The 55223-nt window shown below is 64.7% G+C and carries 64 protein-coding genes and 4 pseudogenes (1 of these 68 running past the window's edge); 43 read left to right on the top strand and 25 right to left on the bottom strand.

What is annotated here, in order from left to right; all coding sequences use genetic code 11:
• Both QNA09_RS27750 and QNA09_RS27745 read left to right on the top strand, forming a co-directional pair.
• Nucleotides 1-512: the 3' portion of a hypothetical protein gene (locus QNA09_RS27750; RefSeq protein ID WP_064257179.1), read on the top strand. Its footprint begins 316 nt before the window's first position; 512 of the gene's 828 nt are visible here — the last part of the coding sequence; the start codon falls outside the window, past its left edge; its stop codon occupies nt 510-512.
• Nucleotides 513-1262: 750 nt separating this feature from the next.
• Nucleotides 1263-1505: a hypothetical protein gene (locus QNA09_RS27745; protein WP_064257834.1), complete on the top strand. Its 243-nt coding sequence runs from the start codon at nt 1263-1265 to the stop codon at nt 1503-1505.
• Nucleotides 1506-1943: 438 nt separating this feature from the next.
• On the opposite strand, the gene QNA09_RS27740 is transcribed toward QNA09_RS27745, so the two are convergent.
• Nucleotides 1944-2747 carry an IS5 family transposase gene (locus QNA09_RS27740; RefSeq protein ID WP_219130572.1) on the bottom strand — a complete coding sequence of 268 codons (804 nt, stop codon included), beginning with the start codon at nt 2745-2747 and terminating at the stop codon, nt 1944-1946.
• Between the two features lie 127 nt (nt 2748-2874).
• A complete protein-coding gene (locus QNA09_RS27735; RefSeq protein ID WP_308072631.1) occupies nt 2875-3348 on the bottom strand; it encodes an alpha/beta hydrolase in 474 nt (157 codons plus the stop codon).
• A 231-nt stretch (nt 3349-3579) separates the two neighbouring features.
• Between QNA09_RS27735 and QNA09_RS27730 the strand changes: the two genes are divergently transcribed.
• The 7 genes and pseudogenes from QNA09_RS27730 to QNA09_RS27700 all read left to right on the top strand — a co-directional run bounded on the left by QNA09_RS27730 (nt 3580) and on the right by QNA09_RS27700 (nt 10268).
• Nucleotides 3580-4833, top strand: a complete 1254-nt coding sequence (locus tag QNA09_RS27730) for an IS256 family transposase (protein WP_012477009.1) — start codon at nt 3580-3582, stop codon at nt 4831-4833.
• Between the two features lie 218 nt (nt 4834-5051).
• A pseudogene (locus tag QNA09_RS27725) lies at nt 5052-5372 on the top strand (IS21 family transposase); the annotation flags it as partial.
• Between the two features lie 173 nt (nt 5373-5545).
• Nucleotides 5546-7107, top strand: a pseudogene (gene istA, locus QNA09_RS27720) (IS21 family transposase).
• Nucleotides 7104-7856: an ATP-binding protein gene (locus QNA09_RS27715; protein ID WP_064257509.1), complete on the top strand. Its 753-nt coding sequence runs from the start codon at nt 7104-7106 to the stop codon at nt 7854-7856. Before istA ends, QNA09_RS27715 begins: the two are co-directional and overlap by 4 nt.
• A 283-nt stretch (nt 7857-8139) precedes the next feature.
• Nucleotides 8140-8889, top strand: coding sequence for a hypothetical protein (locus QNA09_RS27710; protein ID WP_248957591.1), 750 nt, complete (start codon nt 8140-8142; stop codon nt 8887-8889).
• Nucleotides 8886-9680 (top strand): IS21-like element helper ATPase IstB, encoded by a 795-nt coding sequence (gene istB, locus QNA09_RS27705; RefSeq protein WP_064257511.1) that lies wholly within the window; start codon nt 8886-8888, stop codon nt 9678-9680. Before QNA09_RS27710 ends, istB begins: the two co-directional genes overlap by 4 nt.
• A 207-nt stretch (nt 9681-9887) precedes the next feature.
• Nucleotides 9888-10268, top strand: coding sequence for a hypothetical protein (locus tag QNA09_RS27700; RefSeq protein ID WP_156665538.1), 381 nt, complete (start codon nt 9888-9890; stop codon nt 10266-10268).
• Nucleotides 10269-10312: 44 nt separating this feature from the next.
• Here the strand turns inward: QNA09_RS27700 and QNA09_RS27695 are convergent, their stop codons facing one another.
• From QNA09_RS27695 to QNA09_RS27650, 10 genes are all read right to left on the bottom strand, one after another.
• Nucleotides 10313-11113 carry an IclR family transcriptional regulator gene (locus QNA09_RS27695; RefSeq protein ID WP_064257513.1) on the bottom strand — a complete coding sequence of 267 codons (801 nt, stop codon included), beginning with the start codon at nt 11111-11113 and terminating at the stop codon, nt 10313-10315.
• 46 nt (nt 11114-11159) lie between these two features.
• Nucleotides 11160-11909, bottom strand: a complete 750-nt coding sequence (locus tag QNA09_RS27690) for a class II aldolase/adducin family protein (protein WP_064257514.1) — start codon at nt 11907-11909, stop codon at nt 11160-11162.
• The gene (locus QNA09_RS27685; RefSeq protein WP_064257515.1) at nt 11906-13141 is read right to left on the bottom strand and encodes an NAD(P)/FAD-dependent oxidoreductase; all 1236 of its coding nucleotides are present in this window, start codon (nt 13139-13141) and stop codon (nt 11906-11908) included. The genes QNA09_RS27690 and QNA09_RS27685 overlap by 4 nt, the downstream gene beginning before the upstream one ends.
• A complete protein-coding gene (locus QNA09_RS27680) occupies nt 13138-13335 on the bottom strand; it encodes a ferredoxin (protein WP_006897055.1) in 198 nt (65 codons plus the stop codon). The genes QNA09_RS27685 and QNA09_RS27680 overlap by 4 nt, the downstream gene beginning before the upstream one ends.
• Nucleotides 13336-13383: 48 nt before the next feature.
• Complete coding sequence (locus QNA09_RS27675; protein WP_006897056.1) at nt 13384-13689, bottom strand: hypothetical protein; 306 nt, start codon at nt 13687-13689, stop codon at nt 13384-13386.
• The gene (locus QNA09_RS27670; RefSeq protein ID WP_006897057.1) at nt 13686-14297 is read right to left on the bottom strand and encodes a 3-phenylpropionate/cinnamic acid dioxygenase subunit beta; all 612 of its coding nucleotides are present in this window, start codon (nt 14295-14297) and stop codon (nt 13686-13688) included. The genes QNA09_RS27675 and QNA09_RS27670 overlap by 4 nt, the downstream gene beginning before the upstream one ends.
• 2 nt (nt 14298-14299) lie before the next feature.
• Nucleotides 14300-15763: an aromatic-ring-hydroxylating dioxygenase subunit alpha gene (locus tag QNA09_RS27665; RefSeq protein ID WP_006897058.1), complete on the bottom strand. Its 1464-nt coding sequence runs from the start codon at nt 15761-15763 to the stop codon at nt 14300-14302.
• A gap of 138 nt (nt 15764-15901) precedes the next feature.
• Nucleotides 15902-16768 (bottom strand): aldo/keto reductase, encoded by an 867-nt coding sequence (locus QNA09_RS27660; protein WP_006897059.1) that lies wholly within the window; start codon nt 16766-16768, stop codon nt 15902-15904.
• Nucleotides 16769-16843: 75 nt separating this feature from the next.
• Nucleotides 16844-17986, bottom strand: coding sequence for an MFS transporter (locus QNA09_RS27655; protein ID WP_020171244.1), 1143 nt, complete (start codon nt 17984-17986; stop codon nt 16844-16846).
• A gap of 101 nt (nt 17987-18087) precedes the next feature.
• Nucleotides 18088-18744, bottom strand: coding sequence for an N-carbamoylsarcosine amidohydrolase (locus QNA09_RS27650; RefSeq protein WP_055476446.1), 657 nt, complete (start codon nt 18742-18744; stop codon nt 18088-18090).
• Between the two features lie 28 nt (nt 18745-18772).
• On the opposite strand from QNA09_RS27650, the pseudogene QNA09_RS27645 reads away from it, so the two are divergent.
• Nucleotides 18773-19546: pseudogene (locus tag QNA09_RS27645) on the top strand (IS630 family transposase); the annotation flags it as partial.
• On the opposite strand, the pseudogene QNA09_RS27640 reads toward QNA09_RS27645, so the two are convergent.
• Nucleotides 19543-20422 (bottom strand): annotated as a pseudogene (locus QNA09_RS27640) (polysaccharide deacetylase family protein). The pseudogenes QNA09_RS27645 and QNA09_RS27640 overlap by 4 nt on opposite strands.
• A 79-nt stretch (nt 20423-20501) precedes the next feature.
• Complete coding sequence (locus tag QNA09_RS27635; RefSeq protein ID WP_308072627.1) at nt 20502-21416, bottom strand: alpha/beta hydrolase; 915 nt, start codon at nt 21414-21416, stop codon at nt 20502-20504.
• Between the two features lie 244 nt (nt 21417-21660).
• Between QNA09_RS27635 and QNA09_RS27630 the strand changes: the two genes are divergently transcribed.
• A complete protein-coding gene (locus QNA09_RS27630) occupies nt 21661-22464 on the top strand; it encodes an IS5 family transposase (protein WP_219130572.1) in 804 nt (267 codons plus the stop codon).
• Between the two features lie 293 nt (nt 22465-22757).
• Here the strand turns inward: QNA09_RS27630 and QNA09_RS27625 are convergent, their stop codons facing one another.
• Nucleotides 22758-22922, bottom strand: coding sequence for a hypothetical protein (locus tag QNA09_RS27625; protein WP_156665543.1), 165 nt, complete (start codon nt 22920-22922; stop codon nt 22758-22760).
• A 211-nt stretch (nt 22923-23133) separates the two neighbouring features.
• On the opposite strand from QNA09_RS27625, the gene QNA09_RS27620 reads away from it, so the two are divergent.
• A complete protein-coding gene (locus QNA09_RS27620) occupies nt 23134-23418 on the top strand; it encodes a hypothetical protein (RefSeq protein WP_064257824.1) in 285 nt (94 codons plus the stop codon).
• Between the two features lie 508 nt (nt 23419-23926).
• Here QNA09_RS27620 and QNA09_RS27615 read toward each other — a convergent pair.
• The 6 genes from QNA09_RS27615 to QNA09_RS27595 all read right to left on the bottom strand — a co-directional run bounded on the left by QNA09_RS27615 (nt 23927) and on the right by QNA09_RS27595 (nt 26864).
• Nucleotides 23927-24502 carry an IS630 family transposase gene (locus QNA09_RS27615; RefSeq protein ID WP_197481974.1) on the bottom strand — a complete coding sequence of 192 codons (576 nt, stop codon included), beginning with the start codon at nt 24500-24502 and terminating at the stop codon, nt 23927-23929.
• Nucleotides 24481-25008 carry a winged helix-turn-helix domain-containing protein gene (locus QNA09_RS27610; protein WP_064257835.1) on the bottom strand — a complete coding sequence of 176 codons (528 nt, stop codon included), beginning with the start codon at nt 25006-25008 and terminating at the stop codon, nt 24481-24483. The genes QNA09_RS27615 and QNA09_RS27610 overlap by 22 nt, the downstream gene beginning before the upstream one ends.
• Nucleotides 25009-25073: 65 nt before the next feature.
• The gene (locus QNA09_RS29240) at nt 25074-25289 is read right to left on the bottom strand and encodes a DUF732 domain-containing protein (protein ID WP_064257816.1); all 216 of its coding nucleotides are present in this window, start codon (nt 25287-25289) and stop codon (nt 25074-25076) included.
• A 166-nt stretch (nt 25290-25455) separates the two neighbouring features.
• Nucleotides 25456-26163, bottom strand: coding sequence for an IS6 family transposase (locus QNA09_RS27605; protein ID WP_064257844.1), 708 nt, complete (start codon nt 26161-26163; stop codon nt 25456-25458).
• The gene (locus QNA09_RS27600; RefSeq protein WP_308072626.1) at nt 26063-26512 is read right to left on the bottom strand and encodes a hypothetical protein; all 450 of its coding nucleotides are present in this window, start codon (nt 26510-26512) and stop codon (nt 26063-26065) included. The genes QNA09_RS27605 and QNA09_RS27600 overlap by 101 nt, the downstream gene beginning before the upstream one ends.
• A 43-nt stretch (nt 26513-26555) precedes the next feature.
• Nucleotides 26556-26864 carry a hypothetical protein gene (locus QNA09_RS27595; protein WP_308072624.1) on the bottom strand — a complete coding sequence of 103 codons (309 nt, stop codon included), beginning with the start codon at nt 26862-26864 and terminating at the stop codon, nt 26556-26558.
• Nucleotides 26865-27975: 1111 nt separating this feature from the next.
• Between QNA09_RS27595 and QNA09_RS27590 the strand changes: the two genes are divergently transcribed.
• The 8 genes from QNA09_RS27590 to QNA09_RS27555 all read left to right on the top strand — a co-directional run bounded on the left by QNA09_RS27590 (nt 27976) and on the right by QNA09_RS27555 (nt 36259).
• On the top strand, nt 27976-30132 hold the full coding sequence (locus QNA09_RS27590; RefSeq protein WP_308072623.1) for an FtsK/SpoIIIE domain-containing protein: 2157 nt from the start codon (nt 27976-27978) through the stop codon (nt 30130-30132).
• A gap of 110 nt (nt 30133-30242) precedes the next feature.
• On the top strand, nt 30243-30590 hold the full coding sequence (locus QNA09_RS27585; protein WP_064257753.1) for a hypothetical protein: 348 nt from the start codon (nt 30243-30245) through the stop codon (nt 30588-30590).
• Nucleotides 30591-30592: 2 nt separating this feature from the next.
• Nucleotides 30593-31981, top strand: coding sequence for a ParA family protein (locus QNA09_RS27580; protein WP_308072621.1), 1389 nt, complete (start codon nt 30593-30595; stop codon nt 31979-31981).
• Between the two features lie 62 nt (nt 31982-32043).
• Entirely contained in the window at nt 32044-33345 is a 1302-nt protein-coding gene (locus tag QNA09_RS27575) for an insoluble domain protein (RefSeq protein WP_308072618.1), read from the top strand.
• 225 nt (nt 33346-33570) lie between these two features.
• Nucleotides 33571-34080: a hypothetical protein gene (locus QNA09_RS27570; RefSeq protein WP_308072615.1), complete on the top strand. Its 510-nt coding sequence runs from the start codon at nt 33571-33573 to the stop codon at nt 34078-34080.
• Between the two features lie 48 nt (nt 34081-34128).
• Nucleotides 34129-34650: a hypothetical protein gene (locus tag QNA09_RS27565; protein ID WP_231912158.1), complete on the top strand. Its 522-nt coding sequence runs from the start codon at nt 34129-34131 to the stop codon at nt 34648-34650.
• A gap of 151 nt (nt 34651-34801) precedes the next feature.
• Nucleotides 34802-35275, top strand: a complete 474-nt coding sequence (locus tag QNA09_RS27560) for a hypothetical protein (RefSeq protein WP_068156919.1) — start codon at nt 34802-34804, stop codon at nt 35273-35275.
• 141 nt (nt 35276-35416) lie between these two features.
• Complete coding sequence (locus tag QNA09_RS27555; protein ID WP_308072613.1) at nt 35417-36259, top strand: zeta toxin family protein; 843 nt, start codon at nt 35417-35419, stop codon at nt 36257-36259.
• Between the two features lie 139 nt (nt 36260-36398).
• Here QNA09_RS27555 and QNA09_RS27550 read toward each other — a convergent pair whose 3' ends face one another.
• Nucleotides 36399-36608 (bottom strand): abortive infection family protein, encoded by a 210-nt coding sequence (locus QNA09_RS27550; protein ID WP_082921222.1) that lies wholly within the window; start codon nt 36606-36608, stop codon nt 36399-36401.
• Nucleotides 36609-36658: 50 nt separating this feature from the next.
• Here QNA09_RS27550 and QNA09_RS27545 point away from each other — a divergent pair, with 50 nt between their 5' ends.
• Together QNA09_RS27545 and QNA09_RS27540 are read left to right on the top strand one after the other, a co-directional pair.
• Nucleotides 36659-37186: a winged helix-turn-helix domain-containing protein gene (locus tag QNA09_RS27545; protein WP_064257835.1), complete on the top strand. Its 528-nt coding sequence runs from the start codon at nt 36659-36661 to the stop codon at nt 37184-37186.
• On the top strand, nt 37165-37740 hold the full coding sequence (locus QNA09_RS27540) for an IS630 family transposase (RefSeq protein WP_197481974.1): 576 nt from the start codon (nt 37165-37167) through the stop codon (nt 37738-37740). Before QNA09_RS27545 ends, QNA09_RS27540 begins: the two co-directional genes overlap by 22 nt.
• 15 nt (nt 37741-37755) lie before the next feature.
• Here QNA09_RS27540 and QNA09_RS27535 read toward each other — a convergent pair whose 3' ends face one another.
• On the bottom strand, nt 37756-38400 hold the full coding sequence (locus QNA09_RS27535) for a hypothetical protein (protein ID WP_156665279.1): 645 nt from the start codon (nt 38398-38400) through the stop codon (nt 37756-37758).
• A complete protein-coding gene (locus QNA09_RS27530; RefSeq protein ID WP_064257778.1) occupies nt 38397-38657 on the bottom strand; it encodes an AlpA family transcriptional regulator in 261 nt (86 codons plus the stop codon). The genes QNA09_RS27535 and QNA09_RS27530 overlap by 4 nt, the downstream gene beginning before the upstream one ends.
• A gap of 208 nt (nt 38658-38865) precedes the next feature.
• On the opposite strand from QNA09_RS27530, the gene QNA09_RS27525 reads away from it, so the two are divergent.
• The 4 genes from QNA09_RS27525 (at nt 38866) to QNA09_RS27510 (ending at nt 41709) form a co-directional block, all read left to right on the top strand.
• On the top strand, nt 38866-39435 hold the full coding sequence (locus QNA09_RS27525; RefSeq protein WP_231912163.1) for a hypothetical protein: 570 nt from the start codon (nt 38866-38868) through the stop codon (nt 39433-39435).
• 57 nt (nt 39436-39492) lie between these two features.
• Entirely contained in the window at nt 39493-40530 is a 1038-nt protein-coding gene (locus QNA09_RS27520) for a DUF3560 domain-containing protein (RefSeq protein ID WP_308072611.1), read from the top strand.
• Nucleotides 40531-40602: 72 nt separating this feature from the next.
• Nucleotides 40603-40893 carry a hypothetical protein gene (locus QNA09_RS27515; protein WP_064257781.1) on the top strand — a complete coding sequence of 97 codons (291 nt, stop codon included), beginning with the start codon at nt 40603-40605 and terminating at the stop codon, nt 40891-40893.
• A gap of 213 nt (nt 40894-41106) precedes the next feature.
• On the top strand, nt 41107-41709 hold the full coding sequence (locus QNA09_RS27510) for a 3'-5' exonuclease (protein ID WP_308072609.1): 603 nt from the start codon (nt 41107-41109) through the stop codon (nt 41707-41709).
• A gap of 87 nt (nt 41710-41796) precedes the next feature.
• Here the strand turns inward: QNA09_RS27510 and QNA09_RS27505 are convergent, their stop codons facing one another.
• Entirely contained in the window at nt 41797-43050 is a 1254-nt protein-coding gene (locus QNA09_RS27505; protein WP_012477009.1) for an IS256 family transposase, read from the bottom strand.
• A 178-nt stretch (nt 43051-43228) separates the two neighbouring features.
• Here QNA09_RS27505 and QNA09_RS27500 point away from each other — a divergent pair, with 178 nt between their 5' ends.
• The 17 genes from QNA09_RS27500 (at nt 43229) to QNA09_RS27420 (ending at nt 54628) form a co-directional block, all read left to right on the top strand.
• On the top strand, nt 43229-44641 hold the full coding sequence (locus QNA09_RS27500) for a HEPN domain-containing protein (protein ID WP_068156935.1): 1413 nt from the start codon (nt 43229-43231) through the stop codon (nt 44639-44641).
• Nucleotides 44642-44955: 314 nt separating this feature from the next.
• The gene (locus QNA09_RS27495; protein ID WP_308072608.1) at nt 44956-46524 is read left to right on the top strand and encodes an IS1634 family transposase; all 1569 of its coding nucleotides are present in this window, start codon (nt 44956-44958) and stop codon (nt 46522-46524) included.
• Between the two features lie 217 nt (nt 46525-46741).
• Nucleotides 46742-46954 carry a hypothetical protein gene (locus tag QNA09_RS27490; RefSeq protein WP_308072607.1) on the top strand — a complete coding sequence of 71 codons (213 nt, stop codon included), beginning with the start codon at nt 46742-46744 and terminating at the stop codon, nt 46952-46954.
• Between the two features lie 46 nt (nt 46955-47000).
• Nucleotides 47001-47471: a hypothetical protein gene (locus tag QNA09_RS27485; protein ID WP_064257718.1), complete on the top strand. Its 471-nt coding sequence runs from the start codon at nt 47001-47003 to the stop codon at nt 47469-47471.
• A gap of 99 nt (nt 47472-47570) precedes the next feature.
• The gene (locus QNA09_RS27480) at nt 47571-47789 is read left to right on the top strand and encodes a hypothetical protein (RefSeq protein ID WP_024100336.1); all 219 of its coding nucleotides are present in this window, start codon (nt 47571-47573) and stop codon (nt 47787-47789) included.
• 100 nt (nt 47790-47889) lie between these two features.
• Nucleotides 47890-48327 (top strand): helix-turn-helix domain-containing protein, encoded by a 438-nt coding sequence (locus QNA09_RS27475; RefSeq protein WP_064257716.1) that lies wholly within the window; start codon nt 47890-47892, stop codon nt 48325-48327.
• A 112-nt stretch (nt 48328-48439) separates the two neighbouring features.
• Nucleotides 48440-49255, top strand: coding sequence for an N-formylglutamate amidohydrolase (locus QNA09_RS27470; protein ID WP_308072606.1), 816 nt, complete (start codon nt 48440-48442; stop codon nt 49253-49255).
• Nucleotides 49248-50615, top strand: coding sequence for a hypothetical protein (locus tag QNA09_RS27465; RefSeq protein ID WP_308072604.1), 1368 nt, complete (start codon nt 49248-49250; stop codon nt 50613-50615). Before QNA09_RS27470 ends, QNA09_RS27465 begins: the two co-directional genes overlap by 8 nt.
• Before the next feature lie 112 nt (nt 50616-50727).
• The gene (locus tag QNA09_RS27460; protein ID WP_012476936.1) at nt 50728-51168 is read left to right on the top strand and encodes a hypothetical protein; all 441 of its coding nucleotides are present in this window, start codon (nt 50728-50730) and stop codon (nt 51166-51168) included.
• Nucleotides 51165-51425 carry a hypothetical protein gene (locus QNA09_RS27455; protein ID WP_121209305.1) on the top strand — a complete coding sequence of 87 codons (261 nt, stop codon included), beginning with the start codon at nt 51165-51167 and terminating at the stop codon, nt 51423-51425. The genes QNA09_RS27460 and QNA09_RS27455 overlap by 4 nt, the downstream gene beginning before the upstream one ends.
• A 63-nt stretch (nt 51426-51488) precedes the next feature.
• Nucleotides 51489-51824, top strand: coding sequence for a hypothetical protein (locus QNA09_RS27450; RefSeq protein WP_217580537.1), 336 nt, complete (start codon nt 51489-51491; stop codon nt 51822-51824).
• 77 nt (nt 51825-51901) lie between these two features.
• Entirely contained in the window at nt 51902-52555 is a 654-nt protein-coding gene (locus QNA09_RS27445) for a hypothetical protein (RefSeq protein WP_308072603.1), read from the top strand.
• On the top strand, nt 52552-53022 hold the full coding sequence (locus QNA09_RS27440) for a hypothetical protein (RefSeq protein ID WP_308072601.1): 471 nt from the start codon (nt 52552-52554) through the stop codon (nt 53020-53022). The genes QNA09_RS27445 and QNA09_RS27440 overlap by 4 nt, the downstream gene beginning before the upstream one ends.
• A 136-nt stretch (nt 53023-53158) precedes the next feature.
• Nucleotides 53159-53305 (top strand): hypothetical protein, encoded by a 147-nt coding sequence (locus tag QNA09_RS27435; protein ID WP_156665280.1) that lies wholly within the window; start codon nt 53159-53161, stop codon nt 53303-53305.
• 78 nt (nt 53306-53383) lie between these two features.
• Nucleotides 53384-53722: a hypothetical protein gene (locus tag QNA09_RS27430; RefSeq protein WP_308072600.1), complete on the top strand. Its 339-nt coding sequence runs from the start codon at nt 53384-53386 to the stop codon at nt 53720-53722.
• Nucleotides 53723-53952: 230 nt separating this feature from the next.
• On the top strand, nt 53953-54420 hold the full coding sequence (locus QNA09_RS27425; RefSeq protein WP_308072599.1) for a DUF3846 domain-containing protein: 468 nt from the start codon (nt 53953-53955) through the stop codon (nt 54418-54420).
• 19 nt (nt 54421-54439) lie between these two features.
• Nucleotides 54440-54628, top strand: a complete 189-nt coding sequence (locus tag QNA09_RS27420) for a hypothetical protein (protein WP_156666288.1) — start codon at nt 54440-54442, stop codon at nt 54626-54628.
• Nucleotides 54629-55223: the final 595 nt, after the last annotated feature.

Here is a 55223-nt window from a genome sequence, read left to right as displayed (position 1 = left end):
TCAGTGTTTGCGTACCAACCCCGGAATACGTTCTCGCACTGAAAAACCATGCCTCACGGGTCGACCACAACGCGGACGACATCAAGTTCCTCGAAGACTTCCTCGTACCTCGGGCCAAGAACAATATCGACGTCGCGATACGCGGCTACCCACGTACGGCGACTTCCCCGAAAGCTCCGGCGGCGCTGGCCAATGCCCTCCGGTCAGTCGAAGAGAACGAGTACGTGCGCTTCACCGCTCATTGGATTTCCGAGGCAGGCAACGTGGATGACGAACCGGACCTGACCGGAAACGACGTCGTCGATGCTGTGGTGTCCGCGGCTTCCGCGCTTGTGGGGATGCGCCGCAACGGAAACGAGCCCGAATGGACTACGCGACCAGGTCGGGGACTCCGGTCGAGGCTCTGGCACCCGGGGAACCCCCGAATGTTCGCGTACTCGCTCGTTCACGCCCCCGCCTCCTTCGCTATCCGAGGTGTAGTAATCGAAAAGGATTCGTTGGCGAGCGTGTGACGGCCGATCAACGACGACAATCGAATCCGCATGAACAGCAGGGTTACATCACATCGCCCCATCCTGGCCCGCATGCCACGTCTCGGTAGATCAGAATGAGGGGTGACATCCGGTGGAATTTCTGAGAGGGCCTGCCATTCACCCGGGCACTGGACATCAATGAAAAGTGTTGAGACCTAGTAGGCTTCGAACCGCTTAGTAGACAAGCTCCGCGTCGGCGAACTCGTTCGCAAACGGATCGAGCGGCGAGCCGAAATTCAAGATCGTAGACAGTTCAGGAATAGGAGAGAAATCATGGGGACGTGCCGATGGTTTGCGATGTGCACGAACGAAGCAACAACCACGTTGAAGCATCCAGTTCTGGGGGAAGTGCCAACCTGCAAGCGCTGCAAGGACAAGGACGCGAGACTCAACGCTTCCTGAGGTCGGACAAGCTGGCGTCGGACAAGCTGGCAAAGCCTCACCAACCTCCCGCGGGTGAGGCTTTGCCATGATCAGAGAAGCGCCGCCACTGATCGCCGCCGCTGATGTCGGTTCGCGAACCCCAGATCCCGCAGATCAACGCTCACCGCCAGCAGTCGCACAGCGGCACCTACACGGACCACCGGCCTCATCGCCCAAGCAGAACGCCCGCACCGGCCCTCGCTGCCACCCTTTGAAAGGGCCAGCGCCGGACAAACAATTGCCTCCGCTTTGGCTACCCACCCGGGCCTGCGCCGCAGGTCGATAAGACGACAGGAGACCGAAACGATGGTCGAGCAAACCTCATCCAGCCCCGAGAGGGTGACCTACCGCGCTGAGAACCGCAAATTTGAGAGTGTTCCACTCGCGGAAGGGATGTGGGCACTGTGGGAGGAAGTTGAAGGCAACTGGTTCACCCGTGCAGACGGCTGGATCGCGCCCCTCGACCAGATCCCCGCCCTAATCGAACAGGAACTGGTTGAAACCGCAGCACAGGCCGAAAGCACGAAACTGGAGCGGTTCGGCCGATAGTCGGCGTCGGTCATCCCGGACGACGAACTAACCCGACGACACCCGCGCGGTGACGCCGAGTCGGCCACGCGAGCCTTTGGCAAGGATGGTGAGTGAGCTTCGGCTACCGATCGCTCTTCGGATCCGGTCGGCCAGTTGTCGAGTTCGGGCGTGGCAGGAGCGCGGGCGTTTGGACGCTACACGCACGACAGACGTAGTGACAGCGAACTCGACCTACCCATGGCCTAGGCAGAGATCATTCCAGTGTCGCCTTCACGATGTGCCTTCTCGCGTTCTGTCCTACGGTCACGTCCCTGAGCTCGAAACTGTAAAGTCCGCCGATGATCAGACTGTCGGCAAGATCTTCATCACCTGTGTTCAGGATTCCGCATGACGTGACGACCGAGACAGGTTCTTTGTTTTCGTACCACTCCGGGTGGACGACATAACGAGGTTTTCTCACCAGGCCGGTGCTTGCAGGTGAAGAAGAACGAGAGCCGCAGCAGCGATCGAGCCGATCCTCCACGGACACAGACTGATTCGCTGCAGCGCCTTCCACCGGGTCTTCAGCAGCGCGTTCGCGCGTTCGGCCGGAGCACGCATCGCAGACAACACCGTGTTGCGGCAACGGGCGCCGGCATCGAGACCATGGCCTTTCGTCGGGACGTGGACACCGATCCCGGCACCGGTGTACCCCTTGTCGGCGAGGGTGGGCATCCCGCCGGCGGCAGCGTGGTAGAGGGCGCCGAGGATCCCGCCCCGACGAGCAGCGGTGAGGTCGTGCACCGAACCGGGGGCAACCTCGGACACCCAGATCGGGTAGCCGGTCGGATCGGTCAGGACCTGGACGTTGCCGCCATGGCGGCGATGTTTACCCGAGTACCACACGTCGTGCCCGGACTCGGAACGCTCCCGGCAGCGAGTCGAGGCGATGAGGGTGCCGTCGAGACAGACATGCTCCCAGCCGGACTCGATCCCACGTTCGAGCACGTCGTGCAGGTCCGGGGCGTGCGCAGCGATCACGTCGATACCTTCATGGAGATACCGGTAGGCGGTGGCCTGCGAGATGCGGGCATCGCGCGCCAGGGTGGCGACAGCGGTGCCGTCGCGAAACCACCGCAGCACCATCAGAGCCTGGACGTAGACGGTCGCGGCCCGCTGCCACGGCCGGCGATCGGTCCTGCGGCGGTGGGCAGCGAGGATACGGGCGACGAAGGTCAGGGTGTGCTCGGGCACGTCGAGCGTGGCACGATAGGTAATCACGTGGGGTCCTGCTCCGGGTTGCTTCTTGCTCGAAACAATCCCTACCAGGCAGGACCCCACGTCCTCTTTTCACGCCACACCGTTCGGATGTCTTTGCTGTCGTCGGTGACTCTCTGGTGAGAAAACCTCAGTCCATGTCGGTTCCGACGGGCGGCGCCGGTGCCGCAGTCGCACTGCTGATGATGACCAGCTTCTTTACCATCTCAGGGTACTTCAACGCGAGAAGGACCGCCGTCATGCCGCCGCGCGAGTGACCCACCAGGGTCAGGTTCTTGAGCCCCAACTGAGTTGCAAAGTTCGCAACGTGTTCGGCGACCGCGTCGACAGTCCAGTCTTCGTCATTCAGCGGGAGACCAGTCTCGCCCTGACCGAGTTTGTCGACCGCGAGGACACGGCCGTACTCGCCGAAATCCTCTAGAACGTTGCCCCAGGATTCGATTCCGACCGGTATGAAGAACCCGAAATGCCCCCCATGGATGAGGAGGATCGGATCCTTGTCCTGACCGTCGTCGAAATAACGCGTCTGAACCCCTCTCACATCGACGGTATGGAGCTTCTGGGTGATTGAAGAGCTTGGCAAGGGTAACGCCTTTCTGTGCACGATAACGATTGAACAATTCATCGCAGTTCGACCCCTACCGACGTGGTAGTTCTGGCCAGTAGAAACCTCTTCTGCGAGTGCCTGAAAGCTACGCGCCAGTAGTGCCCCATAGAGTGGTGTAACCCGGTGACCAGCACCACAACCGACAGCGTGTCGCTGCTGGACGTGAAACGGTCACCGCGTGATCCTTCGAGTCAACCTTCCACAGAATCCTCGAACGGAGTCATCACGATGACCGCACCCCACATTGTCGACCCTGCGGGTGTATTGCACCAAGCCCTGACCGACGCGTCTCCCGACCTGATGCGCGAACTGCTACAAACCATGATCAACGCCCTGCTGTCCGCCGAAGCCGACGCGGTCTGCGGCGCCGAATGGGGCCGACAGTCCACCGAACGAGTCAACCAGCGCAACGGATACCGACGCCGCCCGCTCGACACCCGCGTCGGCACCATCGACGTCGCCGTCCCCAAACTCCGGTCCGGGACGTATTTTCCCGAATGGCTCCTCGAACGCCGTAAACGCGCCGAAGCGGCATTGATCACCGTGGTCGCCGACTGCTACCTGGCCGGGGTCTCCACCCGCCGGATGGACAAGCTGGTCAAAACCCTCGGCATCAACGCACTGTCGAAGTCCCAGGTCTCACGCATGGCCGAAGACCTCGACGAACAGGTCGCCGCGTTCCGGCAACGCCGACTCGATCACGCGGGCCCGTTCACGTTCGTCGCCGCCGACGCATTGACGATGAAAGTCCGCGAGAACAAGCAGGTCGTGAACGCAGTCGCGATGGTCGCCACCGGAGTCAACGCCGACGGGCACCGCGAAGTGCTGGGCCTGCACGTGGCCACCAGCGAGACCGGGCCGGCATGGAACACCTTCTTCGCCGACCTGGTCGCCCGCGGTCTGAGCGGGGTCCGGTTGGTCACCTCCGATGCACACCGTGGTCTGGTCGATGCGATCGCGGCGAACCTGCCCGGTGCTGCGTGGCAGCGATGCCGGACCCATTACGCGGCGAACCTGATGGGTGTGTGTCCGAAGAGCATGTGGCCGGCGGTCAAGGCGATGTTGCATTCGGTCTACGACCAGCCGACCGCCGATGCGGTCGATGCCCAGTTCGATCGTCTTGTCGAGTACACCGAGGACCGGCTCCCGGCGGTCGCCGAGCACCTGGGCAATGCCCGCCAGGATCTGTTGTCGTTCAGCGCATTTCCGAAGGATGTGTGGACTCAGGTGTGGTCGAATAATCCGGCCGAGCGTCTCAATCGAGAGATCCGACGTCGGACCGATGCGGTGGGGATCTTCCCCAACCGTGACGCGGTCGTCAGGTTGGTCGGTGCTGTTCTGGCCGAGCAGACCGATGAATGGACGGAGGGCCGGCGGTATCTCGGGCTCGAGGTGCTGGCTCGTTGTCGTGCTGTGGGCACCGCGCCGGAGAGTGTCGGGGAGGTGGTTACGGAACCTGCTGCCGCGATTCCTGCTGCATAGTCAGGACAGGAGAAGGGATCACCGTCCTACACCACCTTCTGGGGCTTGACCTACGCGCCTCCGCATCGACTGTCAATAGAAAGCGCTGTGGAAGCCGCGAAAGGACTGGACTTCCTTGCACCAACGGGCGTGCCCTCTACGTTTGTCGACGGCGGGTGAATACTGACCCCCGGGTGACGGGTGAATCTTGACCCCTCCCGACCCTGGGAGGGTGATTGGTGGAGCAGTGGGCCGAGATACGCCGGTTGCATAACAGCGAGGGTGTGCCGATCAAGGAGATCTCCAGGAGGCTGGGGATAGCGAGGAATACGGTGCGATCAGCGTTGGCCTCATCCGAGCCGCCGAAGTACAAGCGAGCCCCGAAGGGATCGCTGGCCGATGCGTTCGAACCGGAGATCCGCAAGCTTCTGGCGGAGTATCCGACGATGCCGGCCACGGTGATCGCCGAGCGGATCGCCTGGCCGCACTCGATGACCGTGCTTAAGGACCGCGTGCGAGCGATCCGCCCCGAGTACCGCGGGGTTGACCCGGCGGACCGTATCGAGCACAAGTGAATATTCGTCTCACTGGGGTCCACCGGTATTGCCTCCGGGGGCCAGTGGCCGGGATCGCGAATATTGCGCTTGGGGGCCAGCAGTAGCGCCCGTGGGGGCCACCCGCTTCTAGGCTCCTTCCGCCGCGTGTATAGGGCACGCGGCGGAAGGAGCAATCCGTGACTGTACGGAAGATCAGGGCGAAGCTCGTGTTGCAGCTTCGCGCCGAAGGCCTGTCCGGGGGGCAATTGCCGCCTCGCAGGGCATGTCCCGCAAGAGCATCACCGCGGTGCTGGAGGCCGCCGATGCGACCGAGACGAGCTGGGACGACGTCGCCGAGCTGACCGATGAGCGGGTGTACGCCCGCCTGTTCCCGGGGCGCGGTGAGCACGAGAGCGTGTTCGCCCAGCCGGACTGGGAGCAGGTCCACCGCGAGATGGCCCGGGTCGGGGTCACGCTCAAGCTGCTGCACGGCGAGTACACCGACCGCTGCGCCCACGCGAAAGCGCCGGCGATGGGATATGACCGGTGGTGCAAGACCTACCAGCGACACGTGATGGTGACCGGCGCCGCCTCCCGCGTGGGGCACAAGGCCGGCCAGACGGTCGAGGTCGACTGGTCCGGCCCCACGATGGAGGTGACTGACCCGGTCACCGGGGCGACGCGGAAGGTGTATCTGTTCGTGGCGTGCCTGCCGTTCAGCCGGTACGCGTTCGTCTGGCCCAGCACCGACATGCAGCAGGACGCGTGGCTTCGGGCTCACGTGGCGATGTTCGACGCCATCGGCGGGTCGGTACCGCGGATCGTGTGCGACAACCTCAAGACCGGCGTGGTCAAGCACCCCCGCGACGGCGAGATCGTCCTCAACGACGCCTACCGGGAGATGGCCGCCCACTACTCCGCAGCCGTTCTGCCAGGCCGGATACGGCGCCCGAAGGACAAGGCGAGCACCGAGAACACCGTGGCGCACGTGGCGACCTGGGTGATCGCCGGCCTGCGGGACCGGACGTTTCACACGGTGCCCGAACTGGCCGAGGCGATCGGTGAGCGGATGGACGCCTAAAACCGCGAACCATTCCAGAAACGCCCCGGCTCGAGACTGAGCGTGTTCACCGCCGAGGAGCGGCCGCTACTCACGCCGCTGCCCGCGGTGGCGTTCGAGATCAGCCGGTGGCTCTACGGCCGCCGGGTCGGCCGCAACGGGCACGTGGTGTTCGAGCGCAACTTCTACTCCGCCCCGCTGGCCCACATCGGTACCAAGGTCGATGTGCGGATCACCGCCCGCACGCTGGAGATCTACCGCGGCACCGAGCGGATCTCCAGCCACCTGCTGCTCCCAGCTGGAGCCGCCGGGCAGTACCGCACCAACGACGCCGACCTGCCGGCCGGCCGCCAGTACCAACAGTGGGATGCACCCCGGGTACGGGAGTGGGCCGAGCGGGTGGGGCCAGCGGCGGTCATCGTGATCAACCGGATCTTCGAATCCGTACCCGTCGACGAACAGGGCCTCGACGCCGCCCTGGCGGTGCTGCGCCTTTCGCGGCGGTTCTCAGCCGAGCGCGTCGAAGCCGCCTGCGCCCTGGCGCTGACCGGGCCCGTGCGCTCGCCCCGCTACGCGCATATCCACCCGATCCTGGCCACCGGCCAAGACAAGACCGCCGCCCTACAGCCACGCACGAAGCCCGAACAGGCCGGCGGGTACGTCCGCGGCGCCGACTACTACGCCAGGAGCACCCGATGAGCAGCATCGATAGCGAGACCAAGCGCAAGCTCCGCGAGATGGGCGCCCAGCCACTGCTCGAGGCGATCGAAGCGCAACACGACGACCACGTGGTCGGCATGAACTTCGGCGAGCGCCTGCAGCTGGTCGTCGACCACGCCCACGAGAGCTTCAACCACTCCAAGATCGACGGACTCATCCGCCGGGCCAACCTGCGCTACCCAGCAGCCGATCTGCGGCGCGTGGACCTGGTCGAGGAACGCGGCCTGGACCGCGCCGTCCTCGCGCAGCTGGCCACCTGCTCGTTCATCCAGCGCCAACAGAACGTCGTCTTCCAGGGCTTCACCGGCTCGGGCAAGTCCTACCTCGGCTGTGCCCTGGCCAAGCAGGCATGCCAGCACCGCTTCCGGGCGCACTACATCCGAATGCCCGACCTCGAAGAAGCCTGGGCCCTGGCCAAAGGCCGACCCCAAGGCCAGAACAAATTCCTCAAAAAGTACGCCGCGTTCTCCCTGCTGGTGATCGACGAATGGCTCCTAGACCACCCCGACGAGACGATCAGCAGAATGCTCCTCGAGCTCCTTGAACGACGCTACGACACCGGGTCGACCGTGTTCTGCACCCAGTATTCCAAGAAGGACTGGCACCAGCGCCTGGGCTCCGGAGTACACGCCGACGCCGTCATGGACCGCATCGTGCACAACACCATCTGGATCGACACCGGCACCCACAACATGCGCGAGCATGCGGCCGCTGCCGGGAGTCAGTAAATAATCCCCGAGACGGGGCCGGTGGTCCCCACAGACGCGATCACCGGCCCCCAACGGCAATACTGCTGGCCCCCAAACGCAATATCCGATGGCCCCCAAGCCTCCAAATACTCACAAGCCCGGCGATACGACGCAGTGCGATCTGTGGTTCCCGAAGACGCTGATTCCGCTGGGCGCAGGTCAGAGTGCTCAGATGCCGGTGTTGGTGATGACGCTGGCGTTCTCGAGGTACATCTCGGCGACGATGATCCCCTCCCGGATGGCCGGGGACATCCTGGCCGGCATGTGGCTGCTGCTGGGCCAGCTCGGGGCTGTATCCCATCGCCTGTGGTGGGACCGGGAATCGGCGATCGCGACCTCGGCGGGCAAGCCGACGGTCGATGCCGCGGCGTTCGCCGGGACATTGTCGTCGAAGCTGGTCATTGCCCCGCCGCGGGACCCAGAGTTCAAGGGGATGGTCGAACGACACAACGGCTACCTCGGCCAGTCGTTCATGGCGGGCCGGACCTTCACCGGCCCCGAGGACTTCAATGGCCAGCTCACCGAGTGGCTGGAAACAGCCAACTCGCGCACCGTGCGAGTGTTGGGAGCTCGACCCGTCGACGCACTAGTCGAGGACCGGGCCCGGATGCTCGCCCTTCCGCCGGTCGCACCGACCACGGGCCTGCGCACGACGGTGAGACTGGCGCGGGACTACTACGTCCGTATCGACTCGGTGGACTACTCAGTCGACCCCCGCGTGATCGGTCGCCTGGTCGAGGTAGTCGCCAGCCTGCATACGGTGACGGTGAACTGCGCGGGCGCCCTGGTGGCTGAGCACCGCCGCAGCTGGTCCCGCCGCGGGACGGTCACCAACCCCGAGCATGTGGAGCTGGCAAAGCAACTGCGCGTGGACTACTGGCAGCGGACCCGCGAGCAACCACCGATGAGTTCGTTCACTGATCCGGTGGTGCGCCCGCTGCGCGACTACGACGACCTCTACGACGTCGACTTCGCCGGGAACGCAGCATTGGATTCGGAGGTGTCGGCATGAGCGAAGACGCCTCGTCCCAGGTCGCCTACGCAGCCCGGGTGCTCAAGACCCCGACCATCTCGGGCGTGTTCGCCGACCTCGCCGATACCGCCCGTAGGCAGGGCTGGACCTACGAGGAGTACCTGGCCGCAGTCTTGGGCCGCCAGGTCGCCGACCGAGAGGCCTCCGGCATCCAGGTCCGCACGCGAGCGGCACACTTCCCGCAGGTCAAGACGCTCGAGGACTTCAATGTCGACCATCAGCCCACCTTGCGCAAAGACGTGCTCGCGCACTTAGCGACGAGCACTTACATCGGCAAGGCCGACAACGTAGTCCTGCTCGGGCCGCCCGGAGTGGGCAAGACCCACCTGGCGATCGCCCTCGGATACAAGGCGATCGCCGCCGGCTACGCCGTGCAGTTCGACACCGCCGTCGGCTGGCTCGCCAGGCTTCAGGCCGCGCACGCCGAGAACCGCCTAGAGGCCGAGCTGCGCAAGTTGCGCCGCTACAAGCTGCTCATCATCGACGAGGTCGGCTACATCCCGTTCGACTCCGACGCCGCCAACCTGTTCTTCCAGCTCGTGGCTCACCGCTACGAGCAGGGCTCGATCCTGGTGACCTCGAACATGCCATTCGGCCGCTGGGGCGAGATCTTCGCCGACGACATCGTCGCCGCCGCGATGATCGACCGTCTCGTCCACCACGCCGAGGTCCTCACCCTCGGCGGCCAGTCCTACCGGACCAAAGCACGACGAGACCTCATGACCGCACAGACCAACAACCAGAGGGGTCAGAATTCGCCCGTCACATAGGGGTCAATTTTCACCCGCCGTTGACAACGTTCAACACATTGCACGGGCCATACGTGCCCGTTCGCCGCCGCTATGATCGGCGACCGCAACGGGGAGTTCAACGCACACAAGGGGACCCGCTCCCGTGCGGCCCCTCAGCGGGGGCACGTTCGATTTCCGAAGCGGGGCGTGCGTCCCCGCGCCTCACCGCTACAGCAAACCTCCGGCGTGTCAGCACTTTCTCTGATCCAGACAGCACTCATCGTCTGCGCCGTCGGGCTTTCACTCATGGCGATCCCCACCACCTGGAGCTACGTGGTAGGTGTCCTGCTAGCGGTGGGCCTGGGGTGGGGGTGGCCAGGTCTGGTGCACTTCCTCATCTCGCACATGGCGCCTGGGGCCACCGCAGCGGCCACCGACATTGTCCAGACCGGCACGTACATCGGCAATACCATCGGCCCCATGCTCACCGGGGTGGCCCTTAGCCTCGGTAACTCGACACTGACCTGGGCGATGCTCGTCACTATGGCAACCGTCGCCGTGGTCATTTCCTTCTTCTTCGGGCTCCGACTGCGGAGAATCGACTCTCTAGAATCGCCGCTGAGCTGAGGTGGTCCTGTCCACAGCACCACCGTCACTGGCCGTCGAGATCCTTAAACGAGCAAGTTCTGGATTTCTTTGGCGGCTGTCTGGAGCATAGCTCCGAGTTCTGTGCGGAGTTGTTCAGTCATGCGGTGAGCGGGCACGGATACATTGATCCCGTAGTATCCTCCGCTCGGGCTGGTGATGGGAACAGCGACTGACATGACGCCGTCTTCGCTTTCTTCCTGGCTCGTTGAGTATTCGGTTTGCCGAATCGTTTCGAGGGCACGCTCCAGATCGGAACGGGAAATGATAGATCCCTTGGTGAGACCCGGGAGCTCCTCATACGGGTACAGGGCATGCAGTTGTTCCGTGGTGAGTAGGCTCAGCATTGCTTTGCCCGTTGCAGTGCAGTTGGCAGGAAGCATCGCACCTTGACGTGAGGCAACGCGGACGGCACGTTGGCTTTCGATGGCCTCCAGAAAGTGTGCGTTCGAGCCTTTGAGCTCGGCAAAGTGCACCGTCTCTCCGGTTGCCTCGAATACCCTTTCCATTGCTGGACGAATTAGCGTTCCGATGTCGACGTGGCGCCGTATGGCGAAGGCGATGGAGCTGAGTGCTTGTCCGGGTTCGTACGCTTTGGTCTGAGGGTTCTGCCGTACGAAACCTCGGTAGAGGAGCATCCCCATGAGGCGATGGGCCGTAGATGACGCCACTCCGAGGTACTTGCTGGCATCGGTGAGCCGGATGCTCGGCCGAGTCTCGAAGAGCAGCAACAATCGGAGTGCGTTGTCGACGGATTCGATGGGGTACTGCGGAGGAGGGCCGTATCTGGAGTCGTCCTCCGCCCGTGATGCGGACATGAGCTTCATGTTACTGACCGGGGGTTCAGTCTCTGTCCGGCTAGGGCGCAGGCCGTCAACGAGGCTCACCAAGTCGTGCGAGTTCATGTCTCCAAGCAGTCTCTGTGTTGAATGCTCCTCCGAGGTCGGGCAGTTCGGCCATATCGGCGTCGGGCAGGTCGACGAGGTGCCCACCAGCCGAAGTCACTTGCAGTGCCAACCCGGACAGGCCGTCCACGCTGATGGCCTGGAGAACTGCTTGCTCGACGGTTTCGGCCGCGCTGGTGAGGCCGTGGCCCCGCAGCACAACAACGGGCCTTGTTCCCATGGCATCGGCCATTTCGGTGGCGAGCCGACGGTCGCGGATGAGTACTCCGCGGGGATAGACGGGCACCCCGTTGGCGGCGAGGCGGGCTCCGGGAATGTCGTACGCCCCTACGATGGGGCGTACTGCAAGCCCTGCCAGGTCGGCGGCAACCACTCGCGGGGGATGGGCGTGAACGACAGCCCGGATGTCTGGGCGGCGCCGGAAGAGCTCGGTGTGCAGCGGCAGTTCGTTGGGGACCGTGTATCCGCCCGCGAGCTCGCCGTCGGCGGCGGGATTGCCGTCGAGGTCCACCATGCGGATGTCTTCGGCTTGCGTATACGCCAGTCCGCGTTCGTACGGGCCGCGACAGCGCACCAGCAATGTGCTGTCGGTAATTTTCAGGCTGATGTGACCCAAGATTCCATCTGCAAGGCCCCGATGGGCCAAGACCCGGCAGGCGAGGGCGATATGTTCCCGGCTGACGCTCTCGGTCTGGGGCAGCAAGTTTCCGGGTGTCATGACGCCCTCCTCGGCGGTGGCTCCAACTGGGGTTCGAGCTTGGCGCGCAGATCCTGCACCGTGATGCCCCTGGCCATGCCCAGACGGCAGGCAATGAGGGCTTTGGGCCAGTTCACGATGGCTGCGCCCCGGACGGTGGTGCCGTCGGTGGTGTAGAGGGCGGCGAACTTGCCGTGGACCTGCGGGTGTCCGATGAGGACGTGGTCGACATTGCCTCCGACGCGTCCCACGACCTGAATTTTCCAGTCGTGCTGGTCGCTCCACACGTATTCAATGGGCGTGTAGGCGCGCGGCTGTTCCGGATGGATGATGTTGTAGGCCACGCAGGCGGCCTGTTCCACCGCGTTAGTCCAGTGCTCGGTCCTGACGTCCTCGCCGTGCTTCTGGTGGCGCCAGCGGGCTACGTCGCCGACGGCGTACACGTTCGCAGCGTCGAGGGCTTGACAGTACTCGTTGAGCACGACCCCGTTGTCCACCAGCAGGCCGGATGCGCTAAGCCAGGAGTCATTGGGGATGACGCCAATACCGATCAGCACGGTGGCCGCCTGAACGCTCTCACCGTTGGTCAGGTGGAGGGAGAAGTTGCCCTCCTCGCCTTCGATAGCTTCCACTCCGGTGCCGAACATGGTGTCGACCCCGTTGTCCTGGTGAAGGTCTGCGAACCACTGGCCGATCTCAGGGTTAAAGAGGCGGCTCATGGGCACGGGCACCGGGTCGATGACGGTGACCTCCAATCCCAGGCCGCGGGCGGTGGCTGCCGCTTCGGCGCCGATGAACCCTGCCCCGATAACGGCCAGCGCCCCACCCCGGAGAAGGTCCCCACGTAGTTCGCGGGCGTCCTCAAGGGTGCGCAGCACGTGAATCCCTGGAGACTGGCCCCAGGGAGAGGGCCGGGGTGATGCTCCGGTGGCAATGACGAGGTTGTCGTAGCGAAGGGGGTCATGCCCTTCAAGCTTCAGCAGGTTCTCGGCGACGTCCAGATCGACAGCGCGGTGCCCCAGCAAGAGTTGGATGTCCTCGGCATCGGCCTGCTCCTGTGTCAGCAGCCGGATAGAGTCCTCGTCGGCGGATCCCGCAAGAACGGATTTCGACAATGGCGGCTTATCGTAGGGAAGTTCGGTCTCTTCTCCCACGAGGATGATCTCCCCCTTATAGCCTTCCAGCCGGAGGGACTGCGCGGTGCGCACCCCGGCAATGGAGGACCCGACGACGACGACGGTGCCCGGGCTCATGCGTCCTCTACCACCAGTGCGGAGACCGGGCAGCTGCGCGCGGCTTCGGTGACGCGGGCGCGGTCGGCTTCGGGGACTTCGGTCTGGAGCAGCACGACGATCCCGTCGTCGTCCAGGTCGAAGTAGTCAGAGGCTCCGACGACGCAGTTCGCGTATCCCTGACAGGCCTGCAGATCGGCTTTTACAACGGGCATGGTCGAACTCCTTAGCTTGAGACGGTGGTGCTCTGGCGGTTGGGGTGTTTATTCGTCTTCGGCCACGAGCGGCCCGAAAGGGTGTCCGATCATGGCCGAGAACGTGGCCGGGGCCTGCCAGGTCAGGGACTCCAGTTCCAGCGGACAGAGCGTTACCCACTGGCCCGAACGAGGAGATTGAATCATCAGCCGCGAACCGTTGCGGGTCTCGATGCGGGTGACCTGGACCTCCGAGAACTCGTTAGCGATCACGATCGGCTTGCCGGTGACGTGCTCTTCGAGCCGGCGGCGTTCCTCGGTGGCCTGGATCGCCGCGAGGCGGTCTTCCTCCTCGCCTTCCCATTCCAGTTTCACAGGAAGATCGCCAGGTTCTGCATGCGGATGACCGACTCGTCGACCATGATGGTGCGACGGGCCAGCTCCCACCCGGACCCGGATGAGGTACGGCGGAGGAGATCCTCGCGTCCTGCCGAGACAGTGGAGGACTCCCCGACGTCACCACGGCTGCGGAAGAGAAGAACCGCCGAGTCCACGATGATCTCTTGCGGGTCGGGGGTGCGGAAGGTGCGCACGTTGGTGATGTAGTGGCGCAGCCGTGATGGGGGGTCTTCGGTCCACGCGTGCTCGGTGGCGAAGCGTGCCACGCGGCGACTGAGCGAGTACTTGTTCTCGTCCCAGTGCGCCATCCCCGGTGAGGTGGAGTATCCGGCGCCCAGGGCAGTGGTGACGCGGACGGGCATGAGATAGTGCACGTCATCGGCGATCCGGGAGAGCCACTCGTCGTAGTCCTGGGCGTCCAACAGGTACGCCTCATCGACCAGCCAACGATGCGCCTCCAGGTGAAGTTCATCGTTGAAAGGCAGGGTCTGCCCCGTCCGCTGAGTACGCGGGGCGTGGGCTCCCAGCGCCGATTGTTCGGACAGCGTCAAGTTCTCGTTCTCGTGTGCCGTTCCAACACTCATGATCAGACCTCCTCGTGAAGGGTTGCTGCGGGCGCGGTCTCTGCGCTGCCGCAGGCCGGGCGGGCGGGCCCCGATCCGGCGGCCGGTGGCGCTTGCACCGGGTCCGAGCCCACGTGCACCTGCGCTGCGGCTTCTACCGGACGTTCGAGGTGATCGGCCCACCGGCGCAACAACTCCCGCTGGTTGTACTCGCTGTAGCCGACACGGGTGGCGCCGGGTCCCGAGTATTCCTCGGGGGACAGGGCCTCGACGACGTTCTCGCCGTTCTCGAGCATGCCCATCCGGCTGTTGAGCAGCAGACGCCGTGCCATGGAGCCGGCGGCAGTATTGGTGAGGGACACCCAGTTCTCGACGTCGTCCTGCTCGAACATGCCGCCACTGCCGAAGCACATGAGATACGCCTTGTAGGAAAGCGCTTTGTACTCCTCCGGCGCGTTCTTGTCGACGGCGAACCACGAGAGGACTTCCGTCTCGTTCTCGCTGATCGGCTGCCACACGCGGATAGAGATGAAGGGGAGCACCTCGTCGGAGCCCTCTTCGACCCGCGGCCAGTTATGGACGAAGCTCATGTTCGGGAACAGTGAGGCCGCCGAGATCATGAACCCGTCCTTGCCGACCACGTCGAGCTGCTCCTGGGTCCACTGCTCCTTCATCCGGGCGATCATCTCGTCCGGGTAGCCCACGTAGCGCAGGCGCTCCTCCAGGCCACCTTCGGGCAGCTTGTAAGTGGTGCCGCCACCGTTGCCAGCCCAGTACGTGGTGCCGTCCTTGCGCTTCTCCGCCTTGGGCTCGCGGAAGAGGCCGATCTCCACCACCGAGGTGTGGGTCTGGGGCGTGTGGTACATGTCCCCGGCGAAGTTCTCGGCCCCGATCTTCCAGTTCGCCTTGACCCGCCAACGCTGAGGGCCACGCAGCTCGATGCCGTCCGCGCTCTGCTTCGTGTAGTAGTCCAGGTAGAACTTGAAGTCCCCCAGGAACTCCTCCAGGGGCTCGGCATCCGGGTCCATGCTGATGAAGATCAGACCGTTGTACGTGGCCAGCGAGGGAGCAGGCAACAAGGTCTGGCCCTTCTTCTTGAAGCCTTCCTCCCCGCCGTATGCCTCCTTGTGAAACGGCAGGCCAACGAGGCGCCCGTCATTGCGGTAAGACCAACCGTGGTACGGGCAACGGAAGTGGGAGGCATTGCCCATCTCCGCCCGGCACACCTGCATGCCCCGGTGGAGGCACATGTTGAACAGGGCCCGGACCTGGCCCTGTTCGTCCCGAGAGATAATGAACGAGTCCTCGAGGACCCTGCGGACCACGTAGTCACCAGCCTCGGGGACCTCCGACTCGTGGGCGACGAACAGCCAGCTGCGGCTGAAGAGACGTTCCTTCTCGAGTTCGAAGAGCTCTTTGTCGTTGTAGATATGTGCAGGGATCATGCCCCGCCGTACGTCCTCGAGGACGCCGTGATGGTCTGCCATGGGAGAGCTCCTTCTCGATCATCGATCAGTCAGTCTGTAGAGCAGAGGTCCACTCTGTCGTGAAGAGGTTTCCGCATTTTGTGATCTACGTCAACCCCTCCCACTCTTCGTGCCAGGTACGGGTGGGTGCGGCAAGGGTCAGTGGCCGTTTTCGGGGGAGTCGGAGTCGCGGGCGGCGTTCTCTCCGCGGTCCAGCCTCGCCAGGGCGGCCATTTCCTCGGCAGTCAGGGAGAAATCGAACACCGAGATGTTCTCGACCAGCCATGCGGGTTTGGCGGCCTGCGGGATCGGGACGATTCCTTGCTGGACGTGCCAGCGGAGCAGAACCTGCGCCGGACTCTTTGCTGTCCGTTGCGCGATCTGCACCACGATGGGGTGGTCACGCAGTCCCGATTCGCGACCAATAGGGCTCCAGGCCTCGGTAATGATGCCCAGGTCCTGGTGCACTGCCCGCGGGGGTAGCCGTGCGAGATCGGGGCTGAGCTGGATCTGGTTCACGTCAGGAACCACGCCGGTCGCGGCAATGACCTTCTCCAAATGGTCCGGCTTGAAATTGGAGACACCGATCGCTTTGACACGGCCTTCGTCCAAGAGCTTGACGAGGCCTCTCCATGCCTCGGTGTACTGGTCCAAGGCCGGCACGGGCCAGTGGCACATGAACATGTCCAGGTAGTCCAGGCCCAAGGCTTGGAGACTGCGGTCGTAGGCCCTCTGCACACCGTCGACGCTGTGGGACTCCTTGTTGAACTTGCTGGAGACGAACAGCTCTTCACGCGCAACGCCGGCAGTGCGGACACCGCGTCCCACCGCGTCTTCATTGCGGTACTGGAACGCGGTGTCGACGAGCCGGTAGCCGCTTTGAATGGCGTAGCGGACGGCCGTCTCGCACTCTTCCCCCACCAGTGGCCAGGTGCCCAGGCCCAGATGCGGAATGCTATGCCCGTGCCGCAGTCGGAGCCTCGGGACCGTTGCGGGGTCATCGCTCGGATGGGTTTTCGTCGTCATGGACAGCCTCTCGTCGAAACGTCTTGCTTTCTTGTCACCGGAGGCAAATAGCGCGAGCCTCGGGGTCTGTGTCGGTCAGTCGACATCTTTGTTGGATCTCCAGGTGGTTGCAGCTGGGGTGATGATGAGCAGGCCCGCGGCCAGCAGGGCCGCGGTCACCGGAACGAGGGTGACCAGCCCGGCCATGCCCAGCGGTGAGAGGAAGAGCGCCGTGGCGCGGAAAGTGCCCGTCAATGCGAGGGCGTCTCCGCGTTCTTCTGGGTGCACCTTCTCCGCTGCGATGGCCGGACCGACGGTCTGCAGGACCCCGGCACCGATGCCGGAGATGGCCAGGGCAATGGCCACCGGGGCGGTCAGACCGGCGAACGGTCCCACTGCGGCCAGTCCCAGCCCTGTAGCTATCATCCCGATGACCAGAGACGCCCTGACGCCCCGGCGCCGGACCCACCCGCTGGCGGTACTACCGACGAGAACGGTGGCGTTGGCGATGGAGAGCAGGATACCGATGACTGCAGCCGGTTGGCCTGCCAGGGACAGGGCCAAAGGGACGTAGGAGTCCAGAAGGCTTTTCCAAACCCCTGCGCCCGTGTTCATCCAGCAGGCAGCGTTGACACCGGGTCGTCGCCACAGACGGACATCCCTGCCAGTGGGTGAAGAAGGCCTGGCCGCGAACGGGGGAAACCTGATCAACAAGGCCGCGGGGACGACGGCGACGGAACCTGCGACGATCCCCATCATGAGTGGCAGTTGCACCGAGGCCTCCCAGAGGTATCCGGCCACCGTGGGGCCGAGAAGCGCACCGATCCCCGCCGCCAGATTGACGTCCCGGAGGCCACTGACCGGTGCGGCGGATGTACGAACGGCGTGGGTCTGGCTGCTGGTCCAGAAGAACGCCCGGGCTATTCCCTGGACCAACTGGGACGCGACAAAAAACACGACCGCGGGAGAAATCGCGAGCAGTGCGCACGAGATCGCGATCATCAGCCCGGATCCCACGAGGAAGGACCTGTCCGGAATCCGACGCATCAACGCGCCCATGTACAGGCGGGTGATCAGCTGTGCGATGGCAGCCACGGCGACCAGCAGCCCGATCTCACTGGGGGTGTAGCCCGCATGCACACCCAAAAGAGGGACGACAACGGACAAAGTGCCCAGCGCGAAGCTGAACAAGATGATGGCCAGCGCGCTCAAGGCCCTGTCATAGTTGACGGAGTCCATGTGCTTTCCCGTGGTGGTAACTCTTTCGCATCGACGTCCTCAAGGATCCGCTGATGCGCTGGCCGATGAGCTTTCGTCACCGGTGTCCGTATTCGGCGTCTCTACTGGTGGACATGCTGGAGGTAGGCGCTGGCGTCCTCCAGGCTCACGACGTCACCGTACTTGTTGTCGATGTCGAAGAGGCTTGCCAGGTGTGGCAGCTCTGCTCTGTCTCCCACGCCCTCTTCCACAACGACTGTGTGGAATCCGTAGGAGCACGCGTCCACAGCGGTGGCGCGGATGCATCCGCTGGTCGTGCATCCGAGGAGGATCACCGTGTCCACGCCCCGGGAGATCAGACGAGCTGCCAGATCGGTACCGAAGAAACAGGACGCGTACTTTTTGACCAGCAGCATCTCGTTCTCGCGACGACCCAGTCGCTCATCCAGCTCCACCCACTCGTTTCCCTCCATCAGCCAGCTGTTGGAAGGGATCTTGCGGATCCACTTGCCGGCCTCCTGAAGGTCCGCATCGTAGGCGACCGTCGAGAAGATCACGGGCACGTCGGCATCGCGTGCGTCTGCAAGCAGTTGTTGGGTGGCCTGCAACTGAGAGTCGAGTTCGCCGGCCAGGGGGGATCTGGTGTCGGTGAACCCCCGGATCAGGTCGATGACCAGCAGCGCTGGCCGCTGCCCGAAGCCGGTCCGGCCGCCCAAACCTTTGGCTCGGAAATCTGCTCGAAGACGTTCGTATTCTTCAACGGCATTGCTGATAGACATTGTTGTCTCTTCTCTTCTCTGCTTTGTTCCTCCGCCGAAGAAGTACGGGGTGACGCACTGGTCCTCACGCCTGCTGGCGGATCATCTGAAGATCGGTAACGCCACCGTGGCCAGGGCGTGGCGCAAGTTCGGCGTGCAGCCTTGGCGGGCCGGAACGTTCAAGTTCTCCACCGATCCCGAACTGGTCGCGAAGGTCACCGACGTGGTGGGGTTGTACTTGGCGCCACCGGACAACGCGATCGTGTTGTGTGTTGACGAGAAGAGTCAGATCCAGGCGCTGGATAGGACCGCGCCGATGCTGCCGATGCGCACCGGCAGCATCGAAAGGCACACCCACGATTACAAGCGGCACGGCACGACGACTCTGTTCGCCGCGTTGGACATTGCGACCGGGCACGTCACCGGCGCGGTCAAGCCGAAGCATCGCCATCAGGAGTTCCTGGCGTTCCTGCGTCAGCTCGACCGCGCCTACCCGGAGGTGGACCTGCACCTGGTGATGGACAACTACGCCACCCACAAAACCCCGGCGGTGAAGGTGTGGCTGGCACAGCATCCGCGGTTCCACGTGCACTTCACCCCGACGTCCGGGTCCTGGCTCAACCTCGTGGAAGTCTGGTTCGGCATCATCGACCGGCAGGCCATCCGCCGCGGTGTCTTTACATCCGTCAAGGACCTCAATGCCAAGATTCGCCAGTTCATCACGGGCTGGAACGACCGCAAACACCCATTCGTCTGGACCAAAACTCCCGAACAGATCCTCGCGAAAGCCAACCCTAAACCAACTTCAGAAACGCGACACTAGGCCGCAGGACGATCCGCAACATTATTCTTGAAGTGAGCCGCGATATCATCCGACGTAGTAATCCAAACATCGTCCTGTTCGGCGATGAAATCCAGGGCCAGGTCAAGGTACTTCTGACGGAACGGCTGGTTGATGATGAACGGGTGAAGGCCAATGCCCATTACTCGCACATGGTCATCCGCTTCCTTAGACAGCTGCTCATACTGGTCCTTAATCAGCTGGACAAAGCCCTCACCGCTGAGACCGTTTCCGCCGAACAGCATCACATCATTCAAAACGGTCGAGTACGGAACACTGAGCATCGGCTTCTCGCCATTGAGATAGAACGGCTGGTCGTCGGCGCACCAGTTCCAGCACATATTCCAGCCCCAGTTCGGCGAGAATCTGAGGTGTCTCAAATGTCTCGGTAAGCGCGGGACCGATCCAACCAGTCGGACGAGTCCCCGTGTGCCGCTCGATTTCGTCCACGACCTCTTCAAGATATTTTCTCTCTACGCTCTTCTCCATCCCGTTCTGGAAGGTCGAATTGTCGCGACCATGAGCCACCCACGACCAGTTGCGCTCGTTTCCGGCCGCGATGACCTGGGGATAAAGCGAACATGCGTCAGAGTTCACAAAGGCGGTCGCCCGCATTCCGTGACGATCGAGCGATTCGATCATCCGCTAGATCCCCACCCGCATTCCATAGTCTCGCCACCCATAGTTGAGGGGGTCCGGGGTCAGCCCAGCTGTTCCGGCAAAAATTGATGTCGACGGCTTGTCGACCGGATAGTGTTCCACCGCGACGCCCGCGTAGAAGGCGACCTTCTTCCCGCCCGGCCACTCGAATCGTGGACGCTCAGTAATCGGTGAATAGTCGTAAAGCGAGTTGTGCATTAGATTCCAGCTTCCTCTTCGAAGTTGTTTGTATCAGACATCTGGTCTTTCGAGCACGAAAGACCGACGAAGGGTTCTGCTAAAGCGAGATGAACGCACCAACCGCGGCGTTGAACTTTTCGCGCTGGTCACTGAACACGTGATGACCAGCGTTGTTGATGAGATAGAGCGAGCTATCCAGGGTGTTGGCAGCGATCAGATCGAAGAGCCCCTTACCCATCGACACCGGCGCCGATCGATCATTGACTCCCCACACAACCAGCGTCGGCACCGGGATTCCTGCGTCGGCAAGCCGTTCCTGAACCCAGCGCCTGCCCTCGCTGAGGCTAGGCAACCAGTGCTCCTCCGCATTGCGTGCATATCCGGCGACAGCGTCGAGCTGCTTTTCGCTCTCGAGCCACTTTGTGGCGATCCCGATGTAGTCCTCGGGCAGATCTCCCTCATTAACCGCCTGGGCAGCATGATAGTGACGGATCAACTCGGCCGAACCTCCGGGGGCAGTCCTTTCGACTCGCTCGTAGAAGTCCATGTCGGTTCCGACGGGCGGCGCCGGTGCCGCAGTCGCACTGCTGATGATGACCAGCTTCTTTACCATCTCAGGGTACTTCAACGCGAGAAGGACCGCCGTCATGCCGCCGCGCGAGTGACCCACCAGGGTCAGGTTCTTGAGCCCCAACTGAGTTGCAAAGTTCGCAACGTGTTCGGCGACCGCGTCGACAGTCCAGTCTTCGTCATTCAGCGGGAGACCAGTCTCGCCCTGACCGAGTTTGTCGACCGCGAGGACACGGCCGTACTCGCCGAAATCCTCTAGAGCGTTGCCCCAGGATTCAATTCCGAGCGGTACGAAGAACCCGAAATGCCCCCCATGGATGAGGAGGATCGGATCCTTGTCCTGACCGTCGTCGAAATAACGCGTCTGAACCCCTCTCACATCGACGGTATGGAGCTTCTGGGTGATTGAAGAGCTTGGCAAGGGTAACGCCTTTCTGTGCACGATAACGATTGAACAATTCATCGCAGTTCGACCCCTACCGACGTGGTAGTTCTGGCCAGTAGAAACCTCTTCTGCGAGTGCCTGAAAGCTACGCGCCTCCGCATCGACTGTCAATGAGGTTTTCTCACCAGAGAGTCACCGACGACAGCAAAGACATCCGAACGGTGTGGCGTGAAAAGAGGACGTGGGGTCCTGCCTGGTAGGGATTGTTTCGAGCAAGAAGCAACCCGGAGCAGGACCCCACGTGATTACCTATCGTGCCACGCTCGACGTGCCCGAGCACACCCTGACCTTCGTCGCCCGTATCCTCGCTGCCCACCGCCGCAGGACCGATCGCCGGCCGTGGCAGCGGGCCGCGACCGTCTACGTCCAGGCTCTGATGGTGCTGCGGTGGTTTCGCGACGGCACCGCTGTCGCCACCCTGGCGCGCGATGCCCGCATCTCGCAGGCCACCGCCTACCGGTATCTCCATGAAGGTATCGACGTGATCGCTGCGCACGCCCCGGACCTGCACGACGTGCTCGAACGTGGGATCGAGTCCGGCTGGGAGCATGTCTGTCTCGACGGCACCCTCATCGCCTCGACTCGCTGCCGGGAGCGTTCCGAGTCCGGGCACGACGTGTGGTACTCGGGTAAACATCGCCGCCATGGCGGCAACGTCCAGGTCCTGACCGATCCGACCGGCTACCCGATCTGGGTGTCCGAGGTTGCCCCCGGTTCGGTGCACGACCTCACCGCTGCTCGTCGGGGCGGGATCCTCGGCGCCCTCTACCACGCTGCCGCCGGCGGGATGCCCACCCTCGCCGACAAGGGGTACACCGGTGCCGGGATCGGTGTCCACGTCCCGACGAAAGGCCATGGTCTCGATGCCGGCGCCCGTTGCCGCAACACGGTGTTGTCTGCGATGCGTGCTCCGGCCGAACGCGCGAACGCGCTGCTGAAGACCCGGTGGAAGGCGCTGCAGCGAATCAGTCTGTGTCCGTGGAGGATCGGCTCGATCGCTGCTGCGGCTCTCGTTCTTCTTCACCTGCAAGCACCGGCCTGGTGAGAAAACCTCAACGCACCTCGCAGCGCGCCTCGGTTGATGAACGCTCATTGGTCAGCAGAGAAAATAGCAGGAAGAGGGCGCCAATTATGGAGAGAATCACCAAGTAAGGCGAAGCCTTCTTGAATGCTGAAATTTCGCCCTCGCCACCTTCTCGATCCAATGTCATAGTTTCGCAATTTCCGTCTCGGACAAAACCTGGAACAGCCCGACCGATCGTGACCCGAACCTTTGCAACTCTGGGGCGAAACACATTTGGGCACAGTGCATCCTGGTCGCTGGAACCGGTGGGGCAGCTACTCGGTGAGCGCTCGATCGTAGTGGTAGCTGTCACCGTCAGGGGTGTCGAAGCCGCCGCGATCATCGATTGTGGCGCCGGGGTAATAGCGCGTGAGGACGTCCTCGGTGGATTGAGTGTCATCCACGCGGATGACCTTGTCTGGTGAGTCGGCGTAGGCCACGCGTGTGACAATGACACTGACACGCGGGTGGAGTGGACTGTGCTTCATAGAGTTTCCGCTTCCTCGTCTGGCTTTGCCGATGAATGAAACAGGCCTGCGCGCCCCGCCTCAACTCAAGATCGTATCGGATGCATCGCTGTGGGGGAGCGGCGCTTTAAGATCAAATTGCTACTCCGACCGGAACCTGCAAATCGCCGATAGCCTGAGCGGCGTGAACAATGGAATCTATTCGTGCAGAGCGGAATGCGACATCGACATCGCCAACTTCCTTGCAGCGGCCACTGAATCAAGGACCGAGATCGAGGTCCGGCACAGGGCCGTAGACCCGGATGACGCTTTCATGAGCGAGATGGTGCTCGAGTTCGAGTCCCCAGCATCGATCGACTCACTTCGAGAGATCATGCGGGGCTGCGTCGACCTTCATGTGATGAGGCAGTCCCTACGGCCATGTCCCCTAAGTGAGAATTCCCTCGAACGAGACGACGACATTGAATAAGTCGTTTGTTCCCAACTATTCCAAGGAACGTGGAGATCTTCAGATGAACAAGTACAGAGTCGGTTTCGTTGTGTTTCAGACCGTGAATGCGCCGTCGATCCGCGAGGCCGAGCGGGTTGCGCGGACTGGGATCGTTGCGGCGCAATCTCTCTGGCGGACAGAGGTCGGTGAGGAGCCCTGTGTGGCGACGAAGTTGGTTGAGGGATGACGGCCTGATCGTAGTGGCTATCTGCCTCTGACCGGATCGGTCAGAGGCAGATTTTGTGTCCGAGGTGTGAGGAGAGGTGTCTTAGTTTGTGCGACTGTGAGACGAGTCGGAGTGTGTGCTTCCGGACTGATTTGTGGGGTGTGGTCCGTTAGGCAGCGAGGAGTGCGTTGGGGCGCGCCTTGCGTGTGCGGATGCTCGAAGCGCCGCCGACTGTGACGTTGGAGTTGCTTCGGCGTTTTGTCGCGCGGTTGATGGAGTCCCGCCGTCTTACAGATGTTTCGGTAATTGAGTGAGTGGGGATCATAAGGAAAGTCCGGTGTGGTCGAGGAAACCGAGGCACAGGTCGTAGCTCGAGCCGATCCGGGCCAGCCCGGTCTCGGTCGCGGTGCGGACCTCGTCGAGGGTATCGGGACACAGGTTGGCCAGTTCGGTGGATTTCATGTTCCCCCAGACCTGTTCGATCGGGTTGAGTTCGGGCGCATACGCCGGGAGGCGTTCGACGTGGAGCCAGTCACGTTGGGTGGCCAGCCAGGCAGTCATCGCCCGGGACCGGTGGGCCATGAGCCCGTCCCAGAGCACGATGAGCTTCTCACCGGCGAAGTGGGCGCGGAGTTCGGTGAGAAACTCGATGAGCCTGTCGGTGTTGTAGGCGCCGTCGGTCATGGAAAACACGAACGCGCTTTCGCTGCGGTCGGGGCGATAGGCCAGCACCCCGGCCATGGACATGCGCTTCCACGAGAAACGGTGACGGAGTACGGGTGTGACACCTTTCGGCGCCCAGGTCGCGCGGACCACCGGGAGCAGCGATACGCCACTTTCGTCCTGGAAGCAGATCCATGCACCTCGGCGCCGCGCTATTTTTTTATCCGCGGCCACTCGTTCTCGCGCCAGGCCACGATGGCATCCTCGTCGCGTTCGACCGCCCGCCGCGTCGGCCGCTGCCGGCTCCAACCCAGCCGGGTCCGCAGGATCGTCCAGGTCTGGGTGGGACCGTAAGTCACGCCGGTGAGCCGCTCGATCACGATCGCGACCCGGTCCAGGGTCCACACCCCGGTGGCGAAGCCGTGAGCCTGGGGTCCTTTGAGCAGTTCTTCTCGGATCACCTCGACCTGGGTGTCGTCGAGACGCGGCCTGCGACCCGCCCGACCTGCACCTTCGAGCGCTTCACTTCCGCCTTCGGTCCACTGCCGAAACCAGCGGGACGCAGTCTGCTGGGACACCTCCAGCTCGACCGCGACATCGATCTGCCGCCGCCCCGCAGCGAACATCTCCGCCGCCCGCATCCGCCGCTCACGCAACGCCCCCAGATCACGGCGGGTACCGCGCTGCTTGACTTTCCGGGGGTCGGGTTCCTCGCCGGAACCGGTCTTCTTCCCTGCCATTCGTCAATGATCAAGCAGCACGGCGCGAATCACGTGCAACGACACGCCCTATTACCGAAACATCTTTAGTGGCAGAGGTAGGTCCTCGATAGTTGGACGAGGTCAGCCTTCTGAGTCGCGCTGAGGTTGTCGGCGAATGCAGCGGCATCTGCGGTGACAGTCGGCGCTGTCACTGCAGTGTCGCAATACGTCCGCCCGATGACTATTACTTCGTCATCGTTGAAGTAGACAATCTCTTTCTCATCCAACCAGTACAGATAGATTTGTTCAGGAGTGAACACCGAAGGATCCGGTGTATAGGGCTTATTCGATCCGCCCCCGTGTCGCGGTTCGTACGGTCCGTCCTTGGGCGAATATGTCGTGTTGGCACTGTCACGTTAATCGAAAAGTATAGCGGCACAGCTAGTTTGGGACGAACTGCTACGGAACATCTTCGGGCCGTTCACTTCAGGCGGCGTCGGTCACGGTGACTTCCTCCCAGACCGCGAATCGGTCGGCCATCTCGGTGCGCCACTCGGTCGCGGTTAGTCGATGCCGGCGGGGCCGGAAGTGAGGTGAGATGCTGCTGAACGCTGACAGGAATCGTTGCGCGTGCCCAGGTGAGGTGAAGCGTTTCATCGCACGTTCGCGTTGTCGGGTCGGTTGGTGCGAGTTCTCGGCGCGATTATTCAAGTACTTCGACTGGCGATGCTCGACCGATCCCAGCAGTTCGCGGTGGGCGACCTGGTAGCTGCCGAGTTTGTCGGTGACGATCACCCGCGGCACATACTCCAGACTTTTGAGCAGCTTGCGGAAGAACCGTTTGGCCGCCAACGCGTTTCGGCGGGACTGGACCAGCACGTCGAGCACGTTTCCATCCTGGTCGACCGCCCGCCATAAGTAATGCAGTGTGCCGTTGATTTTAATGAAGACCTCGTCGAGGTACCACTTGTCACCGGGCCGGGCCCGCCGTCGGCGCAGCGCGTTGGCGTAGGACTGCCCGAACTTGGCGCACCACCGGCGGATCGTCTCGTAACTCACCACGACACCGCGTTCGAGCATCATCTCCTCGACTTCACGGAAGCTGAGCGGAAACCGGAAGTACAACCACACGCAGTGGTTGATGATCTCGGCCGGGTATCTGTGGCCTTTGTACGACAGTAGTGCGGTGCTCACCCCACCGATTCTCCCAGTTCGCCGACTTCAACAACGTGACAGTGCCCTTGGGCGGGCGTGGGGCGTTCAGGTCGTTCCATGCGGCTTTGAGCACCGACCGCAGTGGGCGATCGGCGTTGACGTATTTCGTGACCTTCGAGGTGAGCACGACACCGAGCGCGAGGATGATCACGATCGACTGGAAGTTGATCGGGACGTGCACGATCGCGCGGGCGATGATGAAGATCGCCACGGGGATGACGAAGCCGATTCCGACCGCTCCGTAGCGCACTCGGAACGGCAGTGTGAAGCCGGTCGGGCCGAGATAGTGCCGGTCCACGCGGTGCAACATGTCGTCGTTTTCGATCACGGTCGGTGCCCTTCAGTCGTCGGCCGGTGGTGGCAGGTAGCGGTCAGACCTGGATGCCGACCAGACCGAGGAGCCAGTTGCCGATCCCGGTTGCCGCGTCGGGGTTCGTCGCGACGCCCAGATACGCCATGCCCAACAGCGACAGGCCGCCGACGCTGACGACCTTCGACAGGTTGCCGCGCAGGCCACCCATCAGCACCACGCACGCGATGAGAACGAGGATCGTGACGACGATGTTGTCTTCGATCCATGCGCGCACCCCGGTGGTGCTGACCTCGGTGGTCTGGGCGAGTGCGTCGCCGATGGGGATCGTTGTGATCGCCAGTTCGGCCAAGCTTGACGCGAGAGACATGAGCGCTCCATTGATGGTTCGGTCGATACACCCGAGTTGGGATGGGCGAGACCGTAAAACGGCGAGACGTTTTTCCCCAACAGGGTGACCGCACCTATCGCGTGTGTCCGCAGAGGTCGACAAGCAGATCGAACGAGACGGACACGCACCGTCGAGCGCCCCCGAAATGCGGTGCAGACATGACGCATCCGACGGTGGCCGCAGCAGTGTCCACGAGCTCGCTCTCAGCGTCCACGCAACGATGCGCTCGTCGATGCCTATGGGGCGGTAGCAGTTATAGCTCTCATATGGGTACCCAGTACGCCTATCCCAGCGCCACTCTCGCGCGCTGCGGCAGCGGTGGTGGCCCGGCGGTGATTGAGCGCGGGGAGAAGGGCGGCGCGGGTCAGACGTACGCGCACGGGGAAAGAGCGCTCGTGTGAGCGCATGAAATCAGCGGTGGATTGGGGGATCGATGTGAGCGGTGGATTCGACCGCTCGAAAAAGCGCTCGTAGCGCCTACCCCTCCGGGGTCACTCCCCCCCGGCGTTCCTTGGGGGGGAGTGTAACTCAGAATTCCGCCGAGCGCCAACGCTATTCGCGACCGCCCACGTCGAACGCTATTTCAAGCGCTCGATGCACCGGTCGTACACACGCGCAGCGTCGGTGACGTCCAACGCTGTCGTGCCCGCTCATCGGAGCGATCGTGAAGGCGGGGCGACTCGCACAATCGAGCACTCTTCCGAGCCGTGCACGACCGCTCGAGCGAGCGCTCGAAAGAGCGCGACGCACGTGCATCGACGACCGCCATGTCGAGCGCTCGGCAAAGCGATGCGCACACAGGTTTTCGACCGCTGATTCGAGCGCTCCAACCAGCGGTGTGCAGCCGAGTGGAAGAGCGCTCGATGCAGCGATCGAACGAACAGGGGACGTACGCGCCTCAAGCGTCTGCCGAACATGTTGGACAGCAGGTCAATCGGCGGCCGGCGTCCCGACACGACATGCCATCGCTCGAAGGGGCGGAAGGTGTCCACCCTGTTGGTGAAAACAGCGCCCCTCTGTAACTCTGCTCGCACCCACCGAACAGCAGCCACATCAACGGCGACGTCGACACGAGCGAAAGGCACAGGCAGTGAGCGGAACTCCAGACCCACTCAAAGACTGGTTGGTCGCTGTGTGGCGCGACACGGTCGGAGACAGTGGCGATGCTCGCGGCCCCCGGATCGGTGACGATGGCCGCCCCACCGGAGTCTCGCGCTTCGTGCCGTTCTCACCGTTCACTGCGGTACCTGCCGCAACGGCCTTCGCCAGCTCCCATCTCATTGCCTCCGCAGCCGGCAACCAGGCTGCGATCGACGTGCTGACTCAGCTGCACGACTACCGGTGGCCGCTGGCGGTAGCGACCGCACCGCTGATCGGTCTCGACCTTGTCCGTCACCGTGCCCGCCGGTGGTCGCAGATGCTCGAATCGATGGTCCGGCAGAGCACCGGTCACCTGCCTACGAAGGTCGCTGTTCCGCTGTCCGCTGGTCGGCGCACGATGCGCCGCGCGACGATCACGCTGCCGCGCGGTGCGGTGATCCGACCCAAGCAGTTCGAGGAATTCTCCCGAGCGGTCGAGTCGGCATTTGGTGGCAGCGACTCGTGGGCGATGACGGTGCGGCACGACGCGCACCGCGACCGACTCGTCCTCACCCGCACATCGATCGCCCCGGACACCCGCAGCGAACGGCAGAAGGCTCTTCAGGACGCGCTCGATGCGGCGTCGATCTTCTCCGACCCCAAGGTCACCGTCGAAACGATCGATGAGAACGGCATCGAGACCGGCTATCGGATCACCTTCGACAAGTCGATGAATACCGGCTCGCCCGGCTTCCAAATGAAAGTCGAGGAAGCGCTCGCCTCGTTGGCGGGGGAGCACGAGTCAGGCCGCAATTGGACCACTGATTGGTATCCGAGCAGAGGATTCCTCGTGATGCGTTTGGTCACTGCCATGCCCACGCGTGTGGACCACCCCCTCGAATTGGTCGACGAGAACCTGCGGCACCTGCCCTATGCGACCGGTGCCGCGGACCGGATCATGTTCTGGGATGTGTCCACCAGCTCGAACAAGCCGCACTGCCTGATCGTCGGCCCCACCGGCGGTGGCAAGACCTCCGTGATCCGCACGCTGCTCACCGAAGCGGCGCGGCGCGGGATCCCGTTCGTCGGGGTCGATCCGAAGATGATCGAACTCGACGGCCTCGAGGGCTATCCGGGGTGCGGGGCGATCATCTACGACGCACTGCGCGCGGCGATGTTCGTGCGCGCCCTGCATACCGAGATGATGGCGCGCAACGCCTACATCCATCAGATGAAGATCGAAGGCTCGCAGCTACCGCTGATGATCGCGGTGCTCGACGAGTTCTTCATCCTCTCCGGCAAGTGGCAGCGCCTCGCCAAGACCGGTGACGACGAGACCAAGGCACAGCTGAAAGAACTCGATCCGCTCGGCGCGTGGGCGGATCTGGCGGTGCTCGCCCGCTCGGCCGGCATCCGCTTGTTGCTCGGGGTGCAGCGCCCGGATGCGTCCCTGTTCGGCGGCGCCTCGGGCAATGCGCGGGACAACTTCGGCACCCGCATTTCGCTCGGCAATCTCTCGCAGGACGGCGCGCTGATGATGTGGGGGGATTCCACCGTCGGCCGGGAGGTCGACACGTCGGTCAAGGGCCGCGGGATCGCGCTCGGGGACGACGGTAATCCGGTCGATGCGCAGATGTGGTGGACCCCGAACGTCGATAAGCATCCGAACAAGTGGAACCAGCTCTCGCAGAGCGAAAAGGCGATCATCGACGGCCTCATACCAGCGGAGGCGCCGCAGTTCACGTGCTACTCGCCGGAGCTGGCCGAGTTCATCGAATCCGAGCGGGCGCTGGCGAAGCGTGCGCGTAGCCACGGCAGCGTGCCCGAGCCGATCGTCATCGGGGCGGGTCGTGGCGACGATTCCGCGGTGTCGATGGTCAAAGAAGAGCCCGAGTCGGCACCGGAACCGGAGGCAGAAGACGACGACTTCGCCGATGCCATTCCGGCGTCGAGTGTGCAGGCCGGTCAGACCGTGCTCATCGACGACGATGACGGCGAGCTGGTGCCGGTCACCGTCGACGAGGTCGAGGTGCGCCGCAACAAGAAGGGCGAGGTCACCTCGACCGTTCTGATCGTGGGCACCGGCCGCGTCAAGACCCGCATCACCTTCGATGCGACCGGCGTCGTAGCCCTGCCCGATCCCGACTCCGTAGGAGCGCCCGTATGACCTTGTGACCGTGCCGCATCGCACCGATGGGCCGACCTTGATCAGTGGCTCTCGTGCCGAGAGTCCATCCGCTACCGCAACACCGGAAAAACACCCTCGAAAGGATCACCATGACCCGCCGTATCTCCCAGTCGATCACCCCCACCACCGAGGACGTCGTCGCGCTGCGCGGACCGTTCATCTCCAAGGGCGCCAACGATCCGGTCATCGCTGCACTGCGCGAGTACTTCAAGGCATCGGTGCCTGCGTGGCTGCCCAAGCTCGACGAGAAGCAGGAACTGACCCGCGAACGTCTCGCCGAGATCCGCGACGCTTCGACCAAACGCCGCGCGGTCATCGAGGCGTTGCCCGAGGGCAAGGCCCGCGAGCAGGCGTTGGCCGAGTTGGAGCAGACCGAGGCCGTCGTCGAGGACATGGACACCGCGCTGGCCGGCGCCGGTGCCTTCGGCGGGAACTGACGATGACGCCGACCGTAGAAATCGAGGCGACCTCTGCGACGACAGCGCGCGCACAGCTCGCCGGTGCCGACGTGCCGCCGATGGAACTGGCTGCGACCGAGTTCAAGAATCTGGCAGCTGTCGTGCACGAGTTCGTGCGCACCATCGCGGTGGAGCAACAGGCGGCGGTCGAAGTCGTCTATCGGACGGGCAAAGACACTCGTTTTCTCACGGTCGGCCCTGACGGTAAGCTCACCGAGAACGCCCCGAGCGTGCCCATCCCGGTCGTGGCGACCGATCCGGAACCGGCGGCCGCGGAGCCTGCCTCCCCGCCGCCGGCCGGACCGGTGACCGTGGCCGCCGAATCGATCCCGTACGAGGCGCCCGCTCAGCCTGTCGAGCCGCCCGTGCGGCCCGCGCACACGGCTGCACCCACCGCGGGGCTTGTCCGGCCCGTAGACGCGGCCACAGGCCCGATCGGGGTGGTGCCGGCACTGTCGGCACCGGGCGTGAATCCCGCGGCGAGCCTGCCCGCCCGGATCGGTATGCGGGGCCGTCTCAATGCGATGCTCGGCCTGGCCTTGGCCCCGAAGGCGGACTCGCTCGAGATGCGGCTGCGCGAGGCACAGGCAGCGATCGCGGGCCCGCTGCCGGAGGGCGCGGTGATCACCTTCGCCAACCTCAAAGGTGGCGTCGGCAAAACGCCGATGTCGATCGCCCTGGCCGAGACGATTGCCGAGTACCGCGGCCCCGCCACGGCCGCGTGCTTGGACCTCGGGGAAATCGGCGGCAGTTTCGCCGACCGGGTCGCGGTCCCCCCGGCAGCAGGACACGATGCGGTCAGCGTCCTCGCGGACCTCGGCCAGACGCCACACCAGGTACGCCCGTCCACCCTGGCGCGCTATCTGACCCGCCAGCCGAACGGCTCCTACGCCCTGGCAGGACCGGCTGGAGCCGAAGCGCCACTGAGCTTCGACGATGCCGCCACGCTCGGGGCGATCCTCGAACGGCACTACGACCTGATGCTCGCGGACACCGGAAACTCCAGCCACTCCGGCAGCTGGCGGTGGGCGATCACCGCCGCACACACGGTTGTTGTGCCCGTTCCGCTGCGTCGCGACGCCGCCGTGGCCGCGCAGCGCACCCTCACTGCGATCTCCGCGGTCCGCCCGGATGTGCTCGCGCGCACCGTTGTCGTCATCACCGACGGGCCGGGGGATGCGCCGATGGTCGAGACCGAGGCCGTCGAGGCGTTCACCGCGCTCGGGGTGTCGGTGTGCCGGATGCCCTTCGAGCCGGTCTTCGCGTCCGGGGAACGGATCGTGCTTTCACAGCTGCGGCGCGAGACCTGCGATGCGTTGACCGTGCTCGCGGCGACCGTCACCCGGATCGGCAGTGGTGCTGCTGGTTGAGTCGTTGCCCCCGCTGCGCGGTGGGCCCTGTTTTCTTCACCTACTTTCACCGAGAGGTACAGATGAGCATCGACACCACTATCGGAAACCGCGCCGCGCGCCGCGCACAGGGGCGGCATCGCCGTCGGTCCGCAAAGACCACCGCGACGGCGCTGGCGGTGGCCTCCGCTGCGTTCGGGATGTCCGCGATGGTGGCGGGCCCGGCGTCGGCCGCGCCGATCCAGGGCGGGGTGACCGGCGGCACCACGCAGGAAGGTGTGACCAGCGGCGCGCAGACCGGCGGCACCACCGCGGCCGAGACGCCTGCGCCGAGCGCCGCGGAGCCGAAGGCCGACAGCAGTTTCTGGGTCGCGCCGCCGGCACAGTACAACCAGGGCACGCGCGCCTACGACCCGCAGACCGGTGGCGGGGTGACCGTCGTGGACTACTCGACCGACTATTTGACCGACTACTCCGGTGGGGGTGGATACGGCGGCGACAGCGGTTACGGCCACTCGGGTGAGGCGACGCCGGCTGTGGACTGGAGCCAGCTGCGTGCCCCGACCCCGGTGATCGACCCGACCGTGCCGATCGAGGCACCCAAGGACACGATGCGCATGGGCCGCGTGGTGTTCGACCAGCCCAACTGGGTCTCCGACATCGACGCCGAACGCACCAACAACACCACCGCAGTGATCGAAGCTCAGGTCACCGATGCGTGGCGCTCGGTCGGCCTCGATACCACCGAAGCCGAACGTGTCGCCTCGGCGCAGGTCGCCGGCGCTGCGCTCGGTGCCGGTGCCGGTGCGGCTGCCGGGTGCGCAGCGGTCGGTGTCCCGGCCAGCCTCGTGGTCAGCACGGTCGCCGGTATCGGCGGCGCGATGGCCGGAACGATGGTGCCGCTTCCGATCCCCGGCGTTGCTCCGGTCACCAGCGGTGTGGCCGCGACAGCGGTCGGTGCGGCCGGCGGTCTGGGTGTCGGGTGCGCGATCGGCGGCGGTATCGGCGCTGCTGTCGGTGGTGCTGCCGGCCTTGCTGCCGGCACGGCCTACGGCGCCGGTGAGAACGCCACGCCGATCGAGGCTGAGGTTCCCGACGTCGAGGCCGAGACCGTCGGCGAGCAGGTCGACGCCACGCTCGAACAGTGGTCACAGGACCCGGTCGGTCAGGTCGTCGTCGACGCTGTGCAGACCTTCACCACCGACACGGCCCCGGCGATCGACACGCAGGCCCGCGATTTCGTGCAGGCACAGCCGGGCGGTGAGCAGATCATCGAACAGGTCGACCAGACCCTCGAGACGTTCTTCAACGACGCCACCCCGGGCCTGGCCGGAAACCTGATCACCAACGCCATCGGCGACGGAATCACCCAGTTCGGTATCTGAGTCGAGATGAAAGTGGGCAGCGTCATGAGGAAGCCGAACATCAAGCGGCGGACCCCTCGCCATCCCGCGGTGGTCGACCTTCTCGGTGGTGCACCCACCTCATCTGCGGCGACGCCGTCGACCCCGACCGCTTCGGCGGCACCGGGACCGGCGGCGTCGCCGCGCGCGGGTGGCCGTCGGCGAGTCGGCCGCACTGCCGCTGTCGTTGTGGTGGCCGCGGCCGTCGTGGCAGGCGCGATCGCCGTCGCCGGACAGTTCACCGCAGGTCACAGCGCCGCCGAATCAGCCGCGTCGACAGAGGCTTCGGACCCGGCATTCGCCCCGGTCGACGACAACGGTCTGCCGGTGCTCAATCTGCCAGAGGACACCGAGCCGGCCGCTGCCCCCGCCGATCCGGAGGTCAGCGATGAATGCCGCGCCGATCGCGGTGATCAGCGCAGTGGGCAGGGCGTGATCGCCGCGTTCAACTACGCGTACTACAACCGCCGCGATGGGGTCGCCGCCCGCGCCCTGGCCACCCCGACCTCGACGGTCACGCCCGCCCCGGAGTTGCAGACCTTCATCGACAAGCTCCCGCAGGGCACCAACTACTGCCTGCGCACCGTCGAGCTGTCGGACGGGGTCTTCCTCGTCGACCTGTCGGTCATGCGACCCGGTGTGCCGGTCGAGCGCGGCACTCAGACCGTGACCACCGCGAAGATCGACGGCCTCTGGTACGTCGACGTGTTCAAGTGACCGGGCCCCGCGCCGCCGTCCCTGCTGTTCCGAAAGGACCACCCGGAGATGTTTGTGACCGACCAGCTGCGCCGCGCGGCGCTCGCGGGGGCGGCCCTCGCGAGCGGACTTGCCGTGTTGACCGGATGTGGCGACCAGCCGCGCGCCGCTGCGGCAGTGTCCACGTCGTTCAGTGGCCAGGTTGTCACCGGTACCAGCACCGATCTGGGAAGCATCGTCTTCGGCTGGGGAGATACGCACTCGGACACCGAGATCACTACACCTCGACCGGACGAGGTCACCGCCCGGTGCACCGGCCACGGCCACGACTTGGCCGTCGAGATCACTGCTGCGCACGGGTGGACGATTCGCGCTGCGTACGGCTCACCGGTGCTGACGGTGGCCAACACCGACCAGCAGCTGCCGGCCGCCGAGATCGACACCACCACCGCGTTGATCGCTGCGCCCGAGCCGGTGGACTGGTCCGAACCCGACCAGCTCGATATCGCCGTGGCCGCCGACCGCCCGGACGAGTGGAGCAGCGAGCACAGCGGTCGGGTGTATGTCTCGGTGCACGTGGACTGCCGCTGACCGGTGTCACATCACGTCCTTGGTGGACGTTGCTGGCGCACGTACACGACTGAGGTTCGTACTACGTGAACAGCGTTTATAAGTTTTCCTATATGCAGGTATGCTGGTGGGTGCGATCTCAGACAAGTGCGACGCCAGCAGGAGGTGCGCCATGACGACGATGATGAAGCCCGATGAGCAACTCATCGCGGATCTGGGCCGGGAGAAAGCCCGGGAAACCGCTGCGCATATCGCGTATCTGCGGCATCTGCGTCAGCTCCACGAGCGTGGTTTCATCCAGGTGCGCTTGGCCAAGATCGTCGGCGTGAGTCAGCCGACGATCAGTGACATGCTGCGCCGCGCTCGTGTCGATGCTCCTGATGTGCGGCCCGGTACGCACGGGGGGACCGCCTACGAGATCGCCGCCCGCTATGCCGCTGGTGAGATCTCGCGCACTGCCATGTTGCGTGAGCTGACCGGATGGAAGTACGAACGCCCTGCCGAGCCCAATCCCTTCGAGTGGGCCGAGGACGGAAACCCTGCCACAGAAGGAAGTTTCACCGTGCAGGTCGGGCGTGCTCTGCGTGACGGGTTCCTCACAGACGAGGACTACGATGCCCTGCTCGAGGCGCTGGCAGACCGCTGACCTGTGCTCACACCCGCCGACATCGACGCCCGCCGTAGTTTCCTCACCTCCCTCTCCGCAGGGGAGGGACCGCTCCAGCCTGATGCGCCCCATGCCACGGTCAACAATCGCCGCTGGTTCCGGCGGATCGACGGCGCCCCGGTGCCCACCAGCGCGCGCCGACGACTGCACGAGCAGATCCTCGAGCGGTGGCGCGCCGCGAACCCGCATGTTGCCCGCGAACGCTCGGCCATCGTGATGGCCGGCCCACCCGGTGCGGGCAAGTCCTCGTCCCACGATCAGCTGTTTCGGGGCCGTGATCGGCGTCGATGGCGCGAACTCGACGCCGATGTGTTCAAGCGCTACCTGCTCGAAGCGGCTCTCGCCGACGGCACCCTCGAGGAAATGTTGCCGCCGGAATTGCGCGCAGCACAGGGAGAGGACAGTCGGTTCTATCCTTTCGAGTTGTCGGCGCTGGTCCATCGTGAATCGACCGATGTTCTGTTCGCTGCTGCCGAACGCGATGCTATCGCGGACGGGGAGAACCTGATCATCGATGGCACTCTCGCGTGGAAAGCCCACGCCGAGCGGCTCCTGCGTCACTTGCAGCAGGCCGGTTACACGATCCACGTCGTCGATGTCGAAGCGCCGCAGCACGTGGCCGCCGAGCGGATCGTGACCCGCTGGCGTCAGGGGCTGCTGCGGGCGTTGAGCGAGCCTGCCGATCCCGTCGCACGTCTCGGTGGCCGTTGGGTGCCGGCCACCGCGGTCGACGCGCTGTTCACCGAGTTTCGCCAGCCCGATCATTTGCCGCTGCGCGGCCGGTCGGTCACGCAGGTCAATGCGCTCGAGGTGAGTGAGGCGAACACCGCGGTCGGGTGCTACGACCTGTATCGCACCGACGATGCGAGCCGCGGTGCTGAGCACATCGAACGTCGTGAGCGGTCGACCGAGGGTGGGGAACTACATCTGACATGGACGGCGGCTTCGACGCCGGTCGAATGAACAAGGCGCCGAAATCGCGAGAGTGCGTTGAGGTTCTCTCACGCCAGTGCATGTGATGTCGAAGATGCTCACCCGTGACAACAGTGAGGGGGTTCAGGAACGTGGGGTACGCGTAATCTCGCCGGGAAAGGGCGACGATCTACAGTTTTCGCCAGGGGGCTCTCGGGTCCGCGAGTGTGTCGAGCATGAGCTGGCACCAAAGGTAGGCGGCGTTCACAGCCAGGTGTCCATGACGTGGACCGAGACCTGTAGGTCTCCGATCGCGACCGTGGCCGGTGCCGTAGGCGTTGCGCAGTTCGGCGACGCCTATCGCGATGCTGAGCGCCCCGCCTAAAGATGTTTCGGTAATAGGGCGTGTCGTTGCACGTGATTCGCGCCGTGCTGCTTGATCATTGACGAATGGCAGGGAAGAAGACCGGTTCCGGCGAGGAACCCGACCCCCGGAAAGTCAAGCAGCGCGGTACCCGCCGTGATCTGGGGGCGTTGCGTGAGCGGCGGATGCGGGCGGCGGAGATGTTCGCTGCGGGGCGGCGGCAGATCGATGTCGCGGTCGAGCTGGAGGTGTCCCAGCAGACTGCGTCCCGCTGGTTTCGGCAGTGGACCGAAGGCGGAAGTGAAGCGCTCGAAGGTGCAGGTCGGGCGGGTCGCAGGCCGCGTCTCGACGACACCCAGGTCGAGGTGATCCGAGAAGAACTGCTCAAAGGACCCCAGGCTCACGGCTTCGCCACCGGGGTGTGGACCCTGGACCGGGTCGCGATCGTGATCGAGCGGCTCACCGGCGTGACTTACGGTCCCACCCAGACCTGGACGATCCTGCGGACCCGGCTGGGTTGGAGCCGGCAGCGGCCGACGCGGCGGGCGGTCGAACGCGACGAGGATGCCATCGTGGCCTGGCGCGAGAACGAGTGGCCGCGGATAAAAAAATAGCGCGGCGCCGAGGTGCATGGATCTGCTTCCAGGACGAAAGTGGCGTATCGCTGCTCCCGGTGGTCCGCGCGACCTGGGCGCCGAAAGGTGTCACACCCGTACTCCGTCACCGTTTCTCGTGGAAGCGCATGTCCATGGCCGGGGTGCTGGCCTATCGCCCCGACCGCAGCGAAAGCGCGTTCGTGTTTTCCATGACCGACGGCGCCTACAACACCGACAGGCTCATCGAGTTTCTCACCGAACTCCGCGCCCACTTCGCCGGTGAGAAGCTCATCGTGCTCTGGGACGGGCTCATGGCCCACCGGTCCCGGGCGATGACTGCCTGGCTGGCCACCCAACGTGACTGGCTCCACGTCGAACGCCTCCCGGCGTATGCGCCCGAACTCAACCCGATCGAACAGGTCTGGGGGAACATGAAATCCACCGAACTGGCCAACCTGTGTCCCGATACCCTCGACGAGGTCCGCACCGCGACCGAGACCGGGCTGGCCCGGATCGGCTCGAGCTACGACCTGTGCCTCGGTTTCCTCGACCACACCGGACTTTCCTTATGATCCCCACTCACTCAATTACCGAAACATCTGTAATATGCGCTTGACGCCGGAACCGCCATCAGGGCTGTTAACACCTGCTTGGTTAGGTCGGAGTGACAGTGATTCTTGTGCGCGGGTGGTGAGTTGCCCGAGGTCGTCGTCCTTGGTGAAGGGAACATCCCGGTCGTTGAGTACCAGCTTGGCGGTTGATTCGATCAGCTCTTTCGCGCTGCCGATTGCCAACTCGGGATCGTTCTCGACCGCTGATTGAATGCGTTTCAAGTGTGAACGAATCACAGATGCCTCGGTAAGATTTGCCAGCGCGCCTTCCGGCAGGCTGCGTGAGGGGAACTCGAGGCGTCCGGTTTCCATGTCGCGCTTGTATCCGTCCCGGGCTAGAGAAGACCAGAACTTCTCGACGTACTGTTCCTCGAAATCCTCGAGTATGCGTTCCATCGCCCGTAGTGCGCGGGCGACATGGTTTTCGTCGGTCCAATCCACCGACTCCATGTATGCCTGAGCAGTCTGTCGGCGAACGCTGGAGTCCTCGTAGGTCGAGTCGGGGTTCGGTGCGAAACCCTCGTCCTGGAATGCGGTGGTAATTGCCCCCACTGTGCTGTCGGTGGCAGCGTCTCGGAATCTTCCGCGTGTGCCTGGGCTGACGAGGTCCACCCGGATCATTCCGCAGCGTCCTTGGTGGGGGTGCGCCGGCGTGGCTTGCGTAGGTCGGTGCGCGCGCCGCGTCCTGGCCGGTTGCGGGCCCATTCGACGATCTCGCTGCGCTTCCACAGGGGTGTGTTGCCGATCTTCTCGACCGGTTTGGGGGCGTGGCCTCGGTTGACGTAGGAGTGGAAGGTCACCGGCTTGATCTCGTCGCCGGTTTCTTCTTTCAGTACCTCGACGCATTGCTGTGCCGTGAGGCGGTTCGGGTTCGCCATCGTTTCTGGCCTTTCGTTTCTCGGGCACGGTCATCGCGGATGTGCCGGGGTCCGGTTCCTGCAACTTTACATAGAGGGCTTGCTTTGTGGAAACGTGCGCGGGCCTGCTGGGATGTAGCCGGAGTTGCAACATAACAAATGTGAATTGTAAAGTTAGGGGCGAAAGAGCAGACCAGGGAAGGGGAATCGGATGTCGATCATCACCGCTATGGCAGCGACTGCGCTGGCGGCACTGCTCGTCTGGACGATCGGTGCTCCGATTGCCCGCCTCGGCGGCGCTCTGCTGGCGATCGCCTCGCTGCTGTGCATCATCTCCGGTGACCCGATCGCCGCCCGCACACCGCTGCTCCTGGGCGGTGTGGCGCTGTGGCTGGCCGGTCACTTCCTGACCGCCTACAAAACCCGGGTCTGGTCCTCACGGCTGGCCGAGAACTTCGTGACCCGCACGCCGCTGCGCTACCTCGATCCGGTCCGCGGCCATGAGCACCGCCATGCACGCCGCACCGCTGCGCACCGCACACCGGAGTCGAACACCCACCAGATTCAGTCCCCGATCGACCACTTCGCGCAGTGGGAGCAGGAACTGGCCGCCCACACCGCTCCCACCGTCCCGACCACATCCACTCGCCCCGTGGCCAAACGCGTCCCCGTACGTCCGGCCGGACCCTCGCGCAGCACCGTCTACGGCAAACGCGCCGCCAAAATCGCCACCAACATCGCCGTCCGCAAGGTCCCCGGTGCACGCGCCGCCCGCTCGGCCTGGCGCTTCGTGCGCTGACCGCTCCTTCTATCGGCTCCCTTCATTCGCACACACCCTCAGAAAGGTGGACCGCTCATGTCCGCACTGACCATCACCCACACCCACGCCGACGGCACCCTGATCGACGGCACCGCGCGCGGCGACGGCTCCGCCCAGATCCTCAAAGCCCAGCGCTGGCGCTGGTCCCGCAACCTCGGCTCGTGGTACCTCCCGCAGTCGCGGGACCGCCGCGCCAAGCGCACCCAGATCGACGCGACGGCCACCGCGTTGCGTACCGCAGGGTTCACCGTCGAGGTCGATATCGGCGACACCTACCGGCCCACCGCCGACGTCGAATCCGACAAGATCGCCCGCCAAGCCGCCCGCGTCGATGCACTCGATGCCAAGGCCGACCGCAAGGCCGGCACTGCCGAGGCCGCGTGGGCCGCAGACCAGGCCGCACATGATGCGCTGCCCGAGGGCGGCGAACCGATCAAGGTCGGCCACCACAGCGAGACCCGGCACCGCCGCGCGGTGGAGAAGTCCTGGAACGCGCTCAGCAAGGCCGTGGCAGCCGAACGTGAGGCCGCAACCGCGCGGGGTCGCGTCGACGCCGCAGCCAAGACCACCGATCGTCGCTACGCCCCGGTCACCGTCGCGCGCCGGATCGACAAGCTCACCGCCGAGCTGCGCCGCCTCGAACGTGACCGCGACGGATACACCCGGACCCTGCACACCAACAAGCAGACCGGCCAGAAGTACGTCGAGACCCACGAGGCTGCGAGCGGGGACTACCGCGAGCGGATACTCGCCGAGATCGAGCACACCGCCGACGAGCTCGTCTACTGGAAAGGCGTGCGCGCACACCAGATCGCCGCAGGCACCGCGACCGCCTACAGCCGCGACGTTGTGGCCGTGGGCGATGTGGTGCGGTACGTCGGGCACTTCCACCGAGTCCTCAAGGTCAATGCGAAGACGGTGACCATCGGCTCGATCGTCGGAGGTTCGTGGACAGATCGCGTCCCCTACACCGAGATCCGGGGCCTGCGAGACGGGCAAGGCCGCCCGGTACGTATCGACGACGGCGCGCGGGTGGTCGACACCGACGCCGACACCGGGCCTGACGCCGCCTGAACTGCTGCTTCCCGGGGCGCTCGGACAGTCCGAGCGCCTCGACCCTGCGACCTGGACACGATGGGAGAACACATGACCGAGACCCTCACCAACCGGCACGGCGACGAGATCGCCGTCGGGCAGCTGTGGACCGACGATCCGCGCCGCACCACCGTGCGGACACTGCGCATCGACGACCTCGTTCGCGAAGGCAACCTGGGCCCGCGCGCGGTGTGCACTGTCATCCGCTCCTACGACACCGAGACCGGGCAGGTCACTACCCCGGGGAGGGTGGTGTCGATCAAGGTCGACAGCCTGCACACCACCGCCTCGGGCCGGGGCTACCGGCTCGAAGCTGGCCACCCGCCGGCCCTCGGCATGTAGCGCCTTCGCGTACCCCGAGAAACCCCGTGACCTGCTGAGATGACACGTCCCATCGGGTCGCGGGGTGCTGGCGTCCCTGGACCGGGCCGCGGTTCGTGACAGAGGAGCGATACAGCCTGTGACCAGCACGAACGACACGTCCCGACGGGGGAGTCGGACCCGCGCACAAGGTCGAGATACGTCCCCACTGCGGCCCTAGGATGTCTGCCGATCATGATCGAGACTCGAGGAGGTGCAATGCCGCTACAGACACAGACGCCACGCGCATGGGCGAATGCCGTGCTCGCCGACGGGGCGGCCTGCATCGTCGATGTGGAAACCAGCGGGCTGGACGGGTCGATCATCGAGATCGCCGTGATCGACGCCGCGACCGGTGAGGTGCTGCTCAACACGCTCGTGGACTGCTCACCGGTCGAGATCGAACCCGGAGCCATCGAGGTGCACGGACTGACCGCTGCTGACCTGGTTGGTGCGCCGCGCTGGCCGGAGGTCTTCGCAACGCTCGCAGCGGTCACCGCGAGCCGTGTGGTGCTCGCCTACAACGCGAAATTCGACCTGGGCCGGGTCCTGCACGACTGTCGACGGGAGGGGATCGACCCGGCGCACCTGGCCGACCCCGACCGCTGGCAGTGCGTGATGGCCCGCCGCTGCGAGGCGCTCGGCCTCGGACCGGATGGTCGATTGCGGCTCGGTGGTGGCCATCGCGCGCTCGCCGATGTGCACGCGACTCGCGCGGTACTGCGGATGCTCGCCGATGGGCGACCCGATACCGATGGGTCTGCTGCCTTGGCGATCCGTGCCAGGGAGGGATCTTGAGAGGTGGCCGTCGACAGTCGATCACCCGGACGACGTGGTCAAGCCCCAGAAGGTGGTGTAGGACGGTGATCCCTTCTCCTGTCCTGACTATGCAGCAGGAATCGCGGCAGCAGGTTCCGTAACCACCTCCCCGACACTCTCCGGCGCGGTGCCCACAGCACGACAACGAGCCAGCACCTCGAGCCCGAGATACCGCCGGCCCTCCGTCCATTCATCGGTCTGCTCGGCCAGAACAGCACCGACCAACCTGACGACCGCGTCACGGTTGGGGAAGATCCCCACCGCATCGGTCCGACGTCGGATCTCTCGATTGAGACGCTCGGCCGGATTATTCGACCACACCTGAGTCCACACATCCTTCGGAAATGCGCTGAACGACAACAGATCCTGGCGGGCATTGCCCAGGTGCTCGGCGACCGCCGGGAGCCGGTCCTCGGTGTACTCGACAAGACGATCGAACTGGGCATCGACCGCATCGGCGGTCGGCTGGTCGTAGACCGAATGCAACATCGCCTTGACCGCCGGCCACATGCTCTTCGGACACACACCCATCAGGTTCGCCGCGTAATGGGTCCGGCATCGCTGCCACGCAGCACCGGGCAGGTTCGCCGCGATCGCATCGACCAGACCACGGTGTGCATCGGAGGTGACCAACCGGACCCCGCTCAGACCGCGGGCGACCAGGTCGGCGAAGAAGGTGTTCCATGCCGGCCCGGTCTCGCTGGTGGCCACGTGCAGGCCCAGCACTTCGCGGTGCCCGTCGGCGTTGACTCCGGTGGCGACCATCGCGACTGCGTTCACGACCTGCTTGTTCTCGCGGACTTTCATCGTCAATGCGTCGGCGGCGACGAACGTGAACGGGCCCGCGTGATCGAGTCGGCGTTGCCGGAACGCGGCGACCTGTTCGTCGAGGTCTTCGGCCATGCGTGAGACCTGGGACTTCGACAGTGCGTTGATGCCGAGGGTTTTGACCAGCTTGTCCATCCGGCGGGTGGAGACCCCGGCCAGGTAGCAGTCGGCGACCACGGTGATCAATGCCGCTTCGGCGCGTTTACGGCGTTCGAGGAGCCATTCGGGAAAATACGTCCCGGACCGGAGTTTGGGGACGGCGACGTCGATGGTGCCGACGCGGGTGTCGAGCGGGCGGCGTCGGTATCCGTTGCGCTGGTTGACTCGTTCGGTGGACTGTCGGCCCCATTCGGCGCCGCAGACCGCGTCGGCTTCGGCGGACAGCAGGGCGTTGATCATGGTTTGTAGCAGTTCGCGCATCAGGTCGGGAGACGCGTCGGTCAGGGCTTGGTGCAATACACCCGCAGGGTCGACAATGTGGGGTGCGGTCATCGTGATGACTCCGTTCGAGGATTCTGTGGAAGGTTGACTCGAAGGATCACGCGGTGACCGTTTCACGTCCAGCAGCGACACGCTGTCGGTTGTGGTGCTGGTCACCGGGTTACACCACTCTATGGGGCACTACTGACGACGTCTCTGATAACTCGCCTGCTCATGCGAAGCTCAGCCCGTGGATGAACTGCGGATGGTGGGTAAGTGGTGGCTGTCGGAGACCCCTGAAGTGCGGGTCGGTGGGGTCCTGGAGATCGATACGAATGGACGGAGTCGTCTGGAACTGACGGATTCGCTCGCCGCCGACATGGGTGCGAAGGTGGTGCATGGCGCGGCTGATGGGCGCCATGTGACGCTGCTGGAATGCCTGCCCGCAAATGGCGGGAAAATCACCGTGGGCGAGCAGTACACAGTTGTTGAGGTCTTTCGGTCGCGGGTGGTACTCGTCGGCGTACATCTCGGGTCGGAGGACGAGCAGGCGTTCGATGGTCTTGAGGTGGAGCTTGCGAATCTCACGGCGTGGACACAGCGGACCGGCATCGATCGCAGGAGCTTTTACAAAGCGGATGAGGACGGCTCGGACAAGCTGAAGTTCCGTAGGATCACTGTGGACCCCAGTGAGCTGGATTCGGTCTCTGCTCAGTTGAAGGAGTCCGAGGAGACCGTGACGCTGGGTTGGACTCTGAATATGCCGGGAACGGCGGTAGGAGCCTGGGAGCGCGGGTTCACCGTAAAAGAACGTGCAACCGTTACCGTTCGCTCCGACGAGAAAAGAGCATGGAACGGGTTCGACGACACAGTGTCCGCAGTGCGTGATCTGGTCACGTTGGCCACCCAGGTGGGGTGCCGTGTAGGGAAGAAAACCCTCCTCATGAGGGACGATGACGCGGACTTGAGGGATTACCGCGTAGGGCTCTATTTCGATGCCGGCTCAGGTAAGGAACGCGCGGTGTCTCCCCACGACATCATCTTCACCCTGAAAGATGTGGACTGGGACACCCTCTTGCCCGCATGGGTGGCGCTGCGGAAAAAGGTGGGATTGCCGCTCGATGTGCTTTTCAGCCTGGACTACAACGAGGGCGGTTACTACGAGAACCAAATCTTCAACGCGGCGTCCGCCACCGAAGGGTTCCACGCCGCTTTGTGCCCCGAGTCAGTCGGACTCCCAACCGAGCTGCACGAGAAGGTGAAAGCCGCAATACGGGACTTGTTCCCAGAGGATAAAGACGCCCGTGCATGGATCAGACAGCGCACAGGTGACAACCGACCTGGACTGAAACAGAGGATCACGGAGATCGCGAAGATCCCGGACCAGACAGCAGTGGAGAAACTACTGACCGATGTGGATATGTGGGCAAGGTGGTTGCGAGATGCACGAAACGCTCTCGGCCACCTTAATACCGGCGAGCTAGAGGAAAGAGTTCCCGAGCAGGTCCGGTACCGGCTCGCCTATGTCACAAAGGCGTTGCTCCACTTGGTGCTCATGCAGGAGCTCGGGTTGAGCGCGGCTACACAGCAGAAGGCTGTAGAAAACAACTTCGGCTACTCGGCTCGCGCGTTCGGCGAAGGGGTCCGCGCGGCGAAGGCGTAGACGCCAGGGATGAGGGTCTGTGGTTGGGCGGGGTGCTCAATGCGTACAGCGAACTACTGAAAGTGGGCTCTGAGCTGCATAGATGACACGTCCCGCCGGGTAACCGGCGGTCAAGGCCGGGTGTGGGGAAGCGTTCCCTGCGCCCGGCATTTTGTTGTCGGTTTTCTGGTCCTCGAAAGATGCGTTGATCTGCGGTGACGGCACCCGAGTTGCACCAGGTGAGGTGGTTTCCGGGGTAGTCCGGTGCGTCTGTGCAGGTAGCAGCGGTGCGTGTACGGAAAATGGCACACTAACGGCTCGGTAGACTCCGCCTCATGGCCGCCTACATCCGCAAAGTCCGCATCGCCTCGGGAGCGACCGCGGTGCAGATCGCGGCCAAGCAGGGCCGCCGGGACAAGGTGCTCGAGCACCTCGGATCAGCCCACACCGACAGCGAACTCGCCGCCCTGCTCGAGGCGGCGCGGGAGAAATTGCTCGCCGGCCAGCAGGAACTCGACCTCGACCTCGGCACCACCAGCTCTGCACCGACGATCACCGGGAAGCGGTCCCGGTGGCTGGTCGAGGTCATTGCTGCTGCGTGGCGACGTCTCGGCTTCGATGTCATCGACAACGAGGCGTTCTTCCAGCTCGTGGCAGCCCGGCTCGTCGAACCGACCTCGGTTGCGGATGCGGGCAGAGTGCTGCGGGAGATCGGGATCGCCCCGGCCCACCGCAACACCTTCGTGCGGACCCTGAAGCGGTGCACTGGCCACGGTTACCGCGACGACATCGCACGACGCTGCTTCGAGCATGCCGCCACCGCGGGGGATCTGAACCTGCTGCTCTACGACGTCACGACCTTGTATTTCGAAGCTGAGAAGGAAGACGAGCTCCGTAAGGTCGGCTACTCCAAGGAGCGCCGGGTCGACCCGCAGATCGTCGTCGGGCTGCTCGTCGACCGCACCGGATTTCCCTTGGAAATAGGGTGTTTCGAAGGAAACCACGCCGAAACCCGCACCATCGTGCCCATCGTGCGGCAGTTCCAGGCCCGCCACAATATCGACGGGGTGGAGATGGTCATCGCCGCCGACGCCGGCATGTTGTCGGCGACGAACCTCAAGGATCTCGACGCTGCAGGACTGAAGTTCATCGTCGGATCGCGGGTGACGAAGGCACCGGCGGATCTGGCCAGTCATTTCCACTGGAACGGGGACGTGTTCACCGACGGGCAGATCATCGACACCGTCACCCCACGGCACGCCAAAACCGTGGTCAACGACCTCACCCGTCGCAGTGAGCCGGTATGGGAGCCGACCGACGCGACGGCGTGGCGGGCGATCTGGGCGTACTCGACCAAGCGTGCCGTCCGGGACAACCAGACGCTCAACGCGCAGGAAGCCCGGGCCCGGGGGGTCGTCGACGGCACCCGTGCTGCTAGAGCACCGCGGTTCGTCAAGAGCACCGCGAAGGGCAAATCCCTCGATACCGATGCTCTGGCCCGGGCGCGTTCCCTGATCGGTCTGAAAGGCTACGTGACGAACCTGCCTGTCTCGCTGATGAATCCACAGGAAGTCATGGCGAAGTATCACGATCTGTGGCATGTCGAGCAGTCGTTTCGGATGTCGAAGACCGACCTGCGGGCCCGCCCGATCTTCAGCCACACCCGCGATTCCATCGAGGCGCACCTGACCATCGTGTTCGCCGCCTTGGCGATCTCACGCTACCTGCAGGACGCGACCGGGATGTCCATCCGGAAGATCGTTCGGACCCTGCGTCCCTTACAGGAAGTCACCATCACCATCGCCGGCCACGAGCACACCGCCTTCGATCCGCTCACCGACGACGCCGTGCACATCCTCCACTCCCTCGGCATCGCGAATCCCCGGTCGGGGTTGGCACACTAATCTGGTGCAACTCGGGTCAAGGCCGGGTGTGGGGAAGCGTTCCCTGCGCCCGGCATTTTGTTGTCGGTTTTCTGGTCCTCGAAAGATGCGTTGATCTGCGGTGACGGTACGTCCCGGAGGGATGCGAGCGGAGGGAGTGACGGCCAAGGGGTTGCAACAATGCAAATGTTGTTTGTATAGTAACCCCTGTCCAAAGCACCGAACGAAGGAGAAGGAAATGTCGAATACCCCTGTTGCAGAACTCATCACCGTCACCATCACCGGAACTCCGGTGCGCACCGAGGTCGCCGAGATCCTCAACTACCGAACCGACTTTTTCGGCGGCCGGGTCGCCGACGTGCGCCTGGCCGACGGCACCATCGCCCGGCACGTCGATGCTCTCGACATCGAGGTGGGCGTCGCCGCGCGCGCCGCGCGCACCGCCGCCTGATGTGCCTGCCGATCTCGAATCCACGCCCCAGTACAGGAGAATGCCCATGACTGCACCCGTCACCGCACTGCCCGCCGGGTTCGCCACCGAGGTCGACGGAGCCGCCGCGCTCATCGTCGGCGGCGTCCACAGCTTCCCGCGTCATCCGCAGCGCGGCGCGCTGGGGCAGCCGTTCGCGGGTGCGCAGAGCTCGGCGTCGGAGGTCGGGGTGATCGGCGTGCCGCTGTACGCGCTGGTTGCGGTCGAATGGGCCACCGAGGTGCGCACCATCGAGCGGGACGGCAGCACTCGCACGGTCTTCGTTACCGGCTGGCTGGGCACTCCGCAGGGGGTCACCTGGTCCTTGCGCCCGGCTGTCCATGACGTCGAGCGTGGGCTCTACCGGCTCGATGATTCTGAACGGTTCGCCGCATCGGCGTCGACGGCCGAAGTGCCTGCTGCGATCGCGGGTGTGGTGCGGTCCTGGGGGCTGGGTGCGGTTCCGGAGCGGGTGCGGGTCCACAACTTCCCGCTATGAGGCGCATAGGTGCAGGTAGAAGGTTTGCCCACCTTGAAGTTGTCAAACGACAACCACAGATATAGAATCGAGTTGTCATTCGGAAACGGAAGGTGGAGGATGGACAAGTACAAGGGGATCGACAAGGACACCCGCAAGATCCTCAAGGCGGTCGAGGAGGCAGGTTTCGTGGTTCGCCGAGCCAAGAGCCACCTGATGGTCTACAAGGACGACGCGCTGATCACGACGTTCTCGGCCACCGCGAGCGATCCGCGGGCGTTCAGAAACGGTCTCGCCCCGCTCAAACGAGCGGGATTTCAGTGGCCACCGCGTCGCTGACGATCAAGGGCCGGGGGTGCTGATATCACCCCCGGCCCGGCCTCATTGTCCACCACCGACCGCGCCGACCCCGCACCGCACCCGAGAGGAAACACCGACCGTGACCGCACAGTCCTACAACGTCATCGCCGAACTCGACACCGAGTTCGGACCGGAAAGCGCCGAGCAGCTGCTGGGCCCCATCGCGGACTACAGCGGCGCGGCCGGGCGCTCCGAACTCGGCCACGCCGAGGTTATCTTCACCGTCCCGGCCGACTCGGTACGTCAGGCCAATTCCACCGCGCTGGCGATCCTCGAGACCTACCCGTGGCCGCTGCGCTCGGTACGGGTGCTGCTCACTGCCGATTACGACCGCCTGCTCGACGGCGTGGATCTGCCGCCGTTGCTGTCGGTTCAGGAGGCTGCCGACCGGCTCGGAATCAGCCGCCAGGCCGTGCTCAAGGCGATCACCGCCCAGCGGCTGCCCGCCGTCCGTGTCGGCGGCACCTGGATCGTGCGCGAATCCTCGGTGCTCGCCCACGCCCGCCGCAGCGCGTGAGAGTCACCCTGTTGGTCGAACCTGGCCCTCTCGAGGACAATTCGCGTCCCCGGGCACGCTGTCGTGCCCGGATCACTGCTCGACCTCCACCACAGAACCGACAAGGACCGTCATGCCCACTTCAGCGCTCGTGCTACCGGGAGATCGCCAGTGCCCGGTGCTCATCCACGTCCCGCACGCCTCCCGCGTCATTCCGGCCGAGATCCGCGCCGACCTGATTCCCACCGACGTCGAGCTGGCCGCCGAACTCGATGAATCCACCGACACCGCGACCGACGAGATCGCCGCCGCCGCCCGGCGACACAGCAGCCTGCGGCCGACGACCGTGGTCAACACACTCTCGCGACTGGTGATCGACCCGGAACGGTTCACCGATGCCGGCGAGCCGGCCGATGTCTTCGGCCGGGGCGCGGTCTACACCCGCACCTGCGCCGGCCGCCCGCTGCGCACCGAACCGTATCCGCGTGCCGCCGAGCTGATCGATGCCTATTTCCGTCCCTATGCCGACACGGTCACCGCCGCCGTCGACGAGTGTCTGCACGCGTGCGGGCGTGCGGTGCTCATCGACCTGCACTCCTATCCCGCCACCGCGTCCGGTTTCGAGGACCGGAGCGCCGCGCGCCCCGCACTGTGTATCGGCACCGACCGGGTGCACACCCCGGCGTGGCTGTCCGAGGCTGTCCGTGGCGCATTCGCGTCCCTGTCCGAGATCGACCGGATCGGCGAGAACACCCCGTATGCGGGCAGTTACGTGCCGCTGCGTCACTACGGTCGCGACGAGCGCGTGATCTCGGTGATGATCGAGCTGCGCCGCGATGTCTACCTCACCGACCCGCGCACCCCCGACCCCACGCGCGTGGACCGGCTCGGTCGCGCTCTGGCCACCGTGATCGACCACGCCACCGCACAGGTGGCCGCGAATGTGTAAACCCAAGCCCGGCCCGCGCTGCACCCCACACGTGCGCGCCCGCCTCGATCAGGCCACCGCGCGCGTCGCGACGGCCCGCGCTCGGCTGGCCGAGCATCCGACGCACACGCGGGTGCAACGCCGCCTCGCCGCCGCCGAAGCCGACTACGCGCAGACCCTGGCGCTGTACGACTCCACTCCGGGCGGCCAGGACGACCTGCGTGCCGCGATCGAGGCCACGACCGACCCACACGACCGACACGCGCTGACCGTCCGTCTGCGGGACGCTGAAAGGCTCAGAACCGAACAGGTCGACGCGCTGCGCCGTGCCCGCACAGAACACACCGATGAGGAAGGAACCGACGATGCACCACGAGGAACCGATGACGCAGGCGCGGCGCGAAGCGTTCTGGAGGACGTTCGGCTGGAGTCCGGACCTTCCGGAAGCCGAACGGAAGGAGATCGAGGATCGGTGGACCGATCCGAAGATCGAGGAGGCCGAAGCCCTCGGCTTCTGATCAACGGCCAGCAGATCACCCCGGTCGCGACGCACCCCCTGTCCGGCGACGTGCGCGCGAAGCTCGAGTCCCGGGGGTTGTCTGCGCCGCCACTGCACGAGTTGGCACCGTCCGATGCTGGGGTCTATCGCGAGCAGGTGCTCGAGCTGACCCGCAAGAATCCGCACGCGGCGTCGGTGTACGTCTACGACGAGGACGAATACCGGGCCATGCGGCTGCTGGTGACCGACGACGGCAAGGCTGGTGTCGCCCTCAAAGGCGACGAGATCGTTTCGGTGTTCGCGCACAAGGACTGCGCACACCCGCGCGCGGCGCGCGCGATGCTCCGGCACGCCACCGCGCTCGGCGGGCACCGGCTGGACTGCTTCGACACCGTGCTGCCGGACCTGTACGCCGATGCCGGGTTCGTGCCTGTGGCACGACTGAGGTGGAACGACGACTACGCCCCGATGGGTGGGACTACGAGACCTTCCGCGCGTTCAACGACGGCCGCCCCGATGTGGTGTTCATGGCCTACGACCCCGATCGTGTCGATGGCAAGTACACGCCCGGGGCGGGGAAGTACGTCGAGGACTACGACGACGGCATCGCTCGCGCGCAGCAGTACCGCCCGAGCTGACCGGTGCGGCGCGCTGTGGCTCGAATCCGTCCCCGCAACCGAGTGTGTCGGTTGCGGGGGGCGGCTCATTTCCCATCCGACCTGGGCAGATGGCATGTCCCGCGGCGCATGTGCGGACCTTCGGGGAACCGGCAACGTCGCACGGTTGACACATTGCAAACAATATTTGTATTGTTGGGGTGCGCCGCCCGGTGCGGCGAGGATTCGCAGGCGAGTAGTTCGCCCACCTTCGGTCGGCGCGTGAATCCCCAGATCCGAGCAGCATTTCCGCAGATCCAACGATACAAAACACGTTTGTTTTGTACTCGATCGTGACGTGACCATTTCGGCAACGTCCTGACGACGGGAGCCCGACAGTGACCCTCACACCTCCGCAGTGGACCACCCCCACCGACTACCGCAGCCTGATGCGCCTGCGCCGCGCCCTGCCCGCCCCGATCCTCCACAAAGCCCTCGGCACGCTCTTCGAGGACATCGACCTGCACACCCTCGCCGTGCGCGGAACCCACCTCGCCCGCCGCGCCCCCGCCGACACCGCCGCCGCCGCAGAGCTGGCCGCCATCGCCCGCGTCCTGGCCGAGGTGGTCGCCTCGCCGAGCGCCGCCCGCATCACCACCACCATTGCCGCGCTACGCACCCGTATCGGCCACACCCACCGCAACGGCTTCGAGCTGCTGATGTTCGCCTACCGCGACCTGCTCGACGACCCCTGCGCTCGGCACTACGGCGCCGACGCCCAGGCAGCCGCACCCGCACACCCCCACGACACCCGCTGGAACGAGGCAGCCGCATCATGAGCATCGACTACGCAGCACTGCGGGCACAGGTTCTTCTCGCCGCCCGCGAAGGCCGCGCCACCTACCTGCCCGCCGGGGCACGTGCAAACCCCACGGCACAGGTCTTCATCGACGGCGAATACATCGGGCAGGCAAGCACGGTCGCGCACTACGTCCGCACCGACCACGACAACCCGGCCTCGGTGTACGCGGAAACCGTTCTGCTGCCCGGCCGCGACCACCAGATCCCGGACCGCCTCAAGATCCCGAAGCACTGAGGCCGACGTCGAGGCTCTCCGGCCACCCGGCACCACCGAATCTCCGACGAAAGGACCATCACCATGACCAACCCCACCGCCGCAGCGCCCGAGCCGTACCTGTCCGGCGGCGAACGCGCCGCCGCCCACGGCGCGCACTACATCGAAGAGACCGTGCGCGTGTACCTCATGCGCGACCTGGCCGGTACCGACACCTGGGTCATCGACCCCACCTGTTTCGGTGACGCGCTTCCCTCGGAGTACGACGAGCCGCAGAACTCCGAATGCCGGTGCGAGACACCCGACGAGTGCGCCGACATCGTCGACCGGATGGACAAGGTCGGCCTCCCGGACGGCGAGGACCTGATGTTCATGCTCGCCGCCGCGCTCGGCTACACGCTCACCAAGACCGACTCCTGAGCGGAGCAGGCCGGGCCGCGCAGCGCGGCCCGGCTGTGCGGCATGTGCTCATACGACCGAAGACAAGGACCTGCCCGATGAACTCTCCCGACCTGTTCTCCACCACGCGCACGATCGCAGATCTGGCCGCTGTGCGCGACGCTCACGCCCCGATTGCTCTGGACCCTGCCACCGACATGGCCCCGGACCACACGAGCGCCACACGGGCGCTTTCGGCACTGTGGGCGCTGGTGCCGTACGCCGAGCGCACCGGAGCGACCCCTGACGACCTCGAGTCGGTCCTGGCCGACCTGACCGCTGATCTTCGTCACCTGGCGGACCGGCTCGGCACCGACTGGCACGAGATCACGCGCCGCGCGGATGGCTACTACGGCGACGAAACCGGTGGCACCGATCAGGGGCCGGCTCCCGCCCGCCGTCCGGCGGCTCCCGAGCTGGAGGTCATCGTCGTGCGCGATCCCGACGGCCCGTCCGTGATCGAGGCGTTCCTCGACGGCGTGCCGGTCCGGCCCACCGAGTACGTCCTCGACGCCGGGGCGGGCTGGCACTGGGAGGACTGGATCGAGGCACGTGATGCGAATCTGGCGACCGCCTCGCCCGCTGCCCGTGCCGCGCTGCTGAGCCACTACGACAACCCGCCCGGTGGGCAGTACGTCGAAGACCGCGACGACGCCCCGTGGATCGATTCCGTCCCTGCGCCTGCCGCTACCGTCGACGGAGCGGCGCAGTGACCACGATGGCGTCCGGAACCCGGCGCACCGGCTCGATGCTGCGCCGCGCGTTCCCCTCGTCCGCCGATCGCTATCGAGCCCTGCTCGGCCGTCGCGCAACAGTCGCCGCAGTACCGGACTACCTGCGGATCTTCGACTCGATCGGCATCACCACCGTGGCCGCGCGAGCGGTGCGCCTGGCGACCCGTCAGGCCCGAGGGACCGCGGAGGAGGTGGCCACCCTCGAGATGCTCGACCGCCGCACCGGCGAGATCGTCGGGCACCGGGTAGGAGCGGAGTTGTACGCGGCGGCAACAGTGCTCGGCGAGTATCTGGCCCTGCCTGCCACCGATCAGTTCGTCGCGGACATGGCCGATGTGCTCGGACGCGAGCGGCGCTACGAGCTGCGCACCGACGTCGAAATGGTGATGCTGACCTATCGGCTGCTGCTGCTCGACCCCGGCGGCGGCATAGAAAACATGCTGTGAACTGGGGAGATGGCACGTCCCGGTGAGCGTGGAGCTACCGCCGGGTCGGATGGTTCGAAAAAAGCCGTTCCCACGCCTTGACACTATGCAAACGTACTTTGTATAGTTGGGGAGTCCCCAACGGAAGGAAAGGATCATGGAGAACACCCTCGAACAGGCCCGCGCCCGCTACGCCGCAGCGATCAAGGGCGGTGACGAGGCGGAGTTCATCGCCGCGAAGTCCGCGCTGATCGCCACGACCACCGGCACCGTCCTGACCGACGAGCAGGCCGCCTACATCTAAGCGGCCCCGCGACGAACCCCACCGGCTGATATCCGGTGGGGTTCTTCCATTTCCGACCCCTGCCAGCGACAAGGCGACATGACACCGACACTGAGTCTCGACCCGATCGACTACCCCGACGGCGACCCGTACCGCGACCCCGCCGTCCATCGCGCCCGCGAGCGGTTCTGGTGGCACCAGGCCATCGCCGACGAGCTCCGACGCCTACGCGACGAGTGCGCGAACCCGACGACCGGCAGCGGTTATCCCGCCTTCAACGTCCCCGGCCTGGCCGGGAACATTCCCGGCGCACACCTGCTCGACACCGTGCGGCACTGCCGCCAGATGATCACCTGGGGTGAACTCGTCAAGGCCGAGCCGCTGTGGGACTCCGAGCCCGATCTGTGGGTGGCCCTGCGTGAGCCGCCCGCCGCCTGAAGCTCGACCGCGAACACGAAAAACCCGCCGTTACCTGCAACGATGGCACGTCCCGGCGAAAGGCCGGCGCATCGCCTCGATGTAGCCGACCGCGCCGATACCTCCGCCCTGACCTGCGTCGACGCCACGTCCCACACGGACGCACGAGGCCCGGGCGAGACCGGTCGAGGCAGGCATCCGCGATATCCCCGGTTTGAACTACACAAATCAGATATGTAAAGTAACGGGCGTTGGAAACGCGACTGACCAGCCCGAATAACCCCGCCGAATCAGGTGGAGACAAGGAGTTCATGGTGGACAAAATGGTGACAGCAGTGCGAATCGATGTAGACGGCACTGCGGCTGTGATCGAACTGGCGGGCACCGAAGAGCGGGGCGTCGGTACGGCCCTGCGCGCGGCGCTGGATTGCCGGATGTTCGATGTGGTGCGGATCGGCCCGGGTCTGGACATGTGGATCGACGAAGAGGGCCTGTTGGTGGGGGAGCCGGTGGTCAATCGTGTGGCGACCCTGATCGCAAAGGCCCACGGCTTCGTGTGGCAGCCGTATGTGGGTGCGGTGGTGTTCACCTCGGTCGACGACGAGGGGGAGACGCAGAGCCTGCGTGAGGGGCAGGTGGAGGCGTTGTTGACGACGGCGCGTGTGGGCGGTGCGGTCGTGGTGGATGCGACGGTGGACGCGGCGGAGGTGGGCGCGTGATGCGTTCGGTGGTGATCGAGTGGACCGAGGTGTCGTCGCACTGGTGGTGGTGAATGTGCCTGCGGATTTCGACCTGAAGGTTGTGGGGTTGGGTGATGTGCTGGGTTCGCTCGAGGATGACGGTTTCCTGGGGGTGGTGCGGGAGGGGATCGTGGTGCGGTGTCTGGATGCGCTTGATCCGGCGGCTGAGGGGTTGTTCGGTTGTTGATGGGGTGGGGGGCCGGGTCGTGTGTGGCGGTCCGGCCTTCTGCTGTGTCGGCGGTGGGTGAGGGTGCGGATGTGTGCTGTGAGCTGGGGTGATGGCATGTTCCGGTGGGGCCGGCGGGTGTGGGTGGGGTTGTGGGGTGCTGTTTTCGGTGTGTTTGTGAAATGTGTTGTGGCACAACGGTTGTTGTGAATCCTGTTGTTGTGCTGGGGTTTATCGAGGCAATGCGCATGGCGGTTTGGTGATATCGGGTTATGTGCTTGGTGCGTAATTGATTTGGTGATTGTGCGTGTTTTCGTTCGTCTGGTGCTGTCTTGGGGTGTGGGGTAGGATGGGGGCATGATGTCGGGACGGGGAGTCAGCAGCGCGGCGGTGGTGTGCGCGGCGCGCGCAGCGCGTCCCGGTCTGTCGATGCTCTCCGGTGTGGGATGTGAGGTGACGATGAAAAACGTTGGTGAGCAGGAAATCTCGCTATTGAGCGGAGCGCAGCGACGCGGGCGACGGCAACGTGACTGGACCACCGCCGAGCCGCGCAGCGGCTCCCGAGCGGGGAGCGCAGCGACCCGCCCGTTCCCCGGCGCGGAGCGCCGGGGAGGCG

The sequence above is a fragment of the Rhodococcus sp. AH-ZY2 genome (assembly GCF_030916465.1).
Taxonomy (GTDB): domain Bacteria; phylum Actinomycetota; class Actinomycetes; order Mycobacteriales; family Mycobacteriaceae; genus Rhodococcus; species Rhodococcus ruber.
This window is presented reverse-complemented; position numbering and strand designations above follow the sequence as displayed.

What these genes read in the sequence shown, in the direction of transcription:
- QNA09_RS27670 (WP_006897057.1), bottom strand. Translation starts at nt 14,297, where the DNA reads ATGAGTGTTGGAACGGCACACGAGAACGAGAACTTGACGCTGTCCGAA.
- QNA09_RS27665 (WP_006897058.1), bottom strand. Translation starts at nt 15,763, where the DNA reads ATGGCAGACCATCACGGCGTCCTCGAGGACGTACGGCGGGGCATGATC.
- QNA09_RS27710 (WP_248957591.1), top strand. Translation starts at nt 8,140, where the DNA reads ATGTGGCTGCTGCTGGGCCAGCTCGGGGCTGTATCCCATCGCCTGTGG.
- QNA09_RS27685 (WP_064257515.1), bottom strand. Translation starts at nt 13,141, where the DNA reads ATGAGCCCGGGCACCGTCGTCGTCGTCGGGTCCTCCATTGCCGGGGTG.
- QNA09_RS27430 (WP_308072600.1), top strand. Translation starts at nt 53,384, where the DNA reads ATGACACCGACACTGAGTCTCGACCCGATCGACTACCCCGACGGCGAC.
- QNA09_RS27565 (WP_231912158.1), top strand. Translation starts at nt 34,129, where the DNA reads ATGTTTGTGACCGACCAGCTGCGCCGCGCGGCGCTCGCGGGGGCGGCC.
- QNA09_RS27520 (WP_308072611.1), top strand. Translation starts at nt 39,493, where the DNA reads ATGTCCGCACTGACCATCACCCACACCCACGCCGACGGCACCCTGATC.
- QNA09_RS27680 (WP_006897055.1), bottom strand. Translation starts at nt 13,335, where the DNA reads ATGCCCGTTGTAAAAGCCGATCTGCAGGCCTGTCAGGGATACGCGAAC.
- QNA09_RS27585 (WP_064257753.1), top strand. Translation starts at nt 30,243, where the DNA reads ATGACCCGCCGTATCTCCCAGTCGATCACCCCCACCACCGAGGACGTC.
- QNA09_RS27480 (WP_024100336.1), top strand. Translation starts at nt 47,571, where the DNA reads ATGGACAAGTACAAGGGGATCGACAAGGACACCCGCAAGATCCTCAAG.
- QNA09_RS27695 (WP_064257513.1), bottom strand. Translation starts at nt 11,113, where the DNA reads ATGAAGCTCATGTCCGCATCACGGGCGGAGGACGACTCCAGATACGGC.
- QNA09_RS27535 (WP_156665279.1), bottom strand. Translation starts at nt 38,400, where the DNA reads ATGATCCGGGTGGACCTCGTCAGCCCAGGCACACGCGGAAGATTCCGA.
- QNA09_RS27445 (WP_308072603.1), top strand. Translation starts at nt 51,902, where the DNA reads ATGAACTCTCCCGACCTGTTCTCCACCACGCGCACGATCGCAGATCTG.
- QNA09_RS27715 (WP_064257509.1), top strand. Translation starts at nt 7,104, where the DNA reads ATGAGCAGCATCGATAGCGAGACCAAGCGCAAGCTCCGCGAGATGGGC.
- istB (WP_064257511.1), top strand. Translation starts at nt 8,886, where the DNA reads ATGAGCGAAGACGCCTCGTCCCAGGTCGCCTACGCAGCCCGGGTGCTC.
- QNA09_RS27510 (WP_308072609.1), top strand. Translation starts at nt 41,107, where the DNA reads ATGATCGAGACTCGAGGAGGTGCAATGCCGCTACAGACACAGACGCCA.
- QNA09_RS27450 (WP_217580537.1), top strand. Translation starts at nt 51,489, where the DNA reads ATGACCAACCCCACCGCCGCAGCGCCCGAGCCGTACCTGTCCGGCGGC.
- QNA09_RS27650 (WP_055476446.1), bottom strand. Translation starts at nt 18,744, where the DNA reads ATGTCTATCAGCAATGCCGTTGAAGAATACGAACGTCTTCGAGCAGAT.
- QNA09_RS27580 (WP_308072621.1), top strand. Translation starts at nt 30,593, where the DNA reads ATGACGCCGACCGTAGAAATCGAGGCGACCTCTGCGACGACAGCGCGC.
- QNA09_RS27545 (WP_064257835.1), top strand. Translation starts at nt 36,659, where the DNA reads ATGGCAGGGAAGAAGACCGGTTCCGGCGAGGAACCCGACCCCCGGAAA.
- QNA09_RS27660 (WP_006897059.1), bottom strand. Translation starts at nt 16,768, where the DNA reads ATGACGACGAAAACCCATCCGAGCGATGACCCCGCAACGGTCCCGAGG.
- QNA09_RS27525 (WP_231912163.1), top strand. Translation starts at nt 38,866, where the DNA reads ATGGCAGCGACTGCGCTGGCGGCACTGCTCGTCTGGACGATCGGTGCT.
- QNA09_RS27505 (WP_012477009.1), bottom strand. Translation starts at nt 43,050, where the DNA reads ATGACCGCACCCCACATTGTCGACCCTGCGGGTGTATTGCACCAAGCC.
- QNA09_RS27530 (WP_064257778.1), bottom strand. Translation starts at nt 38,657, where the DNA reads ATGGCGAACCCGAACCGCCTCACGGCACAGCAATGCGTCGAGGTACTG.
- QNA09_RS27690 (WP_064257514.1), bottom strand. Translation starts at nt 11,909, where the DNA reads ATGACACCCGGAAACTTGCTGCCCCAGACCGAGAGCGTCAGCCGGGAA.
- QNA09_RS27610 (WP_064257835.1), bottom strand. Translation starts at nt 25,008, where the DNA reads ATGGCAGGGAAGAAGACCGGTTCCGGCGAGGAACCCGACCCCCGGAAA.
- QNA09_RS27485 (WP_064257718.1), top strand. Translation starts at nt 47,001, where the DNA reads ATGACTGCACCCGTCACCGCACTGCCCGCCGGGTTCGCCACCGAGGTC.
- QNA09_RS27595 (WP_308072624.1), bottom strand. Translation starts at nt 26,864, where the DNA reads ATGTCTCTCGCGTCAAGCTTGGCCGAACTGGCGATCACAACGATCCCC.
- QNA09_RS27490 (WP_308072607.1), top strand. Translation starts at nt 46,742, where the DNA reads ATGTCGAATACCCCTGTTGCAGAACTCATCACCGTCACCATCACCGGA.
- QNA09_RS27575 (WP_308072618.1), top strand. Translation starts at nt 32,044, where the DNA reads ATGAGCATCGACACCACTATCGGAAACCGCGCCGCGCGCCGCGCACAG.
- QNA09_RS27560 (WP_068156919.1), top strand. Translation starts at nt 34,802, where the DNA reads ATGACGACGATGATGAAGCCCGATGAGCAACTCATCGCGGATCTGGGC.
- QNA09_RS27745 (WP_064257834.1), top strand. Translation starts at nt 1,263, where the DNA reads ATGGTCGAGCAAACCTCATCCAGCCCCGAGAGGGTGACCTACCGCGCT.
- QNA09_RS27465 (WP_308072604.1), top strand. Translation starts at nt 49,248, where the DNA reads ATGTGTAAACCCAAGCCCGGCCCGCGCTGCACCCCACACGTGCGCGCC.
- QNA09_RS27455 (WP_121209305.1), top strand. Translation starts at nt 51,165, where the DNA reads ATGAGCATCGACTACGCAGCACTGCGGGCACAGGTTCTTCTCGCCGCC.
- QNA09_RS27495 (WP_308072608.1), top strand. Translation starts at nt 44,956, where the DNA reads ATGGCCGCCTACATCCGCAAAGTCCGCATCGCCTCGGGAGCGACCGCG.
- QNA09_RS27655 (WP_020171244.1), bottom strand. Translation starts at nt 17,986, where the DNA reads ATGGACTCCGTCAACTATGACAGGGCCTTGAGCGCGCTGGCCATCATC.
- QNA09_RS27435 (WP_156665280.1), top strand. Translation starts at nt 53,159, where the DNA reads ATGGAGAACACCCTCGAACAGGCCCGCGCCCGCTACGCCGCAGCGATC.
- QNA09_RS27730 (WP_012477009.1), top strand. Translation starts at nt 3,580, where the DNA reads ATGACCGCACCCCACATTGTCGACCCTGCGGGTGTATTGCACCAAGCC.
- QNA09_RS27515 (WP_064257781.1), top strand. Translation starts at nt 40,603, where the DNA reads ATGACCGAGACCCTCACCAACCGGCACGGCGACGAGATCGCCGTCGGG.
- QNA09_RS27470 (WP_308072606.1), top strand. Translation starts at nt 48,440, where the DNA reads ATGCCCACTTCAGCGCTCGTGCTACCGGGAGATCGCCAGTGCCCGGTG.